General features: G+C 61.5%; 51 protein-coding genes, 1 tRNA gene and 3 pseudogenes (1 of these 55 running past the window's edge). 18 read left to right on the plus strand and 37 right to left on the minus strand.

Translation table 11 applies throughout. The annotated features are described in order from the left end of the window. Both RMO51_RS18405 and RMO51_RS18410 read left to right on the plus strand, forming a co-directional pair. On the plus strand, positions 1 to 669 hold a 669-nt coding region (locus tag RMO51_RS18405), incomplete at its 5' end, for an alpha/beta hydrolase (RefSeq protein WP_310397133.1). 92 nt (positions 670 to 761) lie between these two features. After that, positions 762 to 1,085, plus strand: a complete 324-nt coding sequence (locus tag RMO51_RS18410) for a DUF1330 domain-containing protein (RefSeq protein ID WP_310397135.1) — start codon at positions 762 to 764, stop codon at positions 1,083 to 1,085. 128 nt (positions 1,086 to 1,213) lie between these two features. Here RMO51_RS18410 and RMO51_RS18415 read toward each other — a convergent pair whose 3' ends face one another. Further along, complete coding sequence (locus RMO51_RS18415; RefSeq protein WP_310397137.1) at positions 1,214 to 2,125, minus strand: PhzF family phenazine biosynthesis protein; 912 nt, start codon at positions 2,123 to 2,125, stop codon at positions 1,214 to 1,216. 299 nt (positions 2,126 to 2,424) lie between these two features. Between RMO51_RS18415 and RMO51_RS18420 the strand changes: the two genes are divergently transcribed. After that, positions 2,425 to 3,321, plus strand: coding sequence for an AraC family transcriptional regulator (locus RMO51_RS18420; RefSeq protein ID WP_310397139.1), 897 nt, complete (start codon positions 2,425 to 2,427; stop codon positions 3,319 to 3,321). 121 nt (positions 3,322 to 3,442) lie between these two features. Here RMO51_RS18420 and RMO51_RS18425 read toward each other — a convergent pair whose 3' ends face one another. From RMO51_RS18425 to RMO51_RS18450, 6 genes are all read right to left on the minus strand, one after another. After that, positions 3,443 to 4,015, minus strand: a complete 573-nt coding sequence (locus tag RMO51_RS18425) for a DUF2306 domain-containing protein (protein ID WP_310397141.1) — start codon at positions 4,013 to 4,015, stop codon at positions 3,443 to 3,445. Between the two features lie 53 nt (positions 4,016 to 4,068). Then, the gene (locus RMO51_RS18430; protein WP_310397143.1) at positions 4,069 to 4,977 is read right to left on the minus strand and encodes an NAD(P)-binding domain-containing protein; all 909 of its coding nucleotides are present in this window, start codon (positions 4,975 to 4,977) and stop codon (positions 4,069 to 4,071) included. Between the two features lie 95 nt (positions 4,978 to 5,072). Then, positions 5,073 to 5,465 (minus strand): helix-turn-helix domain-containing protein, encoded by a 393-nt coding sequence (locus RMO51_RS18435; protein WP_310397145.1) that lies wholly within the window; start codon positions 5,463 to 5,465, stop codon positions 5,073 to 5,075. Next, positions 5,437 to 5,670: a hypothetical protein gene (locus tag RMO51_RS18440; RefSeq protein ID WP_310397147.1), complete on the minus strand. Its 234-nt coding sequence runs from the start codon at positions 5,668 to 5,670 to the stop codon at positions 5,437 to 5,439. The genes RMO51_RS18435 and RMO51_RS18440 overlap by 29 nt, the downstream gene beginning before the upstream one ends. A 402-nt stretch (positions 5,671 to 6,072) precedes the next feature. After that, a complete protein-coding gene (locus RMO51_RS18445) occupies positions 6,073 to 6,741 on the minus strand; it encodes an MBL fold metallo-hydrolase (RefSeq protein ID WP_310397149.1) in 669 nt (222 codons plus the stop codon). A gap of 96 nt (positions 6,742 to 6,837) precedes the next feature. Then, a complete protein-coding gene (locus RMO51_RS18450; protein ID WP_310397151.1) occupies positions 6,838 to 7,410 on the minus strand; it encodes a Crp/Fnr family transcriptional regulator in 573 nt (190 codons plus the stop codon). 549 nt (positions 7,411 to 7,959) lie between these two features. On the opposite strand from RMO51_RS18450, the gene RMO51_RS18455 reads away from it, so the two are divergent. From RMO51_RS18455 to RMO51_RS18470, 4 genes are read left to right on the plus strand one after another with little or no spacing between them, the layout of a single operon-like run. After that, positions 7,960 to 8,583 (plus strand): TetR/AcrR family transcriptional regulator, encoded by a 624-nt coding sequence (locus tag RMO51_RS18455; RefSeq protein ID WP_310397153.1) that lies wholly within the window; start codon positions 7,960 to 7,962, stop codon positions 8,581 to 8,583. A gap of 18 nt (positions 8,584 to 8,601) precedes the next feature. After that, positions 8,602 to 10,014, plus strand: coding sequence for a TolC family protein (locus RMO51_RS18460; RefSeq protein ID WP_310397154.1), 1,413 nt, complete (start codon positions 8,602 to 8,604; stop codon positions 10,012 to 10,014). Positions 10,015 to 10,060: 46 nt separating this feature from the next. Then, positions 10,061 to 11,179 (plus strand): efflux RND transporter periplasmic adaptor subunit, encoded by a 1,119-nt coding sequence (locus RMO51_RS18465; protein ID WP_310397156.1) that lies wholly within the window; start codon positions 10,061 to 10,063, stop codon positions 11,177 to 11,179. Between the two features lie 20 nt (positions 11,180 to 11,199). Beyond that, positions 11,200 to 14,292, plus strand: coding sequence for an efflux RND transporter permease subunit (locus RMO51_RS18470; RefSeq protein ID WP_310397158.1), 3,093 nt, complete (start codon positions 11,200 to 11,202; stop codon positions 14,290 to 14,292). 98 nt (positions 14,293 to 14,390) lie between these two features. On the opposite strand, the pseudogene RMO51_RS18475 reads toward RMO51_RS18470, so the two are convergent. The 3 genes and pseudogenes from RMO51_RS18475 to RMO51_RS18485 all read right to left on the minus strand — a co-directional run. After that, positions 14,391 to 14,546 (minus strand): annotated as a pseudogene (locus RMO51_RS18475) (IS481 family transposase); the annotation flags it as partial. A 222-nt stretch (positions 14,547 to 14,768) separates the two neighbouring features. Continuing rightward, positions 14,769 to 15,161, minus strand: coding sequence for a helix-turn-helix domain-containing protein (locus RMO51_RS18480; RefSeq protein ID WP_310397160.1), 393 nt, complete (start codon positions 15,159 to 15,161; stop codon positions 14,769 to 14,771). Between the two features lie 284 nt (positions 15,162 to 15,445). Next, positions 15,446 to 15,868, minus strand: coding sequence for a helix-turn-helix domain-containing protein (locus RMO51_RS18485; RefSeq protein ID WP_310397162.1), 423 nt, complete (start codon positions 15,866 to 15,868; stop codon positions 15,446 to 15,448). Between the two features lie 850 nt (positions 15,869 to 16,718). Here RMO51_RS18485 and RMO51_RS18490 point away from each other — a divergent pair. Beyond that, the gene (locus tag RMO51_RS18490) at positions 16,719 to 17,600 is read left to right on the plus strand and encodes an alpha/beta hydrolase (protein ID WP_310397164.1); all 882 of its coding nucleotides are present in this window, start codon (positions 16,719 to 16,721) and stop codon (positions 17,598 to 17,600) included. A gap of 265 nt (positions 17,601 to 17,865) precedes the next feature. Here the strand turns inward: RMO51_RS18490 and RMO51_RS18495 are convergent, their stop codons facing one another. After that, positions 17,866 to 18,069: a hypothetical protein gene (locus RMO51_RS18495; protein ID WP_310397166.1), complete on the minus strand. Its 204-nt coding sequence runs from the start codon at positions 18,067 to 18,069 to the stop codon at positions 17,866 to 17,868. A 177-nt stretch (positions 18,070 to 18,246) separates the two neighbouring features. Next, on the minus strand, positions 18,247 to 19,671 hold the full coding sequence (locus RMO51_RS18500) for a PLP-dependent aminotransferase family protein (protein WP_310397168.1): 1,425 nt from the start codon (positions 19,669 to 19,671) through the stop codon (positions 18,247 to 18,249). A 120-nt stretch (positions 19,672 to 19,791) separates the two neighbouring features. Here RMO51_RS18500 and RMO51_RS18505 point away from each other — a divergent pair, with 120 nt between their 5' ends. Both RMO51_RS18505 and RMO51_RS18510 read left to right on the plus strand, forming a co-directional pair. Then, a complete protein-coding gene (locus RMO51_RS18505; protein ID WP_310397170.1) occupies positions 19,792 to 20,568 on the plus strand; it encodes an SDR family NAD(P)-dependent oxidoreductase in 777 nt (258 codons plus the stop codon). 112 nt (positions 20,569 to 20,680) lie between these two features. Beyond that, positions 20,681 to 21,481, plus strand: a complete 801-nt coding sequence (locus tag RMO51_RS18510; protein ID WP_310397172.1) for an alpha/beta fold hydrolase — start codon at positions 20,681 to 20,683, stop codon at positions 21,479 to 21,481. Between the two features lie 227 nt (positions 21,482 to 21,708). Here RMO51_RS18510 and RMO51_RS18520 read toward each other — a convergent pair whose 3' ends face one another. Further along, complete coding sequence (locus RMO51_RS18520) at positions 21,709 to 22,077, minus strand: hypothetical protein (protein ID WP_409025054.1); 369 nt, start codon at positions 22,075 to 22,077, stop codon at positions 21,709 to 21,711. 93 nt (positions 22,078 to 22,170) lie between these two features. On the opposite strand from RMO51_RS18520, the gene RMO51_RS18525 reads away from it, so the two are divergent. Then, the gene (locus RMO51_RS18525; RefSeq protein ID WP_310397176.1) at positions 22,171 to 22,701 is read left to right on the plus strand and encodes a TetR/AcrR family transcriptional regulator; all 531 of its coding nucleotides are present in this window, start codon (positions 22,171 to 22,173) and stop codon (positions 22,699 to 22,701) included. A 226-nt stretch (positions 22,702 to 22,927) separates the two neighbouring features. Next, entirely contained in the window at positions 22,928 to 23,614 is a 687-nt protein-coding gene (locus tag RMO51_RS18530) for a nitroreductase family protein (RefSeq protein ID WP_310397178.1), read from the plus strand. A gap of 3 nt (positions 23,615 to 23,617) precedes the next feature. Here RMO51_RS18530 and RMO51_RS18535 read toward each other — a convergent pair. Beyond that, a protein-coding gene (locus RMO51_RS18535; protein WP_409025055.1) for an IS5 family transposase occupies positions 23,618 to 24,452 on the minus strand; the annotation gives its coding sequence in 2 pieces (ribosomal slippage) (positions 23,618 to 24,100 and positions 24,102 to 24,452; 834 coding nt in all). A 237-nt stretch (positions 24,453 to 24,689) separates the two neighbouring features. On the opposite strand from RMO51_RS18535, the gene RMO51_RS18540 reads away from it, so the two are divergent. Beyond that, positions 24,690 to 24,992 carry a transposase gene (locus RMO51_RS18540; RefSeq protein WP_310397182.1) on the plus strand — a complete coding sequence of 101 codons (303 nt, stop codon included), beginning with the start codon at positions 24,690 to 24,692 and terminating at the stop codon, positions 24,990 to 24,992. Continuing rightward, the gene (locus tag RMO51_RS18545) at positions 24,989 to 25,870 is read left to right on the plus strand and encodes an IS3 family transposase (protein ID WP_310397184.1); all 882 of its coding nucleotides are present in this window, start codon (positions 24,989 to 24,991) and stop codon (positions 25,868 to 25,870) included. The genes RMO51_RS18540 and RMO51_RS18545 overlap by 4 nt, the downstream gene beginning before the upstream one ends. 72 nt (positions 25,871 to 25,942) lie before the next feature. On the opposite strand, the pseudogene RMO51_RS18550 reads toward RMO51_RS18545, so the two are convergent. The 12 genes and pseudogenes from RMO51_RS18550 to RMO51_RS18605 form a co-directional block, all read right to left on the minus strand. Continuing rightward, positions 25,943 to 26,620: pseudogene (locus tag RMO51_RS18550) on the minus strand (IS1595 family transposase). Then, positions 26,533 to 27,465 carry an IS3 family transposase gene (locus RMO51_RS18555; RefSeq protein WP_310397186.1) on the minus strand — a complete coding sequence of 311 codons (933 nt, stop codon included), beginning with the start codon at positions 27,463 to 27,465 and terminating at the stop codon, positions 26,533 to 26,535. The pseudogene RMO51_RS18550 and the gene RMO51_RS18555 overlap by 88 nt, the downstream one beginning before the upstream one ends. Continuing rightward, the gene (locus RMO51_RS18560; protein ID WP_310397187.1) at positions 27,462 to 27,770 is read right to left on the minus strand and encodes a transposase; all 309 of its coding nucleotides are present in this window, start codon (positions 27,768 to 27,770) and stop codon (positions 27,462 to 27,464) included. Before RMO51_RS18560 ends, RMO51_RS18555 begins: the two co-directional genes overlap by 4 nt. A 248-nt stretch (positions 27,771 to 28,018) precedes the next feature. After that, positions 28,019 to 28,738: a bacillithiol biosynthesis deacetylase BshB1 gene (gene bshB1 / locus RMO51_RS18565; RefSeq protein ID WP_310397190.1), complete on the minus strand. Its 720-nt coding sequence runs from the start codon at positions 28,736 to 28,738 to the stop codon at positions 28,019 to 28,021. 75 nt (positions 28,739 to 28,813) lie between these two features. Next, a complete protein-coding gene (locus tag RMO51_RS18570) occupies positions 28,814 to 29,941 on the minus strand; it encodes a M23 family metallopeptidase (protein ID WP_310397192.1) in 1,128 nt (375 codons plus the stop codon). A gap of 130 nt (positions 29,942 to 30,071) precedes the next feature. Next, positions 30,072 to 31,007, minus strand: coding sequence for a thioredoxin-disulfide reductase (gene trxB / locus RMO51_RS18575; RefSeq protein WP_310397194.1), 936 nt, complete (start codon positions 31,005 to 31,007; stop codon positions 30,072 to 30,074). Between the two features lie 57 nt (positions 31,008 to 31,064). Further along, positions 31,065 to 31,364 (minus strand): hypothetical protein, encoded by a 300-nt coding sequence (locus RMO51_RS18580; RefSeq protein WP_310397196.1) that lies wholly within the window; start codon positions 31,362 to 31,364, stop codon positions 31,065 to 31,067. 84 nt (positions 31,365 to 31,448) lie between these two features. Continuing rightward, entirely contained in the window at positions 31,449 to 32,312 is an 864-nt protein-coding gene (locus tag RMO51_RS18585) for an RNA polymerase sigma factor RpoD/SigA (protein WP_035566352.1), read from the minus strand. A gap of 125 nt (positions 32,313 to 32,437) precedes the next feature. Beyond that, on the minus strand, positions 32,438 to 34,603 hold the full coding sequence (gene pnp, locus RMO51_RS18590) for a polyribonucleotide nucleotidyltransferase (RefSeq protein ID WP_310397201.1): 2,166 nt from the start codon (positions 34,601 to 34,603) through the stop codon (positions 32,438 to 32,440). A gap of 260 nt (positions 34,604 to 34,863) precedes the next feature. Beyond that, a complete protein-coding gene (gene rpsO, locus RMO51_RS18595; RefSeq protein ID WP_310397203.1) occupies positions 34,864 to 35,139 on the minus strand; it encodes a 30S ribosomal protein S15 in 276 nt (91 codons plus the stop codon). A gap of 164 nt (positions 35,140 to 35,303) precedes the next feature. Beyond that, entirely contained in the window at positions 35,304 to 36,749 is a 1,446-nt protein-coding gene (locus RMO51_RS18600; RefSeq protein WP_310397205.1) for an LptF/LptG family permease, read from the minus strand. 104 nt (positions 36,750 to 36,853) lie between these two features. After that, positions 36,854 to 37,267, minus strand: coding sequence for an START-like domain-containing protein (locus RMO51_RS18605; RefSeq protein WP_310397207.1), 414 nt, complete (start codon positions 37,265 to 37,267; stop codon positions 36,854 to 36,856). A 133-nt stretch (positions 37,268 to 37,400) separates the two neighbouring features. Here RMO51_RS18605 and RMO51_RS18610 point away from each other — a divergent pair. Further along, a tRNA-Met gene (locus RMO51_RS18610) sits at positions 37,401 to 37,474 on the plus strand. Between the two features lie 191 nt (positions 37,475 to 37,665). On the opposite strand, the gene rplT is transcribed toward RMO51_RS18610, so the two are convergent. The 11 genes and pseudogenes from rplT to RMO51_RS18665 form a co-directional block, all read right to left on the minus strand. Then, positions 37,666 to 38,010, minus strand: a complete 345-nt coding sequence (rplT, locus tag RMO51_RS18615; protein ID WP_070728591.1) for a 50S ribosomal protein L20 — start codon at positions 38,008 to 38,010, stop codon at positions 37,666 to 37,668. Positions 38,011 to 38,158: 148 nt separating this feature from the next. After that, positions 38,159 to 38,353 carry a 50S ribosomal protein L35 gene (gene rpmI, locus RMO51_RS18620; protein WP_070731735.1) on the minus strand — a complete coding sequence of 65 codons (195 nt, stop codon included), beginning with the start codon at positions 38,351 to 38,353 and terminating at the stop codon, positions 38,159 to 38,161. 214 nt (positions 38,354 to 38,567) lie between these two features. After that, positions 38,568 to 39,125, minus strand: a pseudogene (gene infC, locus RMO51_RS18625) (translation initiation factor IF-3); the annotation flags it as partial. Between the two features lie 184 nt (positions 39,126 to 39,309). Beyond that, positions 39,310 to 41,247, minus strand: a complete 1,938-nt coding sequence (thrS, locus tag RMO51_RS18630) for a threonine--tRNA ligase (RefSeq protein ID WP_310397211.1) — start codon at positions 41,245 to 41,247, stop codon at positions 39,310 to 39,312. A gap of 119 nt (positions 41,248 to 41,366) precedes the next feature. Continuing rightward, the gene (locus tag RMO51_RS18635; protein ID WP_310397213.1) at positions 41,367 to 42,506 is read right to left on the minus strand and encodes a tetratricopeptide repeat protein; all 1,140 of its coding nucleotides are present in this window, start codon (positions 42,504 to 42,506) and stop codon (positions 41,367 to 41,369) included. 137 nt (positions 42,507 to 42,643) lie between these two features. After that, entirely contained in the window at positions 42,644 to 43,630 is a 987-nt protein-coding gene (locus RMO51_RS18640) for a hypothetical protein (RefSeq protein ID WP_310397216.1), read from the minus strand. Between the two features lie 135 nt (positions 43,631 to 43,765). Continuing rightward, positions 43,766 to 46,441 (minus strand): DNA gyrase/topoisomerase IV subunit A, encoded by a 2,676-nt coding sequence (locus tag RMO51_RS18645; RefSeq protein ID WP_409025056.1) that lies wholly within the window; start codon positions 46,439 to 46,441, stop codon positions 43,766 to 43,768. A 715-nt stretch (positions 46,442 to 47,156) separates the two neighbouring features. Next, a complete protein-coding gene (locus RMO51_RS18650; RefSeq protein WP_310397219.1) occupies positions 47,157 to 48,038 on the minus strand; it encodes an IS3 family transposase in 882 nt (293 codons plus the stop codon). Then, positions 48,035 to 48,337, minus strand: a complete 303-nt coding sequence (locus tag RMO51_RS18655) for a transposase (protein WP_310397221.1) — start codon at positions 48,335 to 48,337, stop codon at positions 48,035 to 48,037. The genes RMO51_RS18650 and RMO51_RS18655 overlap by 4 nt, the downstream gene beginning before the upstream one ends. Before the next feature lie 63 nt (positions 48,338 to 48,400). Further along, a complete protein-coding gene (locus tag RMO51_RS18660; protein WP_310397224.1) occupies positions 48,401 to 51,547 on the minus strand; it encodes a gliding motility-associated C-terminal domain-containing protein in 3,147 nt (1,048 codons plus the stop codon). 212 nt (positions 51,548 to 51,759) lie between these two features. After that, positions 51,760 to 53,700, minus strand: coding sequence for a DNA topoisomerase IV subunit B (locus RMO51_RS18665; RefSeq protein ID WP_310397226.1), 1,941 nt, complete (start codon positions 53,698 to 53,700; stop codon positions 51,760 to 51,762). Positions 53,701 to 53,902: 202 nt separating this feature from the next. Between RMO51_RS18665 and RMO51_RS18670 the strand changes: the two genes are divergently transcribed. The 3 genes from RMO51_RS18670 to RMO51_RS18680 form a co-directional block, all read left to right on the plus strand. After that, positions 53,903 to 55,096, plus strand: coding sequence for an AI-2E family transporter (locus RMO51_RS18670; protein ID WP_310397229.1), 1,194 nt, complete (start codon positions 53,903 to 53,905; stop codon positions 55,094 to 55,096). Between the two features lie 119 nt (positions 55,097 to 55,215). Continuing rightward, complete coding sequence (locus RMO51_RS18675) at positions 55,216 to 55,677, plus strand: PA2169 family four-helix-bundle protein (protein ID WP_310397230.1); 462 nt, start codon at positions 55,216 to 55,218, stop codon at positions 55,675 to 55,677. A 173-nt stretch (positions 55,678 to 55,850) separates the two neighbouring features. Further along, a protein-coding gene (locus RMO51_RS18680; RefSeq protein WP_310397232.1) for an exonuclease domain-containing protein crosses the window boundary here: on the plus strand, positions 55,851 to 56,333 show its 5' end (the start). The gene runs 1,002 nt beyond the window's last position; only the first 483 of its 1,485 coding nucleotides appear in the window; it begins with the start codon at positions 55,851 to 55,853; its stop codon lies off the right edge, out of view.

Raw genomic sequence — 56,333 nt, forward strand, 5'->3', positions numbered from 1 at the left:
GTGGGGCCTACTTCCCGCTTGCGGGTGGCCTACCTGGAGGCGGGCGCAGGCCCCACCACCGTGGTGCTGCTGCACGCCAACGTAGTGTCGTCGCTGATATTTCAGGATTTCATACTGGCCCTGAGCCCGTTGGGGCCGTACCGGGTGCTAGCACCGGACTTGCGCGGTTTCGGCGCCAGCCAAGTGCTGTCCGTGGATGCTACGCGCGGCCTGCGGGATTTTGCCGATGACCTGGCCAGCTGGGCCGAGGCACTGCAACTTGCTTCGTTTCACGTACTGGGCTGGTCGATGGGCAGCAACGTGGCGGTGCAGTACGCGCTGGACTATCCGGGCCGGCTGCGCTCGCTGGCCCTGGAAGCGCCGGGCTCGCCGTTTGGATACCTGGGCACCAAAGATGCCGTCGGTACTCCTACCTGGCCGGACTATGCCGGCAGCGGTGGCGGCACGGTCCACCCGGACTTTCTGCGCAACCTGGCGCAGCAAGACCGGGGCTCCAGCCCGGCCGCGCCCCGGTCGGTGCTGGGAACGTACTACCTGCGGCCCGGCTTCCCGCTGCCCCCGGACTGGGAAGATCTGTACGTGGACGTGTTCCTGAGTACGGCCTTGGGGCCGGACAACTACCCCGGCGACTCGGAGGCCTCGCTCAACTGCCCGCAAGCGGCTAATTGACCTCAACCAGGGAAAAGGCCGGCAAATGCACTCCAACTTACAAGCCTGCCTGCTACCCTGTTGCTCCTTCCGTATCTCTTACTCTTTTCCTCATGACTGACAGCGACACTGCTCTCTATATTACCGTTCTGCTGTACCTGGTGCCCGGCCAGGAACAAGCTTTTGCCGAGTACGAAGCGTATGCGTTGGACCTGCTGGTTCGGCACGGCGGCCAGGTGGTGTGCCGGGTGCGGCCCAGCGGCGAGACTTTTCTTGCCCCGGGACAGGAGCACCCCTACGAAATTCAGGTACTGGCTTTTCCCAGCTCAGCCATCTTCGAGCAGTTCATGCAGGACCCCGCCCGCCAGGCCCGCACCGACCAGCGGCGGCAGGCAATTCGTGAGACGCTCCTCATCACCGGCCGGGTTAATCGGTGAAAACACTGCGTATCATGTGAATGGCTATGCCTTTTATCAAAAAGGTGGCGGTACTCCACCTTCAACGGACCACCGGCCGGGGCAGTGTGGCGCAGTTGCTGACGAAGGGAGTGGCTTGAAGCAACTCATTACTGCGGGTTTTTTTCGTCGAGGTAAAGCGTCCCTTCCATGACGATTACGGAAGAGCCACTCACCCAAATCCCTTCCTCTTGCACATTAACCGTGATGGAAGAGGGATGCTGTACGGCAGTTCCCTGCAAAATCCGGTAGTCGGTATTCCGACTCAGGTGCCCCAGCTGTTCCAGGTACCCGGCCAAAGGCCCGGCCGCCGTTCCCGTGGCCGGGTCCTCATCAATCCCCATCCCGGGGTTGAAAAATCGGGTTTCCACTGCGTAGGCGGTATTCGGCTGGTCGGTAGCAAAGAGATAAAATCCCTCAAAGCCGTACTTTTCGGATATCTCCTTTAGCCGCGCTTTATTCGGCACGGCCTGTTGCAGGCATATTCGGTCCCTGACGGGCACCATCAGATGGGGTACTTCGGTTTGCACCACCGCGATTTCCCAGCCATGCGGCCGCAGGTCGGCTTCGGACAAGCCAATCGCGGGAGCAATGACCGAAGCCGGGATGCTTGGCAGCACCGTCGCCGGCCGTTGCTGCATGGCCACGTAAAACTGACCTGCCTTCTCAGTAATCAGCAACGGTATTTTGGTGTCCCCAATCACGACCCAAGGCCTCCCCTGCTGCCCGTTGAAGATGTCCCATTTCTTGAGCAGCGCCAGGCACACCGCCCCCAGCAGGTTGTGGCCGGCGCCGAGCACCTCGAATTCGGCCGGCGTGAAAGAGCGCACTTTCAAGGCCTTTTCCTCCGCGGAGTAGGCAATAAAGGAGGTTTCCGAATACCCAAACTCCCGGGCAATGGCGTGGTACTGGGCTAGTTCCAGTTCCCGGTCACAATGAACGACGGAGAGTTGGTTGCCCTCGTATTTTCGGTCAGTGAATACATCCAGCACATAATAGGTCAGCTTTTCCATGGTGGTCATTTCGAGGATGATGGTGAAGCAAGGTTTAGAAAAAGCTGTTGCGGATGAGCGGGTGGCAAGAGGCGGTAGTGAATAATGTCGCCGTTCAAACGCCATATCCTGAGTGTCTTGCCGAGGGGTTGGTATTATTTGCAAAAAGCCCCCCATCCGGTTTATTGAGTACCAGGGCGAGGCTGTGCCTGCCTCCACAATTGCCCCGGCAGTCGGGGACTTCTGCTGGCAAAGTTACGGGGACCTGCCAAGGCCGGACCGTGAAAAAGACGGGTTTCTACGGTACTTTCCCACGCTCTGCCCAGATAATGAAAAATCGACAGCTACACCAAGCCTTTGAGTTGCACGTCTGCGATATTGACTGCTGGAATGAGCGCCCGCTGACCTACCACTTCTTTGAGATTGTGCACATCTTGGACGGCAGCGGGGTGCGCGTGGTGAACCACAACCGGTTTTCTTACGCCCAAGGCAGCATTTTTCTGTTCACGCCGCTGGACTGCCGGGGGTTTGACATCAGCACTCCAACACGTTTCTGTTCCATCCGTTTCTCGGAGGTGTTCCTGGGGCAGTGCCGCAGTGCTCCGGAGCGTCTGCGGATTGCGCACTGGCTCAAGCAACTGGAGCACCTCTTTTTTCACCACAACCGCTTCCAGGAGCTGCTAATTGGCCGGCCGGGTGACGGTGACCTTCTGCGCACACTGGTGGCGACGCTGGTGGCCGAATACGAGCCCCAGCAGCCCTACCGGGAGGAAAACCTCCAGCATCTGGTGCAGGTCGTCCTAAACATCCTGGCCCGCAACGTCAACGCCGAGGACCCGACCGGCCTACGGACTGCCGGTATGGTAGCCGAGCCGCTTATAAACCGGCTCCTGCTGCACCTGCGCCTGCACATTCACTGCCCCGAGAAGTTGCGCGTCGAGTACCTGGCCGCGCACTTTCACCTCTCGGCTAATTATGTTGGCGAGTATTTCCGCAAATTTGCCGGAGAAAGTCTGCAACACTACCTCCGGCATTACAAAATGTGGCTCGTGCAGCAGCGGTTGACCCACAGTGCTTTAGCAATCAGTCAGATTGCAGATGAGCTGGGCTTCACCGACGAAAGCCACCTGAGCAGACAGTTCCGCAAGCATAGCGGCATGAGCCCCGCCGAATACCGAAAGCAGGCCAAACGAGGACTAATATGCAGCCCGGAGCCCGCGAGGTAAGAGGCCCGAGCCATATCGAATTAGGCGGCTCGTCCCCCATGCCCTTGGCGTTGGCGCTGGCCTATCCTCTATTTTAGGACTGGACTATGTGGGCGCCTACTGGATTGACTGACCTGGGTTGTTATTTTCTGGCTGCCGACAAAAGAACTTGATACAGAAACAAGGGGACTGACCAGCCCAGCCAGAACAGGGAAGGAGAAATCTCAGCGAAGCTGCCAAATTTCTGCATGAATGGTAACTTCAAAGCCAGCCCGGATAGCACGAAAGCCAGGGTGACCAGGTAGCTCCTGGTCATCCATTCTTTGTGCAGCTGGAATTTCTTTTTGAGCGCGGTACGGTAGGCAATGTATGTAGACGCAATCCAGACGCTTACCCACACCTGCAAAGAAAACGCGTACGCCCAATTCACCTGGTAAGCGGTTGTGTAGGCCAGCACCACGGCGCATAGTGAACTGGTCACAATGGCCAGCAAGTACACCAAGCCAATGATTCGGTGCAGGCGCACCTGAGACCGGCGTAGCCGGTCCCAAAACTGCAGCGGGCCCAGCACCAGGGCTCCCCCGCCGGCGGTGATGTGCGCGATTAGCACCCACCGCACCGAAAAATATTTTCCGAGCGCTTCGGGCGTCAGGGCCAGGAAATGGTCGGCACCGTGCATGAAGTACCAGGTCAGGGTCACAATGCCGCCCCACATGAAGAACTGGGCAATTTCCGCTGGCTTTACCGCGCGGACAACAGATAGCAACCTCACACCGATTGCGCTAGACTATCCTTCTTTCGGCGGATGACCTTTATCAGGGCTGCCAGTTCCTGTTGCTGATACCCGTCGGCTTGGGCTTTTTGCAGCAGGTTAGCGACGGATTCGAAAAAGGACGTGTCCAAGCCATTTTCACCCACGGCATCCCGGATGCGCTGCGTGGCGGACACGCTTATCGAAAGGGGGCTCTGGGTGATAGCAAATTCGTTTTTTTCGATTACCTGCAGCTCATGCTGGAAGAACTCGGTAAAGCCCCCGGTGATTTCCGCTATAATGTCGCTGAACAAGCTCAGCTTGAGGTTGGCTCGCTCGGCCAAAGCCGCCCCGTGCAGCAGCCCGATGTACGAGCCATACAGCCAAGCCAAGGTGGCCAGGTCCATCGTCGAAGCCGCCGAGGCCTCTCCTCCCAAGTACTTAATGTTGCCCCCAAAGACACGGAGCAGGTTTTCGTACTGGCTGAATGCGGCCTGGTTGCCGGATACCAGTATCGTCGTATCGGGCTGGCCTAACTGGTCGGGCGCTACCTGGATTGCCCCGGCCAGGTAGGGAGCGCCGTGCTGGTCTAGCCAGCGCTCCAGCACCTGGACTTCGCCGGGGCTGCCGGTCGTCAAGTTGATGATGGTTTTACCGCGGAGGATGCTCTTGTCGGCCAAGCCCGTGAGCAGCTCATTGACGGCAGGGTAGTCATGGACGCAGATAACTACGGCCGGGCTGTGGCGGATGGCAGCATCCAGCGTTTCGGCGACCGTAACCCGCTGCAGTGCATTGGCCTTGGCAATGGTCCGGTTCCAGACCGCTGTGGGGGTGTTTTGCTGGCTGAGCAATTCGACCAGCTTCAGTCCTATCTGGCCGAGCCCGATGACGGTGACCGGCGGCAGTGGTGTCACGTGTTTTTGCATGATACAAAGGTCCATGCCGGCCGCAGGGCCGGCAATAACCGAATAAATATTCCGTCACCGAATAATTATTCGGTATGAAACGCGCCTAATACGGATTATTTCTCCGCTGGCGTTTCCCTCTGCAAAGCAATAGACTGCCGCCGAGCAATGGTTTTAACCGAATCTGCGTGGGTACTACCCCACCGGTCCATCTGCTCGATTACTGGTAAAGCACTCGCTCCCATTTCCGTTAAAAAGTATTCCACCCGTAGCGGAAAGCCCGGGTAAATCCGTTTCGACACCATGCCATAGGCTTCCAGTTCGCTCAGCTGCATGTCCAAAACCCGGGGAGTTACCGAGTCAAATCTTCGGTGAATCTCGCTGGGCCTCCGGTCCCCTTGCTTTAAGGCGGCCATAATGCAGGTTTTCCATTTTGCACCCAATACTTTACCAAATACTCTCAGCCCGCAATCCAGGTCTTCAGGGGTTTTTCTTTCGTAGCTGTTCATTATACTTACGGCGTTTATCACGCTTTCTCAAGGGCGGAAAATGGGCGGTCCAGTAAAAACAGACAGTGAGCCAAGGTGGGATGGTTTCCAGGCCGTATTCGAATTGGCGGGGCGGGCGGTAGCCCAGGTCCGAGCGGCGGTGGGCCACCAGGGTGAAATAGATGTCGAGGTAGTGGGTCGCTTCGAGGCGGGCTTCTTCCAGCAAGGCGGCGGTGGTCTATTGAAGAGTGAGAGCGTAACATTAGCGCATGGTTTATACGCAGCATTTATGTGCCCGCTGCAACAGCGAACAAATTCGTTGCAACAGCACGCAAGGCGGCCAGCCGAAGTACCAGTGCAAGGCCTGCGGGTACCAGGCGCGGTTCGTGCCGGCGGCCGTGGCCAAAGCGGCGCAGTATGCCCAGGCCGAGGCCTTGCTCACCGAGCGCAACTCCCAGCGCAGCATCGTCCGCGCCACGGGGCTGCGTTGCACGCCCGCGGGGTCGCTATGCGCGGCAGGTGGCCGGCCCAAGTCGCCCCCGGGCAATTTGCCGCTAGCCGCCTGGCAATCAACAAGTTTGCGTTCACGACTTTGGCTTTATGCAGCCTATGTGATGTCCGAAGGAGCCTATTGCCGGGCCGCGAAGTGCTCGAACTGCCGCTGGTCATTTAGCAGTACCGGCCCGTGACCGAAGCAAATCAGGCGAGGGTGTAGGTCAGCCAGCTTCTTGAGGGAAGCAATGTTTTGCTCCTGATTTGAAGTGAACATGGCCGGGGGCAGGTGCAGCCCCGGCCAGGTAGTCAGCAAGTTCATGTTGGTCGCCACATCGCCCGCCAGCAGTAACCCGTCCTTTTCCCGGAAAAAAGCCAGGTGGCCCGCCGCGTGTCCCGGACTTTCCACCACGCGAAACGTGCCGACCCAATCATTTTCCCGCAGGGTGTCGGCAACGGGGTGACCTTGGCCGGCCCAACAGGCTTGTTGAAATTTGGCAATCGGGCTGCCGGGTGACGGGTAATCTTTCGTGACCAATCCGGTTTCCGTTCGCAGCACCTCCCGCTCGTGACAATCCAGGGGTAGGTTGAAGGTCTGGCAGAGCTGGTCGCTGCTGCCCTGGTGGTCGGCATGGGCGTGGGTGAGTACGTGCCTGTGCGCCGGAACCTGCCGCAGGCAGCGGCTGATTTTCCCATAAGAGGCGCGAATCCCGGAATCTACCAGGGTGCCCTCTACCAGGTAGCAGTTGATGCCATCCCGGGGCATGAGGGGAATGTGGTATACTTCCTCCGCAACGCGTTGCATAACAGAACGTTTTTAGTTCGATGCAAAGCTAGGGAGGATAAAAACCGACTAAAAAGGACATTTGTCCTGAACTGCAACGACTACCGCCAGCTAGCCCTACCGTGCTTCCTGCTTGGCCCGCGTCAACGTCCTCTCGGTTATGCCTAGGTAGGAAGCCAGGTCCGCCGCCCTGACCCGCCTCACCAGGTCAGGCGCTTGCTGCAGGCTAAGCAGGTATTTCTCTCTGGCCGGCTTGTTATGGTAAGCCAGCAGGTACTTTTCCCTGGCGATGAGTTCCTGCCGCACCAGTTCTTGCAGGATGATATCCCACGCCGGTATCCTCTCCAGCAAGTTTCGCAGGCGAGCGGGAGTGATGCGGAGCAGTACGCAAGCCTCAATAGCCTGAATGCTTTTCGGGGATGGCCGCCGGAAAAAATAGCTTTCAAACGAGGTTGTAAACTCGTTTTCAAACCGAAAGCAAATAATATTTTCGTTGCCAGTTTTATCGGACGAAAAGGATTTGACTCCGCCTATCACAATAAAGGCGGCCTGGTCACATACCTCCCCCTGTCGGACGAGGAAATTTCCCTTCTTAATGCTGATAGGACTGAACGCTGCAAGGGAATAATGTACATCCGCTTCGCTGAGCAAGGCAAGGCTGGTAAGATACTGCTGTAAATGGGCTTTCATTAGTAGCAAGATAGCCAAGCACCGGCCACTCAGGGCCCAGCTACGTGGGTACAACAAGCTGCTTGAGTTGCAGGCTCAACAGCTAAGCCGAAATACGAGTGAGGGGTTTAGTTAGCCTGGACAGAATTGGGGGGAATCTTTCTTTACGCCTGAAAGACACGCCAAAATCCGACAAACGTCGCAGGGCTTCGACGCGGCCTTCCGCGTCGAAGCCCTGCGTCTGGCCGAGCAGTGCCGCTCGGCCCAAGCCGCCGCCCGGGCGCTGAATATCGACCCCAAACGCATCTGAGGTCGTTCGGTTAGGCGAGAGAGTTTAGGGCGGTATTATTAAGGGTTGAAGGAAAAAAGTTTGCGGGATTTGATAAGCAAGTGTCGAGTACTGGCCTTGGTTAAAAGTTTGGTACAAAAGTTACATGAGGGTCTCATGGCCCAGCGAATGGCCACCTAACATCAACCACTAGCCAAATTGCCGCAACTAATAACTGAGTATCGCCAAGATATGAACACCGTTCACTATATTTGCATCGTAAGCAACCTCTCCCTCTTCCTGTGGGCATCGCCGAACGCAAAGAGCGCGAAAAGACCGAACGCCGCCAGGCCATCCTGGCGGCGGCGCAGCAACTGTTCAACGAGCAGGGCTTCGAGAAGGTGAGTATGCGCAACATTGCCGAGGCCATTGAGTACAGCCCGGCCACCATCTACCTCTACTTCAAAGACAAGAACGAGCTGTTGTTTGCTTTGCAAAACCAGGCCTTTGGGCAGTTGGCCCAGGCGTTCGAGTCGGTGTTCAGCATCCAGCACCCGGCCGAGCGGCTACGCGCCGTGGGGCACAAGTACCTCGAATTCGCCTTTGAGCACCCGGAACTATTCGAGTTGATGTTCATTATGACCGGCCCGATGGAAGCCGTGGAAGCCCGCGGCGAGGCCGCGCCCTGGGCCAGCGGCCGCGCAGCTTTCGACCGCGTGGTGCAAGTGATGCAGCAGGGCATGGACGCGGGCGTTTTCCGCTGCCCCAACTCCGAAAGTGCCGCCCTGATGGTATGGAGCCAGGTCCACGGCCTCGCCGCCTTGTTCCTGCGCAAGCGGCTGATGATTTTCCCCGATGACCGCCGCCATGCCCTCATGGACGAGGCGATGAACCTCTTCACTCAGGTGCTAAAGCACGGCCTATGACCTTTTTTTGCCCTATACATGAACACTGTACACTTGTTTATCGGTGGTAATACGCGCTGCCAAAGGGTCTGGCTGGTAAGCGGGCTAATGGGCTTGCTGGTGGTCCAACCCGCCGCGGCCCAGCTTCCGAACCGCACGCTGCAAGCCTACATCGAAACGGGGCTGGCCCAAAACGTAACGCTCCGCCGCGAAGGCCTCGCCGTGGCCAGCGCTGCCCAGCAGGTGCGGCAGGCCGGCGGCCTTTACCAGCCGCTGGTGCAGCTGGGCGCGAGCTACACCCTAGCCAACGGCGGGCGCACTATCAACATCCCAGTTGGCGACCTGATGAACCCCGTGTACCGCACCCTCAACACGCTGACGGGCAGCAACCAGTTTCCACAAATCAACAACGTGGCCGAGCAACTGCTGCCCAACAACTTCCACGAAACCAAAGTCCGCATCATCCAGCCGCTGTTCAACACCGACATCTACTTCAACTACAAGGCCCAGAAGGAGCTGCTCTCGGCCCAGCAGGCCCAGCAGGCGGCCTACCGCAACACCCTTCACCACCAGATTGAGGTGGCCTACTACCAGTACCTGCAAGCCGGCGCGGCCGTGGCCGTGTACCGCACCACGGCCCAGACCCTGGCCGAACTGTTGCGCGTGAACCAGGCGCGGCTGGCCGAGGACCTTACCACCAACGACGCGGTGTACAACACCAAGGCCCAGCTCGCCGGCAACCAGCGCGACCTGGCCACCGCCGCCAACCGCCGCCAGTTGGCCCGCACCCAGTTCAACTACCTGCTCAACCGGCCCCTCGACGACAGCATTGCTGTTGAAGAACCCACCGGCACCACCCTGGCCGCCCCGATGGGGGCCAGTCTGGCCGCGTACCGTTCGGCCGCCGTGCGGCAACGTCCCGAGCTGGAGCAGCTGGCCCGCTCCGAAGCCGCCCGCGCCCTGGGCTTGCGCCAGCGGCGGGCGGCGCGGCTCTACCCCCAGTTGAATTGGGTGACGGACCTCGGCTACCAGGGCTTTGGCTACCGCTTCGACGTACCCCAGCAGCGGTTTCAACTGATGCAGTTCGCCCTGAGCTGGGACCTGTTCCGAGGCGGTATCAAGCGGGGCGAAGAGCAATTGGCCCGCTTGGCGCTTGACGACGTGCAGGCCCAGCGCGCCGACCTGGTGAACCAGTTGCAACTGCAAGTCACGCAAGCCTACGACAACCTCGCCTCGGCCCGCGAAGCCGCCACGGCCGCCGCCGCCGCCCAACTCAACGCCGAGAAGAGCTACGCCATCGTGCGCCGCCGTTACGTCGAGGGCCAGGCCATCGTGCTCGAACTGCTCGACGCTACCACCCGCCAGACCACGGCCCAGCTCGCCCGCGTCATCGCCGGCTACGATGTCTTCATCCGCGAAGCCGAATTGCGCCAGGCCCTGGCCCAGGAATAACGGCGCGACGGCACAAATGCTCACCCATCTCAAAGCCATTTTTATCATGCCTACGCCCCTTATTTCTTTTAGCCGGCTGGCCGGCCTGGTGCTAGCCGGATCCCTGCTCGCCGGCTGCCAGAAGGCTAAACCCGCCACGGCCGAAGCGGTAGCACCGGCCACGGCCACCGACAACGTAGCCGTGACGCTGACCCCCGTGCGCCGGCAGTTGCTGGCCCAGCCCATCGCGGCCTCGGGCCAGCTCAGCAGCGAAACCGAAGCCCGGCTTTCGTTTAAGACTGGGGGTCTGGTGCGCCGCGTGCTGGTGAAGGAGGGCGACTACGTGCAGCGCGGCCAACTGCTGGCGGCCCTCGACCTGACCGAAATCAGCGCCCAAGTAACCCAGGCCGAACAGGGCCAGACCAAAGCCCGGCGCGACCTCGACCGCTTCGGCCGGCTGCTGGCCGACAGTGCCGCCCCGCGTGAGGCCGTCGAAAACCTGCGCACGGCCTACGCCGTGGCCCAGGAGCAGGTCCGCATCGCCCGCTTCAACCGGCAGTTTTCCGAAATCCGGGCCCCGGTGGCCGGGCGCATCGTGCGCAAGCTGCTCAACGAGGGCGAGCTGGCCGCGCCCGGCACGCCGGTCTTATTCATGAACGCCACGACTGGCGCCGACACCTGGACCCTGAAGGCCGGCGTGGCCGACAAAGACTGGGCGCGGCTGCGCGTGGGCGACCCGGCCACCGTGCGCCTCGACGCCTACCCCGACCGCGACTTCACGGGCCGGGTGAGCCGCCTGGCCGCCGGGGCCGACCCGGCCAGCGGCACCTGGCAAATTGATATTCAGGTGCGGCCCCAGGCTGGCGCGGCGCTGGCCACCGGCCTGTTCGCCCGCGCCAGCCTTCGCCCCCGCCAGCAGGCTGCCTACCACGTCGTGCCGGCCGAGGCCCTGATAGAAGGGGAGGGCGAAAACGCCTTCGTCTTCGCGCCGGCCGCGACGGGTAGCCGGGTGCGCAAGCTGCCCATTCGGGTGGCCTTTCTCGACGGCGGGCGGGTGTACGTGCGCGCCGGCCTCGACTCAGTGGCCCAGGTCGTCGCCCAGGGCGCGGGCTTCCTGACGGAGTATTCCACGATTAACGTGCGGCCCCCAGCCGGCCCGACCGCACCGCTGACCACCCGCAACTGACCACTAGCATCCCCTTCGCCATGCGTCACTTTATCGAATTCTTCGTTACCAACCGCTCGTTCACGCGCATCCTGTTCGTGGCGCTGCTGGCGGCGGGCCTCCAATCCCTGCTGACCATGCCCCGCGGCGAGGACCCGGAGGTAAACTTTCCCACCTTCACGGTGGTGGCCGTGTACCCCGGCGCTTCGCCTGCCGACCTCGAAGACCAGGTGGTGCAGCCGCTGGAAAAGCGGTTCAACGAGCTGGAAAATGTCAAGAAAATCAACTCCACGGCCGACGATGGGCTGGCCGTGGTGCAGGTCGAGTACGACTTTTCGGTCAGCCCCGACGACAAGTACCAGGAGATGGTGCGCGAGGTAAACGCGGCCCGCCCGGAGCTGCCCGCCAGTCTGCAGAATCTGGAGGTGAAGCGGTTCCAGTCCTCAGACGTGAACGTGTACCAGTACGTGCTGCTGGGCCCCAACGCCTCGTATCAGGAGCTGGAGCGGTGGGCCGAAAAGCTGCAGGACCGGTTGGAGCAGCGCGTTTCGGGCTTCAAAACCGTTAAAACCTGGGGCTACCCCCAGCGCGAGGTGCGCGTGTCGCTCCACTTGGAAAAACTGGCCCAGCAGCGCATTCCGCCCGCCGCCGTGCTGGGGGCGCTGCAAAGCGAAAACTTGAGCATCCCCGGCGGCAGCGTGGAAGTGGGCAGCCGGCGCTTCAACCTAAAAACCAGCGGCGACTTGCGCACGCTGGGCGAGATTGAAAACGTGGTGGTGTATGCCCAGGGTGGCAAAATCATCCAGCTACGCGACGTGGCCGACGTGCGCTTCGCCTACGAGGAAGCCCGCCACATCACCCGCCTCGACGGGGTGCGCGGCGTGCTGGTCACGGCCACCCAGAAGCCGGGCCAGAACATCTTCAACCTCGAAAAGCAGGCTGGCCCGGTGGTAGCTGCTTTCCAAAAAACGCTGCCCGCGAATATCCGCCTGGTGACCACCTTCGACCAGGCAGCCAGCGTGGGCCAGCGGCTGTCGCGGCTAGGCAAGGACTTCGGGCTGGCCATTCTATTGGTGAGCCTCACGCTATTGCCGCTGGGCTGGCGAGCGGCGCTGGTGGTCATGATTTCGATTCCGCTTTCGCTCAGCATCGGGCTGTTCCTGCTCAACGCGCTGGGCTTCACCATCAACCAGCTCAGCATTGTGGGCCTGATTGTGGCGCTGGGCATTTTGGTGGACGACGCCATCGTGGTGGTCGAAAACATCGAGCGGCTCTTGCGCACGGGCCTGAGCCGGACGCGGGCCGTGGTGGAGGCCACCACGCAACTGGCTTTGCCCGTTATCGGGGTCACGGTTACCCTCATCATTGCCTTCGTGCCCTTGCTCCGGCTGCCGGCCGGGCCGGGCGCGTTCATCCGGGGCCTGCCCACCGCCGTGGTGACGGCCGTGGCAGCGTCGCTGCTGGTTTCACTTACCATCGTGCCGTTTCTGGCGACCGTGCTCTTGCGGGCGTCTCACAACCCCGCGGGCAACGTGTTTTTGCGGGCCTTGCGCCGCGGCGTCGATGCCACCTACGGGCGGCTGATGCACTGGGCGTTGGGCCACCCCCGACTGGCGCTGGCCGCGGCCTTTGGGCTGGTGGCGCTGGGGCTGGGCCTGGCCGTGCCGCGCATGGGCTTCAGTTTGTTTCCCAAGGCCGAGAAGCCCCAGTTTCTGGTGAACGTGGAGATGCCCAACTCGGCCGGCCTGCCCGAAACCGACCGCGTAACCCGCGACGTGGAGCGGGTGCTGGCCCGCCACCCCGACATCATCCACTACACCACCAACGTGGGCCGGGGCCAGCCCAGCATCTACTACAACGTGCCCCAGCGCAACGAACAGCCCAACTTTGCCCAGATTTTCGTGCAGTGCCGGGCCGAAACCTACGAGGAGAAAAACGCCTTGGTGCAGCGCCTGCGCCGCGAGCTGGCCACCTACCCCAACGCCCGCGTCGAGGTGAAGGACTTCGAGCAGGGCCCGCCGCTGGAAGCGCCCGTAGCCGTGCGCCTCTTCGGCGACAACCTCGACACCTTGCGCCGGCTCGCGGGGCAAGTCGAGCGCGAGCTGCGCCAGGTGCCCGGCACCATCTACCTCTACAACCCCGTCGCCACCCGCGCCACCGACCTCAAAGTCGTTGTCAATCAGGAGAAGGCCGGCCTGCTGGGCGTGGCCACCGCCGACATCGACCGTACCGTGCGCCTGGCCGTGGCCGGCCTGCCGGCGGCGGCGCTCACCCTTGGCGACGGCCAGGACAAGCTGCCCGTGAACGTAACGCTGGCCCGCGCCGGTGGCTTCCAGCAGCTGGCCGTGCTTGACCGCCTTTACGTACCCGCCGCCACCGGCCGGGTGGTGCCGCTGCGCGACGTGGCCGACGTGCGCTTTGAGACGGCGGCCCCCGCCATCCGCCACCTCGACCAGGCCCGCTACACCACGGTGAATGCCTTTGCCCAGGACGGCTACCTCTACGCCACGCTGCAAAAAGCCGCTCAGGAGCGTTTGGATAAGCTGAAATTCCCGGCCGGCTATTCCTACAAGATGGCTGGCGAGCAAGAGAATAAGGACGACGCTTTGGAGGGTTTCGGTACCACCATTCTGCTCTCGGCCTTCGCCTTTGTGCTGGTGCTGGTGCTCGAATTCGGCTCCTTCAAAAGTACGCTCATTGTGCTTTCGGTGGTGCCGCTGGGCGCGGTGGGCGGGGTGCTGGCGCTGCACGGGGCCGGCTACCCGTTCTCGTTCACGGCTATCATCGGCTTCGTGGCCCTCATCGGCATCGAAATCAAGAACTCCATCCTGCTCGTGGACTACACCAACCAGCTCCGCGCCCAGGGCCAGCCGCTGGAGCAGGCCATCGAGGAGGCCGGCGAAACCCGCTTCATCCCCATCCTGATGACCACGCTCACGGCCATCGGCGGCCTGATTCCGCTGATTCTGGAGCCGGCCCCGCTCTACACGCCGCTGGCCTGGGTGCTGGTGGGCGGCCTCAGCTCGTCGCTGCTGCTCTCGCGCATCGTCACGCCAGTGCTCTACAAGCTGTTTCCGCCGGAAGTAGCCGTCGCGGCATCCGCCACGCCCGCGCTGGAAACCGCCGTTGCGTAGCCCGTACCCGGCTCCTGGCTTCGCTTCATCCTACACTTGCCCGCCTATGAAACTCGAAACCAAGCGCCTGCTGCTCTTCGGGGTGCTCATCACCTTGGCGCATCGGCCGTGGTGGCGCGGCTACGCCACTTGGCCACCGTTTTGGGGTTGACCCCGTGGCGGGTGGTTAGGCTTTGTAAGCTTTCCGGACTTTGTTGGATAAGGCGCCGTACTGCCGGAGTTGTCCGGGCGCTGCCGTGAAGTACTTGTCCCATAAGTGTTGGCGAAGTTCGGGCGTGAAGACCACACCAGCTCACCCTGGGACTATACACCTAGCTTTACTCCTACTTGGCCCATCCCAAGGATGGTGGCCGGCAGCTGAGATTTTTCGTGTTTTTGCATGACACAAAGGTTCATGCACACTACGGGCCGGGCAACAACCGAATAATTATTCCGTCACCGAATAGTTGTTAGGTGTTGGCCTCATTGCGCAGGGGTTATAGCTGCGGCATGGATTCTTGAGGCACAGAAGCGCGCTGCAGGTGGACAACGTTTTTGACGTACTCTGCCTGGGCGGTGCCCCATTGGTCCATTTGTTTGATAATGGGCAAAGCGCTGACGCCCATTTCGGTTAGAAAATACTTTACCCGCAGCGGAAACCCGGGATAAACCCGTTTGGCTACCAAGCCATAGGCTTCCAACTCACTCAGCTGCATGTCAAGGACTCGCGGAGTCACCGGGGCAAGTCTTCGGTGAATTTCGCTGGGCCTTTTACAACCTTGGCTGATGGCGTCCATGATGCGGGGCTTCCACTTGGCCCCCAGTACTTTGCCGAACACCCGCAGGCCACAATCCAAGTCTTCCGGGGTTTTTCTTTCGCGGGTGGTCATGATACACTATGGAGGTCAGAAGGTGTTCAAGGGGGACGCTAGGGAAACGCGCTACGCGGAGCTAGCAAGCGACTATTGCGCACTCATTCGGTCAATTGGCAAGGTCGGTCATAAGAAAAGCACTAGCAAGTAACAAGGGAAACGGATTTTCTTCTATATGCGCCGGCGCCCCAGGAAGTGTACACAAAATCCCCCCTTTTTTGGACTGCGCGCCTTGATGCGTCACCGTCCGCCCCGCGGGACTGCAGACGGTGGTGAATAGCGGCAAACCATGAATCCGCGCCTTATTGCGGCTTGACTAGCGGCAATGACTCAGCTGGGCTGCCCAAATGACGGGCATTCAGTTCGGCCCGAACCGCCGCCTGTACCTGCGCTCCGCCCTGCACCAGCTGCAGGGCGTGGGGGTACAGTTCAACCGGAACGCGACGGTGTTTGATGCTCCAGGCGCCAATCTCTGTGAGCAGCGGCAGCAAGTCGATGCCGGCGGGCGTGAGCCGGTAGATGTGCTTCTGCTTGTGGTCCGGGTCGGGGCCCTTGGTGATGATGCCCTCCAGCTCCAGCTTCCCCAAGCGGTCAGTTAGGATGTTGGAGGCGATTTTTTCTTCGGATTGGAGAAGCTCCCGAAAATGACGCTTACCGTTGAACATTATGTCCCTGATTATTAACAAGCTCCACTTGTCGCCGAACAGCTCCAAGGTCAGGTTCATGGGGCAAAAGGACCGGGCGTTATTCACGAGATTTAATATTTTAGTTTGCAACCACTTGCTTTTTACAATCAGTTTTATAGCTTTGCAACCAGTTGCTATTTGCAACCAATCAAAGTTAGTTTAAATCGGGCACACCGCTTTCCTTGAATTGGCTTTGTCCGGCCCGGCGGGCAAGCAGCTGCCCAGCGCGCTCAACCCCAACCCCCTAATTGCTCCTTTGGCACTGGTGCGACTAACTGGTGGGCTGGTAAGTTCCGCGCTGCTCGCGCGTCGTCACGCCGGTCGTTCATAAGGTGCTGCCGCCGCACCCCTAAAGAGGCCTGGCCTATCCCTGATATCAGTTCACTTGCGACGCCCACTCATGCAACAGACCTTAGTTCAGTACACCCTAAAACCGACCACGCGGCGGGAATCGAAGTGCTCGTTCAGGCCGTGTACCGGAAATGCAGGATTCGCAACCGCCCGGCTTTCGCTACGCCACCTACAAACTGGCTGACGGGGTGAGTTTCCTGCACCTGGCTCGGGTGGACCCGGGCGAGGCAAATCTCCTGCCCACGCTCCCAGCGTTCAGAGCATTTCAACAAGGTATCCGCAGCCGCTGCGAGGTGGCACCGGTCGTTTCGCACACCAAGGTGGTAGGCGCCTACCAAGCAGGGGCATCCTGACCGCAACCATTTACGGCCGCAGCAACGGCAAGCCCCGGCGCCCCGGGCCGGGACCAGACGGCTTGGTAACGGATGAGCTGCTCAACACCAACAACCCGGCAACTTGAATTCGGGGAATCTCTTCTTCTTTCTATTTCAGCGCCGTTCAAACCCTTCGTGCTAGCGCTGTTTATCCGCTTTTCAACATGAGTCCCACAACGCACTTTGTACCCCGAGGAGCGCACCGGCTGCACGCCCAAGAATACCCCGACAACGGACCAGTCGTCGTGCTGCTGCACGGTTTTCCCGACAACCTCCACCTCTACGACGCGCTCGTGCCCTATCTGGTGCCGCACTTTCGCGTCATTGCTTTCGATTTCCTGGGTTGGGGCCATTCCGACAAGCCGGCATCCCACGCCTACACCTTTGACGCGTGGCAGGGGGATTTGGGAGCCGTACTCGATTACTTTGCGCTCACCGCCGTGACGCTGGTGGCCCACGATGCGTCGGGGCCACCGGCCATTGATTGGGCGCAGCTCCATCCCGACCGGATGACCCGCCTGGTGCTGCTCAATACCTTTTACAGCCACATGGCCACGCGCACGCCCGAAGCCATCCTGCTGTTTTCCACCCCCGTGGTGCGGGCCGTAGCCCGGGTGGTGGCTCGCGCGTTCGGCAATTTCCTGTTTCGGCGCATGTTCTGGTGGCAAATCGGCCGCTTTATGACCCGAGAAGCGGACCGGCAGCACTACATTCCGCTGCTCTACGCACAATTTGCGGCCGAATCCTCTTCTCAGCTTCCATTTTTTGCCCTGAATCGGGATTTGCTCCCCGCCATCATCCGCCGAACGCGGCACCTAAGCAGCTTGCGAGGCTTCGCCGTGCCCGTCCAAATTATCTTCGGCGCCCTCGACCCCTACCTCAACGCGCGGGTGGCCCAGCAGTTCCACCAGCTTTTTCCCGGGAGTGAATTACACCTGCTGCCGCACGCCCGCCACTTCGTGCAAATCGACGCCCCGGCTGAGGTCGCGGGCCTGCTGCGGCAACCGGCGCCGGCAACAACGCTTAAGTCTACCCAGTCAGACTAGTTATCGGGAACTGGACGGCCGCCAGCGTTCCTGACCGGGCGGCACGGTAGCTGAATGAGATTGCATACAGTGGCAAGGCGCCTGACAGCTGGGGCCCAGGCCGTGGCGCGGGCCTTCCCCCTCGCGCTTATCGTAACTCATCAGCGCCGCCCGCCCGCGGAACAGGCAACGCTCTGCTCTAATTACTCATCGTTAAGCCCTACTAAGTCCAGGCGCAGGTGTGAATCCCTGGTTCCCGTTGTCATTCAACAGCGGTCACCTGCCCTCAAGCCCAGCCCTTGCTACCGTAATTGGACCAAGTGCAGGAACAGTCGATATTTTTCGCAAACCGTCCCCACTCGGCCATGCCGCCGTCCAGCTCGCCGAAAGAAAAAATACCGCCCAGGTGCGTGCCTAGCAGGTCGCAGAACACGTAGTGCTGCTGGTGGTAAGTTTTGCGGGGCCGTTTCAAGTGGGCTGTTTTAGCCATAGCAGTGCAAGATGTGCACTCGCTGAAAAACGGCTTGTCCTGATTACATCACGCAATGTTGGTGAAGGCTGTTTTGCGCTCAAACCAGATGGTGGCCCGCAACTGACCCCGGCCACGTGCATGATAGGCCAGCTGCTAGGGGCGCATAGATGGCTAGCGGCTTGGGCGTAGCACCGCTCAAGTAGCCACGCTTTCCGGCATGGAATAACATTTCCCCGCCCGCAGCAAGCCCGCCAAGTGCTGGATGGCCTGTACTACGGGGGCGGTGAGGGGTTGGCCGCAAGCAATGCGCAGGCAGTTTCCGTACAGGAGCTGCGTGGAGAAGACGCCGCCAGGGTAAAAAATTATCCCGGCCGGGGCGGCCTGCTGCAGCAAGGCCAGGGCGGAGTAACCTGCCGGCATTTCAGCCCAGAGCACCAGCCCGCCCTGAGGGTCGCTGACCCGCGTGCCGGCGGGAAAATGCGCGCAAATCAGGGCGCGGTACGCCGCCACTTGCTCGCGCAACACCCGGCGCAGACCGCTCAGGTTCTTGGCGTAATGGCCACTGGCCAGGTAATGCGCCGCCGCGACTTGCGGCAAGGCCGCCGTGCTGCCGGTGTGCATGAGCTTTTGGGCCAGCACCGCCGGCTCAAAGCGCCCGGCGATAACCCAGCCAACGCGGAAGCCGGGCGCCAGCGTTTTGGATAGGGACGAGCACAGCAGCACCAGGCCCCTGCGGTCAAAGGCCTTGCAGCTGACGGGCCGGGGGCCTTGGAAGTACAGGTCGCCGTACACGTCGTCTTCAATCAGGGGAATTTCATGCTCGGCCAGCAGCGCCACCAAGGTCTGCTTGCGCTCTGCGGACATGCACGCGCCGGTCGGGTTGCTGAAATTGGCCGTGACCACCACTGCCCGGATGGGAGCCGTCGCCAGGGCCTGCCGCAAGGAACCCAAATCGGGTCCGGTGCGCGCATCTGTCGGCAACTCGTAGACGCGCAGGCCCATCCCCTCCAGGGCTTGCAGGATGCCATAGTAGGCCGGCGATTCCACCGCCACCACGTCCTGCGGCTTGGTGGCTGCCTTGATGGCCAGCACCAGCGCCTCCATGCAGCCGTTGGTGACGATGATTTCGTCGGCGTCGACAGGGTTGCTCCACTGGCTGGCGCGTTGCGCTGATTGCCGGCGCAAGTTCGCGTCGCCGCGTATCTCGGCGTAGTTGAGGCCACCGCCGGGCAGGGTGCGTCCTGCCGCGGCCAGGGCCTTGGTCAAGCCCGCACGCGGCAACAAAGTGGGCGCGGGCACGGCCAAGGCCAAATCGATCAGCCCGGGGCGGCTCCACTGCTGGCCCAGCGCCAGCAGGGTATGCGTGACGGAAACGAAGTGTACGGCCACGGCTGGCCGGCTGGGAGCGGGCACCTGTTCAGCCACCGGCCGGCTCGCCTGGACGTAGTAGCCGGATTGAGGGCGGGCCTGCACCAAGCCATCGGCTTCGAGGGCGTAATATGCCTGAAACACGGTGCTTACACTCACTTGCTGCTCCCGGCTTACTTGCCTTACCGACGGTAGCCGTTCGCCGGGGCGCAGCAGGCCCTGATGAATCTGGTGGGCGAACATGTCGGCCAAACGGCGGTAACGGAAGCAGGCGGCCACAACTGAGCTGGTTTTTTCATGCGAAATTGAAACTGGTTTCGCTTTGCCGAAAGTAGGAGCTTTGCGGCTCTCCATCACCAAATTCTGCTGACTATGTCTCCTGTCGCTGTCCCTCTCGCTTTTATTACCGGCGCCACCTCCGGCATTGGGTACGCCACTGCCCACGCGCTGGCCCGGCAAGGCTTTCGCTTGGTGGTGTGCGGCCGCGATGCCCAGCGCCTGGAAAGCCTGCGGGCGGAATTGGCCGTTGTGACCCCGGTGCACGCGCTGCGCTTTGACTTGGGCGACGAGACGGAGGTGCGCGCCGCCGTGGCCTCACTGCCGCTTGTATGGCAAGAAGTCGATGTGCTGGTCAATAGCGCCGGCGGTGCCTACGACTATGGGCCGGTGCAAGACGGCAACGCCGCCGACTGGGACGCCATGCTGGCCAGCAACGTGCACGGGTTGCTGTACGTCACCCACGCCCTGCTGCCGCAACTGCCCGGCCGGGGCCGGGGACACATCGTCAACGTGAGTTCCGCGGCGGGCAAGCAGGCCTACGCCAATGCGTCCGTATACTGCGCCACGAAAGCGGCAGTTGAGTCACTCAGCCAGAGTCTGCGGCTGGATTTGCTGCCCTTGGGAGTGAAAGTGACCAATATCGCCCCGGGCGCAGTGGAAACCGGCTTTTCGCAGGTGCGCTTCAAGGGCGACGCCCAGCGGGCAGCGGCGGTTTACGAGGGTTTCGAGCCGCTGCAAGCGGACGACGTGGCAGATGCTATTGTTTACGCCGTCACGCGTCCGGCGCACGTGCAGATTGCTGACCTGGTTATCTATCCGCGCGCTCAGGCGGCGGTCACTACCATTTTGCGCGCCATGACTTCCCAGTAACTATTTGCACGGCGGTTTGGCCGCAGCAACGCAGTGCCCCCATCCGCTCAGCGGCTGCGGCAGTGCCTCCATCGGAACGCGTACGAATTACCCTTCTTTTACTTTTTTGCACATGATTAACTTTTTGGAAGTACCAGGTGGGCGCATGGCCTACGAAGTGCGCGGCACCGGCCAGCCGGTGGTGTTGGTGCACGGTCACCCCTTCAACCGGTCCATGTGGGGCGCTCAGGTAGCATTTTTGGCATGCAGCTACCAGGTCATCACCTACGATTTGCGCGGTTACGGCCAGTCTAGCGGGGCCAGCACTCTCGTGCCATTAGAACGCTTCGCCGAAGACCTGGAAGCCCTGCGGGTGGCCCTGCAACTTGACTTCTTTGCATTGGCCGGCCTCTCCATGGGCGGACAGATTGCGCTGGAGTATTACCGCCAGCACCCCGATCGGGTACGGGCGCTGCTGCTGCTCGATACGTTTGCCACCCTTGATTCGCCCGCGCGCCGCCAAGACCGCCTGGATACGGCCGCGCAGTTGGAGCAGCTAGGCATGGCCCAGCACGCCCGCGAAGTACTGCCCAAAATGGTGGCACCGGCCACCCTGCGGGAGCAGCCCGCTGTGGCCGAGGCCGTGCTCACGATGATGCAAACCACGCCCCCGCAGGGCGCGGCCGGTGCGCTGCGGGGGCGGGCGGAACGCCGCGACTATACTTCGATGCTGGCTAAGATTTCAGTGCCCACCCTGGTGCTGGTGGGCCGCGATGACGTTTTTACGCCCGTTGCCGACGCGGTGTTCATGCAAGAACGCATTGCTGGGGCCCAACTCTGCGTTGTGGAAGGCGCCGGCCACCTGCCCCCGATGGAAACGCCGCGGGAGTGCAATGCCGCCCTCAACCAGTTCCTAAGAAGCTGCCTGACGTGAGCAGCCCCTGCGTTTTTTTTTACTTAAAATAACCACCTTATAAAACGATAAATGAGGGTATAACTAAGCTTGTTCGCGCTTTGGCACCTGTCAGCTACCGTAGGGGTGCAGCAATACGCTGAGCAGAATTAGGGAAGTGCCGAGGTAGAAGCCCGGACTCATCTTCTCGCGTTGCCCAAAAATGAGCAAGGCGAGGGCAATGCCGTAAATAGGCTCCAGGGTAATGGTCAGGTTGACGGTGAAGGCTGGCTGGAAAGCCCAGCCAAATCGGCGGCCTCTAGCACCGACTGTGTTTCGCGGATTTTGCCCTTGAGATAATATGCCGTCAGGTACTTGCGAAATTTTTTGGGGCTGAGGCCCACCCGCTCCACGAACAGGCGCTGGAAATGAAACGGGCTGAGTTCTACCCGCGCCGCCACTTCTTCCAGCGAAGGCTGTTCCAAAAAGTGGCAAGTCAAAAAGCCAATGGCCTGCTCAATGCGCGGATAGTTTATGTGATCGGAGCTCATGCGGAGTATTAAAGCTATAATATTCCGGGTTGCTGATGGCTCTTTTAACCCGATTCTTGCGCTTAAAATGACTTTAAGCTGGGGCAAGCCGGAAACGTGGACGGGTGAATCGAAAAATAATATGAACAGACTTGTCTGTATCATCTTTTAATTCATACTTAGCCTTATTATTCCACACGCATGTCTGAGACTCGCCGCCGAATCCTGACCACTGCTGCCCGCTTGTTTTACCAACAAGGGTACACGCTGACGGGAATTAATCAACTGATTGCCGAAGCCGGGGTAGCCAAGGCCAGCCTTTACCAGCATTTCCGCACCAAAGACGAGGTGCTGTTGGCGTACTTGGCTGAGGCCAGCGCGCAATGGCGCCTGCACGCCGAAGCCGCCGTGGCCGGGGTGGCGTCGCCGCGGGAGCAAGTGCTGGCCGTGTTTGAGTTGCTGCGGGAGCAACAGACCCGCACGGACTTCCGGGGCTGTAATTTTCAGCACGCCTTGATTCAGGCACCGGCGGAAGAAACCCAGGTCCGGCGCCTGATTCAGGAGCACAAACAGCGGATACATCAGTTTTTTGCCAGCCTTCTGCCCACCGATTCCCGCATCGGAGCCGAGGAACTCGCTTTGCTCTATGAAGGCGCGCTCATGGCCTGCCAGATTCACCAAAATCAGATCCCCGTAGACACAGCTCAGGCTATGGTGAAACGCCTGCTCTAAAAATTTTTCCTGTGTTATACAGACCGGTCTGTTTTTTTATTACTATGTAAATCCATGGCCTTGGCGTTGACTTCTCGGCGCAGACTTGCTCGTTTGTGGCCCGGGCCAGACCTTGCTTTCATGATAAGCCCGACCTCTTGGCCGCAGTCGGTCCAAAGCTTGCCACAGGGCGCGCCCTGGACTAAGAGGCTCCCGCTCCATTTCGTTCACATCACTTATTGACTCCATGGAAACACTAAGCCTCGACGCCGCGCTGAAGTGGCGCTACGCCACCAAGCGCATGACCGGAGCGGTGGTGCCCGCCCCCGAAGTAGACCGGATATTAGCCGCGATCCGGCCGGCTCCCACCAGCCGGGGCCTGCAGCCCTTCAAAGTGTTGGTTATCGAAGACCCCACGTTGAAGCAAGCAATTTCTCCCCTGGCCGAGCAGCAGCCCCAGGTCGTGGAATCCTCGCATTTGCTCGTGTTTGCCGCCTGGTCCGCCGTCACCCGCGAACAAGTCGACGAATACATCCAGCGTACGGCTCAGGAGCGCGGCGTGCCCGTGGAGCGGCTGAGCGCCGTCAGGAACGTGCTGGAGCACGACCAGCTTACAATGGACGACGAAACTTTCCACCACTGGGCGGCCAAACAGGTCTACATCGCCCTGGGCTTTGCCCTGACGACGGCCGCCGTGCACCAAATCGACGCGGCGGCGTTGGAGGGCTTCAATCCTGCCCAACTCGATGAGTTGCTGCACCTGCGGCAGCGGAGCCTGCGGAGTGTGGTGCTGCTGGCTCTGGGGTACCGGGACGTGGAAAACGACTGGATGCTCAAGCTTAAAAAAGTGCGCCGCCCGCCCGAGGAATTATTCGTGTACCTGCCGGCCGGGGAGCTGTCAACTCCTGCGCCGGCGCGCAGCGAAGCCACTTAGAGGCTATCCAAATAGGCAATTGTACCAGGTGATTCGTGCGCAGGCAAAATGGAGCATGGCCAAGTAGTTTTCGGGCTTTTTAGCCCATCGGATGAGCAAGTGCCGGAAGCGGTTGAGCCACGAGTGGGTACGCTCGACGACCCAGCGGCGGGCTTTCTGGCCCGCTTTTTTGGCTTGGACTTCTTCCCCACGAGGCCGAATGTGGACCGTGTAGCCCAGAGCGGCCAGCGTTTCGCGCACCTGCTTCGGGTCGTAGCCCGCGTCCAGGCACAGGCCCTGCGCCCCGCCCTCCGCCCGGTGGGCCCGGCGGGCGGCCTCGGCAACGGGCGGCACGCTGGCCAGCGTGCTTCCCACTAGCTTGACGTCGTGGCGGTTAGCCCCGGCGAGCACCAGGCCTACCGGGATGCCCCGGGCTTCCGTCAGCAGGCTGCGCTTGACGCCGCCTTTGGCGCGGTCCGTGGGGTTGGGGCCCGTTTTTTTCCCCGCCCAGCGGCGCTTTGTGCAGCGAGCCGTCGAGGGCCCTCCAGGCGAAGTTGAGCCCAATCAAGTCGTCGTAATCCCGCAAGGCCTCGTCCCAGAGCCGCGCAAAAACGCCCGCCTGCACCCACTGCTGAAACCGGCTGTGCGCGGTCGAGCCCTTGCACAAGCCCGTTGCATCCAGCGCTTTCCACTGGCAACCCGTGCGCAGCACAAAGAAGATGGCCGTCAGCGCCTCCCGGGCGGCAATGCGCCGCCGGTGCCGGCCCAAGGGATGCGCTTTGGGCACATGCACCGGCAAGAGAGGGGCAAGCCGCGCCCATAAGGTGTCAGAAATGGTGAACTCTTGTGTGGTAGCCATGCCCCATATTAACCCCTATTTGGATACGCTCTTACTCGGCCGATCGCCGCTAATCAAGCGAAATTCTATCATGAACAAGTACCCCACGACGCATAATACGGTGGAGGTAGAAGGCCTTAATATCTTCTACCGCGAAGCCGGCGACCCATCCGCCCCTACCCTGCTGCTGCTGCACGGTTTTCCCACTGAGGTGGTCCAGTTTAGGCGGACAGAAGAAGGACGTATATTTCTTCTGTGATGACAGCCAAAAAGAGCGGAGCGTCGGCCGATAAACGACGCAAATACGATGATGCTTTCAAGGCCGAGGCGCTGCGCCTGGCCAGCGAGAGCCGCAGCACGCAAGCCGCCGCGCAGCAGCTGGGCATCAGCCCCAAGCTGCTTTACCGCTGGCAGCAGGCCCAGCTCGTGGCCGAAGTGGGCAGTGTCGAGGTGGCGCGCGACCCGGAAGTGCGCGCCCTGCGCGCCCGCCTCAAGCGGGCCGAGCAGGAGCTCGACATTTTAAAAAAAGCCTTGGTCATCTTCGCCCAGCCGACCCCGTGAGCGTTTACCAGCACATCACCCGGCGCCGCCGGCAGGTGCCCGTGCGCCGCCTCTGTCAGGTGCTGCGCGTGGCCCCCAGCGCCTACTACGCCTGGCAGCAGCAGGCCCAAGCATCGGCCCTCGAACCCGCCTGGCAGGTGGCCGTGCGGCAGGCGTTTGCCCGGCACGGGCGGCGCTACGGCACGCGCCGGTTGCGCGCGGAAGTACACGCCGAAGGCCATGCGGTGGGGCGTGGGCGCATCCGTCGCACCCTGGCCGCCCACGGCTTGCGCGCCCAGCAGCCCCGCTCGTTTGTGCCGCGCACCACCGATTCCGACCCCGCCCGGTGGGCGGCGCCCAACCGCTTGCTCGGCCAGCCGGCCCCTGTGGCCCCGAACCGGGTCTGGGTGGGCGACATCACCTACCTGCCCCGCCAGGGCGGCGGCTGGCTCTACCTGGCCACGTGGCTGGACCGCTGCTCGCGCAAGGTCGTCGGCTGGGATTTGCGCGAGGGCATGCCCGAAGACCTGGTCAGCGAGGCTTTGCGGCGGGCCTTGGCCGTGCGGCAGCCCGCGGCTGGACTCGTCGTGCACTCCGATCAAGGCAGCCAGTACACGGCCACCCGCTTCCAGGACCTGCTCATCCGCCACGAAGCCCGGCAAAGCATGAGCCGGCGCGGCAACTGCTACGACAATGCGCACGCCGAATCGTTTTGGAGTCGGCTCAAAACCGAACTGTTAGACGGCGGCAGCTTTCCCGACTTGGCCGAAGCCCGGCTCGAAATCAGCCACTACATCGCCTACTACAACGCCGAACGCCGCCACTCGGCTCTGGGCTATTTAGCCCCCAACCACTTCGAATCCCAACTCCAAACCACGTCCCAATTGTGTCCGGCTTAGCTGGACCACCTCAATGCTGGAGTGCAGCCGTTCGTGATTATAATAATCAAGGGGCTTAGGAAGCAAACAGGGTTAGAGGGGCTGTTGACGGAGTGATTTAAGGAGCAATTTATAGAGGTTTTCGTAGCGATGATTGAAGCGAAATTCGGACTCTTTCAAATGCAGCAAAAAGGTGTGTTGGGGCACGCCCTTGAACGGTTGGAGGCGGGCTTTGGCGAAGCTCCAGAAGGACTCGCTGCCGTTGATGTGCGAGGCCCCGCCCACGAATTCGTCCTGGCCGTGGTGGACACGGAAGTGGCGGTCAAAGCCCACGTCCACCAGCCCGTCGTAGCCGCGCCAGCCGTCGGTATTGACCATGGCCGCGACGTCAATTTTGCCGCGTATGATGGCCTGCAGGGTCTTTTTCGATCAGTCGGGCACGATTTCCGCGTACACCTGCCCCCCGCGTTTGAACAGGCCGAAGACGGTGGTTTTGCCGCTGGCTCCGCGGCCCCGTTTGCCGCGCACCCGGCGCGGGCCGAAGTAGCTCTCGTCGAGTTCAACCGCCCCGTCCAGGTCGGCCGGCACGGGGCTCCAGGCCACGAGCCGATGGCGCAGAAGCAGGTAGATTTCATTGACGGCCCGTACGCTCAGGCCCGTGAGCCGGGCCGTATCCGAGGCCGTCAAATCCAAAGCAAACAGGCGCAGTAAGTAGCGAAATTTGACCTCCGAAATTTTGCCGCACTTATAATAGCGGTTAGCTGACTGCATAACAAGAAGTTACACCACTCTTTTCGCTTTTTGCTTCCTAAGCCCCAATCAAAATAGTCGGCGATGCTGCGTTGGGCGTCGGCCAGGTCGACAAAAACGGGCCGCTCGCGCAGTTCGAGGACTTCGGTTTTGAGGCGCGACCAGAGACTTTCCGCCGGCGCATTATCGTAGCAATCGCCCCGGCGGCTTTGCGAGCGCTGGGCCTGGTGGTCGTGAAGCAGTTGGCGGTAGGCGTTGCCGCAGTACAGCCCGCCGCGGTCGGAGTGCACGAGCAGGCCCGGCGTCGGCGGTTGCGCCCAAAAAGCGCGCTGTAAAGCCTTGGTGACCAGTTCTTCGGGCATCGTGGCCATCACGTGCCAGCCGACCACCTGCTTGCTGACCATGTCCTGATACGCGCACAGATAGGCCCACTCGCCGTTGGCCAGCGGCAGAGACGTGACATCGCTGACCCAGACCTGGTTGGCCTGGGTGGGCTTGGGCTGGTTGAGGAGCCGGTTGGGGGCGCAGCGCAGCCCGTGGGTCGAATCGGTGGTGCGGGGAGTGAACGCCTTGGGTTGCAGCGCGTGCAGGCCCCGGCGGCGCATGGCTGTGCGCAGGCGCCGGCGACCGATGCAGTATCCTTTTCGGCGCAAGGCGACCTGCAACCGGCGCGTACCGCAGCGGCGCTTATGGCGGCCGAAGACCTTGACCAGCGCCTCTTCCCAAGCGGGCGATTGCCCGCCACCCACTTGTTCTTGCGCTCGTTGCCACGCATAGCAGCCGCTGGCCGGCACCGCGACTACCTGGCAAAGCACACGCACCGGGTACTGACTCCGTTGCGCTTCAATAAAGCGATATCGGCTCATGGGGTGTCGGTCACCGAGAAGATGGCAATGGCTTTTTTTAAAATCTCCAGCTCTTGGGCCTGCCGCCGCGCTAAGGCCCGCAGTTGACGCAGCTCGGCCGCGGTGGCGGGGTCTAGTTCCGCGCCGCGGGCGGCCGCCACCGGCGTGAGGGCTTGCTTCTGCCACTTGTGGAGCAGCTTCGCATCGATATTGAGCGCGCGAGCGGCGGCCTGCGTCGAGCGGCTTTGCTCGGCCAAGCGTAACGCTTCGGCCCGGAAGGCGGCGTCGTAACGCCGGCATTTAGCGGTTTGGGGGCTGTCTTTCATGACGTTCGAAAGATACCACCCTATTCTGTCCAGAATTACCCGACCACCTCAGAAGGCATTTCCAAATATGGAGAATATTTCCGTAGCAGCGGGAAAAACTTCCGTTTGGTTTCTTAAACCTCTTACGCGAAACAGTAGTACCCGCCTGATACCCGCTCGTTACAGCATTATCATGGCGTCAGCATTGATGCACCACCACAGTAGTGACAGTTCAGTTCTGCTCACCACGACGTGCTTCAAATTAGCCCTTACAGCAAGGCGCCCACTTCGCGCACACCCACGGGCCGCGCCACAGTGAAGCCTTCCCCGTATTCAACCCCGATGATGTGGCCAAACTCCCGCGCCCTGGCCTCCATGAACCGGCCAAACGCCTGACTCGACAGGTAGGTCTGCGGCTCGTCGAGACTGGGGTTGAAGAACTGAGTTTTGAAGGCTTGAATGGCCTCCCATTTCTTGGCCCAGTGCGGAGTGATGTCGACCACGAAAGCGGGCGGCAGTTGGCGGTCCTGGATGTAGTGGTACACGTTCTTGGGACGCCAGGCGGCCTGGGGCTGGCCGTCGCCGCCGCGAGTTTCAATCATGCGCAGGCCGGCTAGGAAGCAAGCATCGACGGCTAACTGGGCGGCGCGGCCGTGGTCGGGGTGCCGGTCGGCGATGGCGTTGGCCAATACCACCTCGGGCTGGTAGCGCCGGATGGCGGCGATGAGCGGCAACTGGTGCTCCTGGTCATTGCGAAAAAAACCGTCGGGTAAACCCAGGTTTTCACGGACTTCAATGCCCAGGATTTTACTGGAGGCCGCGGCTTCGGCCGCTCGGATGGCGGGCGTGCCGCGCGTGCCCAGCTCGCCCCGGGTGAAATCGACAATGCCCACGCGCTTGCCGGCGGCCATGCTGGCCAGCAGCGTGCCGGTGCAGGACATTTCCACGTCGTCGGGGTGGGCGCCCAGCGCCAGGACATCAAGCTTCATAGCGGTTATCGGTTGGTTAGAGCAGTTGGTTGCGAGCGGCCCAACAACCGACCACGGCCAACTGACAGCCAAAGTTTATTTGATTCGCAGCTTTTTACCAGGTTGCAAAGTTCTGACGTTGGGATTCAGCTTCCGCAGGGTGCTCACCCGCACCCCGTACTTTTCGGCCACTTCCGAGAGCGTATCGCCCGAGCGAACCCGGTGCGTCACAGTCTGCCGGGCGCGCGCGGGGGTTCCGCTCCGGCTGCGGCCGCTGCTACTCCGGCTGCTGCGGCTGCGGCTGATGGCCCGGCTGTAGTAGTTGAACAGCTGCGAGGTGATGGTGAAGTTGTCCGTTTTCAGCTTGTAGCCGGGGAAATCGTACACCAGCGCCGGGTTGATGGGGTTGCCCTGGTAGCGCACCTCAAAGTGCAGGTGGGAGCCCGTGCTTCGCCCCGTGCTGCCGCCGTAGCCCAGCAGCTGGCCCGCTTTCACAAACGTGCCCACGGTTACCATGGACTTGCTCATGTGGCCGTATATGGTCTCCAGGCCGTTGTAGTGGCGCACCAGCACGTAGTTGCCGTAGCCACCGCCGTCCCAGGCGCTGATGCGCACCACGCCATCGAAGGCCGACTTCACCGAGTCGCCCGTTTCCAGGTCCAGGTCCATGCCGTAGTGCCAACGGTAGCCGCGGAAAGCAAAACCCGACGTAACCGGCGTGGTCACGAGTGGCATTTGGGCGAAGCGCTGGCGCGACGGGTCGGTTAGCTTCAGCCGAAGCGAGTCGCGGTAGCTGCGGCCGTCCACCCGGTAGGGGTTCACGCTGCGGGTGTCCCAGATGGAAAAGTAGCCCGCCACCTTCACCCACGAGGAGTCGATGAGGACTTCTTCCGACATCTCCACGATTTCCTGGCTGCCGTCGTTCAGCGTCGTGGTGTCCTCGCTCACGATGCTGAGCTTCTTGGCCGGGTTGAAGTAGATGGACTTCGCGGCGTCGGAGTTGTCGTCGGGCAGCTCCTCGGTTTCGATGACCGTGGTGGTGTCCGGCCGCACGTAGCGCAGGTTGGGCGTTCTGGCGCGAAAAAAGTCGGACTTGCCGGTGGCACTACCCGCCTTGTCCTTGCTGCGCGGGGCCTTGCGGCGTTGCGCCTGGGCCGGAGTGAGCCCCAGTACCAGCAGCAACAGCGCCAGCAGCAGCGCAGGCCGCCAGTAGGTTGGTTTCAAAAAAGTCAAAAGCTAACAGGATAAGGCCGGCAGCGGAGGTGAGGCACCGTCCGCGGCCCAGCCGTTCGGGCAAGCAGCGCAAGGCGGCAAGCACAACACTCGCCTTGCCTGATACGCCGATGCGGCAAATTTAGTGTACGCCCGCAGCCGCCAGGTAGCGCTCGGCGTCGAGGGCGGCCATGCAACCGGTGCCCGCCGCCGTGACGGCCTGCCGGTACGTAAAGTCCTGCACGTCGCCGCAGGCAAACACGCCGTCGACGTTGGTTTTGCTGGTGCCGGGCAGAGTTTTGAGGTAGCCCTGCTCGTCGTGGTGCAGATAGGGCTGGAAAATCTTGGAGTTGGGCTCGTGCCCAATGGCGACGAAAAAGCCGGTCAGCGCAATTTCCCGGGTTTCGTGGGTCAGCAGGTTTTTCACCCGCACGCCCTCCACGACGTGCTCGCCCAGAATCTCATCGGTCACGGTGTTGAACAGCACCTCAATCTTGGGGTTGTCCAGCACGCGCTGCTGCATGATTTTCGAGGCTTTCATTTCGCTCTTCCGCACTATCATGGTCACCTTGCTGCACAGGTTGGCCAGGTACGTGGCTTCCTCGGCGGCCGTGTCGCCGGCGCCCACGATGGCCACTTCCTGGCCGCGGTAAAAGAACCCGTCGCACACGGCGCAGGCCGACACGCCCGCGCCGTTCAGCCGGGCTTCCGAGGGCAGGCCCAGCCATTTGGCCGAAGCCCCCGTGGCAATGATGACGGAGTCAGCCGTGAGTTCCAGCGTTTCGTCGATGGTAATCTTGCGCGGGTGCACCGAGAAATCCACCGCCGTGGCAATGCCGTAGCGGATGTCGGTGCCGAAGCGGCTGGCCTGTTTCTTCAGGTCCTCCATCATCTGCGGGCCCATCACGCCATCAGCGTAGCCGGGGAAATTCTCCACGTCGTTGGTAATGGTGAGCTGCCCGCCGGGCTGCAAGCCCATGTACATGACGGGCGCCATGTTGGCGCGGGCGGCGTAGATGGCGGCGGTGTACCCGGCCGGGCCGGAGCCAATAATCAGGCACTTGATGTGTTCAGGCATTTTGGTTGCAGCGCGAAGCCTTGCTTCGCGTATCGTTGAAAAATGAAAATAAGGCGGCTAAAGTGGCCTCATGTGCTTGTACCAATCTTCTAACAAGATTCCGTTTTCAAAAATCTCTATTTCATATGATCCTGTCACGTCAGGCATCAATTGAATTCCTTCACCAAGGTGCTCAATGCGTATAGCCCACTTGAAATTATCATCTAGTGGCGTCCTTCCTGTGAAAGTCAGTTCATTCCCTGGTAAAACGCTAAATACTATTGCCTCGGGTTCCAATTGAATTTCAATTGGCTTGTCTTCATTCCAACAAGTAAATGTGAGTGAGTTTGGCATTGAAAACAAAATCAAGGTCGACACTGCCCAGCAGTAGTTGCCCGTTAGCTGCTACAAAAAACCCCAACCTTACAGCCGGGGTTTCTCAACAACAAATTTACGCCGAAATTAGCCCAGATACGGCTTCAGCGCCTTCGAGCGCGACGTGTGCCGCAGGCGCCGAATGGCTTTTTCCTTAATCTGACGCACTCGCTCGCGGGTCAGGTTAAACTTCTCGCCGATTTCTTCCAGCGTCAGGGCGGCTTCGCCGTTCAGCCCGAAATAGAGCGTGATAACGTCGGCCTCGCGCTTGGTGAGCGTGCTCAGGGCGCGCTGCACTTCCTTGCGGAGCGAGTCGTTCATCAGGGCCATGTCCGGCGACTCCTCGTCCTCGTTTTCGAGCACGTCGAGCAGGCGGTTTTCCTCGCCCTGCACAAACGGCGCGTCCACCGACACGTGGCGGCCGCTGATTTTCAGGGTGTCTACCACCTCGGAAGTGGTCAATTCCAGCACCTCGGCAATTTCTTCGGGCGAGGGCTCACGCTCAAACTTCTGCTCCAATTCCGAGAAGGACTTGCTGATTTTGTTCAGCGAGCCCACCCGGTTCAGGGGCAAACGCACGATGCGGCTCTGCTCAGCCAAAGCCTGCAGAATGGACTGGCGAATCCACCACACGGCGTAGGAAATAAATTTAAAGCCGCGGGTCTCATCGAAGCGCTTGGCGGCCTTGATGAGGCCGAGGTTGCCCTCGTTAATCAGGTCACCGAGGCTCAGGCCCTGGTTCTGATACTGCTTGGCCACCGACACCACGAAGCGCAGGTTGGCTTTGGTCAATTTCTCCAGCGCCTGCTGGTCGCCGTCGCGGATGCGCTGGGCGAGCGTTACCTCTTCGTCGGGGGTTAGCAAATCCACCTTGCCAATTTCCTGGAGGTATTTGTCCAGCGACTGGCTTTCGCGGTTGGTAATCTGCTTGCTAATTTTTAGCTGTCTCATGGGACTGGGTAAGAACGATATCTGGGGGAATTATACGAAAGAAAAAGCCGTTCGGGCAGTCCCTAAGTCAGAGGAAGCCAACAGGCTTGCCCCGACATTAGTTCGGACCTTCCGCGCCGCGCCGCTTAGGCTTCGCCGTTGCTGGCGGCGGCCGCTTCGGGCTTGGGCAACAGCACCTTGCGCGAGAGCCGGTACTTGCCGGTTTTCTTGTCGATTTCCACCAGTTTCACGTCAATGTCCTGGCCCACTTCCAGCAAACCTTCCAAGGTCTGAATCCGCTCGTGCGTCACCTCCGAGATGTGCAGCAAGCCATCCTTGCCGGGCATAATCTCCACAAACGCGCCGTAGGGCTGGATGCTGCGCACCTTGCCTTTGTACACCTCGCCCACTTCCGGCTGGGCCGCAATGGCCCGGATGCGGTCGATGGCCCCCTGCATGTCGTCCTGGTTGGCCGCGTAAATGCTCACGTGGCCTTTCTCGTCCTTCTCCTCGATGATGACCGTGGCATTGGTATCCTTCTGAATCTGCTGGATGACCTTGCCGCCGGGCCCGATGATGGCGCCGATGAATTCTTTGTCGATGAGCATCTTGTGCGAGCGGGGCGTGTGGGGCTTCAGCTCGGCGGCCGGGGCGGCAATGGTCTTGGCCATCTCGCCCAGGATGTGCAGGCGGCCTTCGCGGGCCTGGTGCAGCGCGGCGGTCAGAATCTCGTTGCTCAGGCCCTGAATCTTGATGTCCATCTGGCAGGCGCAAATGCCGCGCTCGGTACCCGTCACCTTGAAGTCCATGTCGCCGAGGTGGTCCTCATCGCCGAGGATGTCGCTCAGCACGGCGTACTCGCCGGTTTCCTTGTCCTGCACCAGGCCCATGGCGATGCCGGCCACGGCGGCGGAAATCTTCACGCCGGCGTCCATCAGCGCCAGCGAGCCGGCGCACACCGTGGCCATCGAGCTGGAGCCGTTCGACTCCAGGATGTCCGACACGATGCGGATGGTGTAGGGGTTTTCGTCCTCGGGCGGCAGCACCTGGCGCAAGGAGCGCAGGGCCAGGTTGCCGTGGCCGATTTCGCGGCGGCCGGCCCCGCGGTTGGGCTTCACCTCGCCGGTCGAGAAACCGGGGAAGTTGTAGTGCAGCATGAACTTGGAGTAGCCCTTGGTCAGGGGCTGGTCCACAATCTGCTCGTCGAGCTTTGTGCCGAGCGTGGCGGTGGTCAGGCTCTGGGTTTCGCCGCGGGTGAAAATGGCCGAGCCGTGGGCGCCGGGCAAGTAGTTGATTTCCGACCAGATGGGGCGGATTTCGGTGAGCTGGCGGCCGTCGAGGCGCACCCGCTCCTTCACCATCATGTCGCGGATGGCCTTCTTCTCAGCCGAGCCGTAGTAGCGGCTGAACATCTTCAGATTCAACTCGGCATCCACGGCCAGCAGGTGTTCCAGAACGCCTTTTTTCACCTTCGAAAAGCCTTCCTTCCGGCCGCCTTTGCTGGTGTTGCCGCTGCGGGCCACGTCGTAGGCGCCCTGGTACACGGCGGCCAAAACGGTCTTTTTCAGCTCTTCGTTCTCCTCGTACTTCGGGTACTCCCGGGTGGGCGAGTCGGCCGTGCGGCCCACGGCCTCAGCCAATTCCTTCTGCAGCTGGCACTGGACCTTGATGGCTTCGTGGCCGAAGGCAATGGCCGCCACCATTTCCTCTTCGCTCACTTCCTTCATCGCACCTTCCACCATGGCCACGGAATCGGCGGTGGCGCCCACCATTAAGTCCATGTCGGCGCGGGCCAGGTCCGACGTTTTGGGGTTAATCTGAAACTGCCCGTCGATGCGCGCCACGCGCACTTCGGAAATCGGGCCCGCAAACGGAATGTCGGAAATCGACAGGGCCGCCGAGGCGGCTAACGCGGCCAGCGCGTCGGGCTGTACTTCTTTGTCGGCGGAGATGAGCGTAATCATCACCTGCACCTCGTAGTGGTAGTCCTTGGGGAACATCGGCCGCAGAATGCGGTCGACCAGGCGGCAAACGAGGATTTCGTAGTCGCTCAGGCGGCCTTCGCGGCGCTGGAACGAGCCGGGAATCTTGCCGGCCGAACCGAATTTCTCCTGGTAGTCCACCGACAGCGGCAGGAAGTCAACGCCCTCGCGCTGGCTCGGGGCCGATACGACCGTGGCCAGCAGCATGGTATCGCCGAGGCGAACCACCACGGCGCCGTCGGCGAATTTGGCCAGCTTGCCGGTTTCGATGGAAATGACGCGGCCGTCGGGCAGCATCAGGGACTTGGTAATGGCGTGGGGTTGGGACATCAGCGGGATTTGCTTGAAAAAGCGACAGCGGGCGAGCAGCCAAAAACGAGCGCCGCCAGCGGCAGTCGTTACTCAACGGGGATAACAGTGCGCCGATGATGTAGTTGGTCGTTGTCCGTTATCAGGCAGTTCAGAACCAATCCTGACAACGACCAACTGACAACTACTCATTCACGGGCCAGCCTCGGCGCCAAACCGACCCGAACAAAAAAAGAGTAGGGAACCTTCGGTGGAAGGCTCCCTACTCTCCGATGCTGGACTTACTTACGGATGCCCAGCTCCTTGATGATGGCGCGGTAGCGGTTGATTTCGCGGTGCTGCAGGTAGTCCAACATGCGGCGGCGCTTGCCCACCAGCTTCAGCAGGCCCAGGCGGGTGCTGTGGTCCTTCTTATTGGCCTTGAGGTGCTCGGTGAGGTGGATGATGCGGTGGGTGAAAAGCCCAATCTGGGCCTCGGCCGAACCGGTGTCGGTCTTAACTTTTTGCAGGCTGTTCTTCTCAAAGATGCCTTGCTTGATTTCAGTGGTTAATTTCATCGGTTGATAGGTGTGACCCCGTCTTGGATTTAAAGATAAAAAAAGAGAACGCAAAACCCCACACGTTGGGGAGCCGCAAAGGTACGCAACTTAAAAACAGGATGAAAGCGCGATACCCGAAATTTTCGGTCCCGCACCCGCTTTACGCGGGGATAGCCGGCGCGCTATTCTTCCACCGGCTCGGTGATTTTGCGCAGACCGGGGATGCCCAACCGCTGCGGCAGGCGCCGCCAGAAGTCCAGCTCCAGCAAGCCCGAATCATTATAGGCCTGGTAAAGGAAGAACAAACCCGCGGGCAGCAGCACCAAGTTGGACAGCCACATGCCCAGCCCTACGGGCATCACAAACTCCCGGCCGTATTTCTCGCCCATGATGCTGAGCACGTAGTAAATAATAAAAAACAGAATGGACACCAGAATCGGCACGCCCAGGCCGCCTTTTTTTATGATGGAACCCAGCGGCGCGCCAATCAGAAACATCAGCAGCACGGCCACCGACTGGGCGTACTTGCGGTAAATCTCGATGCGAAACAAAACGGAGTTTTTGGCAACCTCGGTCAGTCTTTCGGACGTGGAGTTGGCGAAGGCTTTGAGGTTGTTGACGCGGTTGATGGCCTGCTGAATGATGGGCGCCGTGGGCACGGCCAGCCTAGCAGCCGGCACCTGCCAGCCGGCCACCTTGCGGCCGGCGGCCCGGCCGGTGCTGTCGAACCGCATAAACGTGTAGTAGGCATTGATTTGACGGGGCAGCTGCACCCGCTCCCTTACCAAGGTCTTTTGCACGGAATCGGTGCGGTAGTGCAGCTGGGCAATGTTGAGCATCATTCTGTTTTCCTGAAACAGCTCCTGCGGAGTCCGGCCTAAGTCGAACGATGCCAGCGAGAACGTAACCAGATTGTGGTCGAAGCCCTGCCGCACGAAGCTGGCCCCGGCGCGGTCCCGGGCATCGGGCTGCTCCACGTAGCTGTGGCCGTGGAACAACTCCAGGCCCAAATAAGCCCCGTTGAAACGCGTGAACATGCGGCCCGAATCGGCGAGCATTACGGTGGCATTGCCCGATTTTTGGGTGTGGTCGTAAATCATCACCCCGTGCAGCCGGTCGCCGTTGACACCGGTTTTTCGGTCAACTTTGATGGTGTAGCCGGGAATCCCATTGTAAAAAACGCCCTCTCGGATATCGAGCGCCAGTTTCTGCTGCCGGACGTCCCACAGCAGGCTATAAGCTTTCAGATTAGCCTTGGGTACAACGGTTTCGTTGAACCAGAAGGCCCCCACCGAGAGTAGGACGGTGAGCAGCAGCACCGGCCGCAAAATACGCGTCAGGGCAATGCCGGAGGCCTTGATGGCCGTGAGTTCGTGGTGTTCGCCCAGGTTGCCATACGTCATCAACGACGAAAGCAGGACGGCCAGGGGCAGCGAAACCGGCACGATGAGCACGCTGAAATAAAACAGCAACTGCAAAAGCACCGCCGTACCCAAATCCTTGCCGATAATATCGTCCAGGTATTTAAGCAGCGTGTGCGTAAGCAAAATAAACTGCACCACCGCGAAGGTGAGCAGAAACGGCCCGGCAAAGGCCTTCAGAATGAGCTTGTCGAGCTTTTTGAGCATGGAAAGAGGGCGCTGAAGTATGCGGCGGGCCGTAGCGGCAACGAAGTCCAGGCAAAAAAAGTACCGGAGCACCTCTCGCGGTCGACGCCCCGAGGGCGGGGTTCCTACCCGCCCACCTGCTCTTTCAATTTGGCCACCAGGCCGTCCCACATTTCCTGCTGCTCACCGGACTCGTGCCCCGCCGAATAATCAGTAATGCGGAGGTAAACCTCGTCGGTTACTTGCGAGGAGTCCAGGAAAAACTCCAGGAAATTCGCGTCCGACACCGGCTGCCGGTGCTCGTCCAGGAAAACAAAGCGGACGGCGCGATTCAGGCGCTGGCCCGAAATTTCGGCGTAGTGATTTTCCTGGTCCCAAATAAAATTCAGGCGTTGCCCTTCCACGTAGCGCACGTCGTCGCAAAACCACTGGGTGAGGCCCGAAGCGGTGGCCAGGTAAGGGAAGAGAATTTTGGGCGAGGCGTTGATGGGAAACTCCACCGTGAAACGCGTCTTGGTTTGGATATCGGGCAGTGCCATGGGAATAGATGCGGGGGAACTCGGGCGACAGCCCCCGAAGGGGACGCGGCGCCCAGTAAAGAAGCAGTGTTTTTTGGCCCCGTGCCTTGCGTCGGGGCCGGTTGTAGCGTTACCTTTGCACCCACAAAAACCCGGCGGGGTAGCTCAGTTGGTTAGAGCACAGGATTCATAACCCTGAGGTCACGAGTTCAACTCTCGTCCCCGCTACTGCGAAAACCGTTTTGGCTGCGCGCCGAAGCGGTTTTTTTAGTTTGGGCCAGCGAGCTACCCAAAGCACCGGAATTCGGCTTTTCGCCGCGCTCGCCGGGGCCTGGAACACCGGGCCACCGAGGCCCAAAACAAGAAAACGCCGAACCGAAGGGCCAGCGTTTTCTTGGTGGGTAGTGCGCAAGGGCCGTTTATTTAGCTTTTTCCACAATGCCTTTGAACGCGGCAGGGTGGTTCAGTGCCAAGTCAGCCAGTACTTTGCGGTTGAGCTCAATACCGGCCTTTTTCAAGCCGCCCATCAACTGCGAATACGAGAGGCCGTGCTCCCGGGCCCCGGCGTTGATGCGCTGTATCCAGAGGGCGCGGAACTCGCGCTTCTTCACCTTGCGGTCGCGGTAAGCGTACAAGAGGCCTTTTTCGACGGCGTTCTTGGCCACGGTCCACACGTTTTTGCGGCGGCCGTAGTAGCCTTTCGCCAAACGCATGATTTTCTTACGGCGGTGGCGCGAGGCCACGTGGTTGACACTTCTTGGCATAACCTAGAGAGTTTTTGGCAGCCGGCGACGGGTTGAAGTCTTAAAGCCGGAAGCCTGGTGAAAATGAATTAAAAATTAAAAATGAAGAATTAAAAATGGCAGAATCGTGCAGGCAGCAATTTTTGCTTTTTAATTTCTTCACTTTTAATTAGAAGTTGAGCATCTGACGGACGCGGTTCATGTCGGCGCTGCTCACGAGGCCGGTGTGGGTCAGGCCGCGCTTTTGCTTGGTCGTCTTCTTGGTGAGGATGTGTGATTTGAAGGCGTGCTTCCGCTTCACCTTGCCCGTTCCGGTGAGCGCAAAGCGCTTCTTGGCACCGGATTTCGTCTTTACTTTCGGCATTGTAGTAAGTGTTGGAGGGTTGGTTGTTGATTGTTGATGAGAATTGCTCACCGACCGGGGGTCGGGAAGCCATCCGCAACCGGGCAAATAGCTATTCGGCGGCTTCGGTGGTGGCCGGGGCCGTTTCGGCGGTCTTTTCTTTGGCGTCGGCCTCGGCCAGTTTCGCGGCTTTCTTCTCGGCCTTGTCAGGGGCGGCAGCCGGCTTGGCGGCGGGTTTCACCACGGCGGCAGCCTTGGGCGCCAGGTAGAGGAACATGCGCTTGCCTTCGAGCTTGGGCAACTGCTCCACTTTGGCAAGGTCCTCAAGGGCCTGAGCAAACTTGAGCAGCAGGATTTCGCCCCGCTCCTTGAACACGATGCTGCGGCCCACGAAGTGCACGTAGCTCTTGATTTTTGCGCCTTCGCGCAAAAATTCCTGGGCGTGCTTCACCTTGAAGGCAAAATCGTGCTCGTCGGTGTTAGGACCGAAGCGGATTTCCTTCAATACGACCTTGGTCTGCTTGGCCTTCAGCTCGCGGGTTTTCTTCTTCTGCTCGTACTTGAATTTCGAGTAGTCGATGACGCGGCAAACGGGCGGCGTAGCCGTGGGCGAAATCTCGACGAGGTCGAGGTTTTGGTCCTGGGCCATTTTCCGGGCCTGGTCGGTCGGATAAACGCCTTGCTCGACGTTGTCGCCGACCAGACGCACTTCGCGGGCCAGGATTTTTTGATTGATTTTGAACGGCTCTTCCACCTGCTGGCGGGGCACGTACCGACGGTTCGGGGCTGCTATGGTTTGGTCCTCCTGCTAAAAAAGTGGCGGGGAATGAGATTCGGGGCGGTTTAGGCCGGATATGGCCTGGCAATCAGGGGGCAAATATCGGTATTTATAATGGGAAAGACAAGCAGCTGTGAGAAAAGGTATTCGCGGCAGAACGTCGTCCGCGTTTGCCGGGGCACGACGCTCATTGGCAGCGTCACGGCGCCGCTTCCTCGAGCTGGGTCCGCACGCTCTTCACAAAAGCGTCCAGCGGCATTGAGCCCAAGTCACCCTCACCGTGCTTGCGCACGCTGATGATGTTGTCCTGGACTTCTTTTTCCCCGACGACGAGCAGATAAGGAATTTTGCCCATCTCCGCGTCGCGAATTTTGCGGCCGATGCGCTCGTCGCGGGCGTCGACGGTGCCGCGCAACTCCCGTTGCTCTAATTGGGCCTTCACTTCGCTGGCGTAATCGAGGTACTTGTCCGAGATGGGCAGCACAATGAACTGCTCGGGGGTGAGCCAGAGCGGGAAGTTGCCGGCGCAATGCTCAATGAGCACGGCCACGAAGCGCTCCAGGGAGCCGAAGGGTGCCCGGTGCAGCATGACGGGGCGCTGCTTGGTGTTGTCGGGCGCCACGTACTCCAGGTCAAACCGCTCGGGCAGGTTATAGTCGACCTGAATGGTGCCGAGCTGCCAGCGGCGGCCCAGGGCGTCGCGCACCATAAAGTCGAGCTTGGGGCCGTAGAACGCCGCTTCTCCAAGCTCCGTGGTGGTGGGCAGTCCCTTTTCCGCCGCCGCTTCTTGAATGGCGCTTTCGGCCAACGCCCAGTTTTCGTCGGAGCCGATGTACTTGGTTTTGTTCTCAGGGTCGCGCAGGCTGATTTGGGCCGTGTAGTCCTCAAAACCAAGGTTCTTGAAAACGAAGAGGACCAGGTCGATTACCTTCTTGAACTCGTCCTTTACCTGGTCGGGCCGGCAAAAAATATGGGCGTCGTCCTGCGTGAAGCCGCGCACCCGCGTGAGGCCGTGCAGCTCGCCCGATTGCTCGTAGCGGTACACGGTGCCGAATTCGGCGTAGCGCACGGGCAGGTCACGGTAGCTGCGGGGTTCGGTTTTGTAAATTTCGCAGTGGTGCGGGCAATTCATCGGCTTGAGGAAAAATTCCTCGCCGGGGTTGGGCGTTTTGATGGGCTGGAAGGAGTCGGCGCCGTATTTCTCGTAGTGGCCGCTGGTCACGTACAGCTCCTTGGCGCCGATGTGGGGCGTAACGACGGGCTGGTAGCCGGCCTTCACCTGGGCCTTGCGCAGGAACTGCTCCAGCCGTTCGCGCAACGCGGTGCCTTTGGGCAGCCACAAGGGCAGCCCCGCTCCTACTTTCTCGGAAAAAGCAAAGAGCTTCAGCTCTTTGCCGAGCTTGCGGTGGTCGCGGCGCTTGGCTTCTTCCAGGCGCTCCAGGTACTCGGTGAGGTCCTTGGCTTTGGGGAAGGTGATGCCGTAGAGACGGGTGAGCTGCTTGTTCTTTTCGTCGCCGCGCCAATAGGCGCCGGCCACGTTCATGAGCTTGGCCGCCTTGATGAAGCCGGTGTCGGGGATGTGGGGGCCGCGGCACAGGTCGGTGAAGCCGCCTTGCGTGTAAAAGGTGATGTGGCCGTCCTCCAGCTTTTCGAGCAGCTCCAGCTTGTAGGGGTCCTGCTTGTCGGTGAAGTAGGCGATGGCGTTGGCTTTCGAGATTTCCTGACGGACGTAAGGGCTCTTGTTCTTGGCCAGCTCCAGCATTTTCTTTTCGATTTCGGGGAAATCCTCGCTGGAAATGCTGCGGCCTTCGCCCAGGTCGACGTCGTAGTAAAAGCCGTTTTCAATGGCCGGGCCGATGGCCAGCTTCACGCCGGGGTACAGCGCTTCGAGGGCTTCGGCCATGAGGTGGGCCGAGGAATGCCAGTAAGTTGCTTTCCCGGCCTCGTCGTTCCAGGTCAGGATTTCGACGGCAGCGTCTTCGGTGAGCGGGCGGTGCAGGTCGCGGACTTCGCCGTTGACGCGCACGGCCAAGGCGTTGCGGGCCAGGCCTTCGCTGATGCTGGCGGCCAAAGCGTGACCGGTGGTACCGGACTCGACCGGGCGAACCGAGCCGTCGGGGAGGGTGATGTTGAGCATGAAGAGGAGATAATGTGCCCAAAGGGCAAAGCAGGGCGCAAGTTACGCGTTGCGAAACGAGGAACGAAGCATCCGGGCACAAGAATCAGCTCGGGGCTTCTGCCGCCCGGGGCCGGGCCTCAGCCAGCACTGGGCCGGAGCAGCGGCAAGGGGCTGATGGGCAGCGGTTGCAGCGGCGCCGGCGGACGGCGGTAGTAGCGCGGCGTGGTGCGCAGGCTGTCGGGCAGGAGCGCCTGCAGCCGTTCGTTGGTTTTCCAGACCTTGAACGTCCAGTGCTGGTTGCCGGGGTTTTCAACGACGAGTAGACGGTACTGGGCCAGCGCGGCAGCCAGGCGGTTCTGGGCCTCCAGCGCATCAGCCAGCAACGCGCGGGCCTGGGGCAGCCGTGGGTTGCGGCGCAGGGCGCGGCCGAGGTGCGCAACAACGGCCGCGGGTTGGTGCCCTTTGGCGGCGGCCAAGCCCAGGCGGTAGTCGGCCCGGTACACGGTGGTGTCAAGCACCAAGGCGCGGCGGTAATGCCACAGGGCACTATCCGGGCGCCCCCGCAACTCCAGGTGGCGGCCGTAGTCGTACTGCAGCAACCCGGAAGTGGTATCCAGGCGCATGCCCAAACCCGCGTAGCGGCCGGCATCGGCCGGAATGCGCCAGGCATTTAACAAGAAGGCCAGTTGGTGCAGGATTTCGGGCTGGTGCGGGTCGCGGGCCAGGGCATCTTGCAAATACTGCACGGCGGTGGAAGTGTCGGCCGTGGCCGCGTACGCCAGCCCTTTGTAGAACAAGGCCGCGGACTGGTCGGGGTCGAGCCGTAGGGTCCGGTCCAGGTTGTCGAGGGCCGCGGGGTAATTTCGGGCGGCCAGGTGGGTTTCGCCGACCAGCAGCGGCAGTTGGGGCTCCGCGAAGCCGCGGTCGGCGGCCTGGCGGGCCGCCCTGAGCGCGGCCGGCAGTTGGTTCAGCGCCCGGAAGGCCCGCGCTTGCAGGAAATAGAGCTTGCCGTTGGCATTGTCGAGTGCCAAAGCGGCCGCCAAGTCCGTTAGCGCGGCGCGGGGCTCCCCGGCGGCGAGGCGCAAAGTGGCCCGGCGGGCCAGCAGCGCGGCGTTGCGGGGCTCGCGGGCAATGGCTCCATTGAGTTCATCGGCTTGCACCCGCGGGCCGCTCTGCACCGTGGCCAGGTTAACCAGGGTTTCGGCGCGCTCGGCAGGCGCGGATTGGCAGGCCAAAGCCAGCACCGCAACCCACGGCGCAGCAAAAAGTCCATGCATCCGAAAGCTAACCATGATTAATAAGCGGCGAAACACTGCAAATTAAACAGCTACCGGTGAAGCCCCGCCTGGCAGGCGGGCGGGCTCTCACCGTTTCCCCGGCTCAGGCGAACCCAGCGGCGGGCGCGTACGCCCTGCTACTCTTTCTTGCTGGCGGTGTCGATGGGCTGCCTGGTCGAGTCAGGGGGGGCGGTGGGCCTGAGGAACCGGGCCAGCCGCTTTTGGCGCCGCGCATCCGCGCGCAACAAAATGGGCAGCATCTGGCGGCACAGACGGCTCACCACCAAGTCTTCGCTGGTGATGGCGGGGATTTTTTCGGCTTCGCGCAGCACTTCAATGGCCCGGCGGCGGCGGCCCTGGTACCGGCACATCCGGGCCAAATCGTAGCAAAACTGCAAATTAAACGGGGCCAGCTGCCGGGCTTTCTCCAGGCTTTCCATCGCGGCGCGGCTGTCGCCACCACCGGGCACGCCCCCGAGCACCAACTTGCTGTAGACCCGTTCCAGCAGGTTGTAGTGCGCCACGCGGTACTGCCAGCGGCCCAGCAGCTGCCAGGCCCCGGGCAAGTCGGGCCGCCGTTCGGTGGCGAGGTACACGTGCGAGCGCAGGTCGCGGAAAGCCGCCAGCCGGGCCCCGGCCCGGAACAAAATGGCTTGATTGAACAGGGCCAAGGCCACCGCGTAGTTGCTCTCGCCCCCTTCGGGCCGGATGAGCAGGGCCCGGTCAGCGTACTGGCGGGCGGCTTCAAAATAGGCGGCCTTTCGGGTTTCGTCGGAGTACCGGCTGCCGATTCTCACGCTGAGCAAGGAAGCCTGCCACAGGGCCACATAGTGAGCGGGGGCGGTTTTCAGTACGTCCTGGTAAAGTGCCAGCGCTTCTGATTCCTTGAAGTTGTTGGCCAGGGTAGCGGCCTGGAACAGCTTGGCGCGTACCGCCGGCGGGTCGGCCGCCGGGCTGCTGGCCCCGGCTTCCGGGCGCGTTCGGGGCGCGATAGTTCCGGTGCGCTTTTGCCCGAGCGCGGGCCCCACCGCCAGCACCCAGGCCAGCAGGGCTCCCCACACCCAGCCGAGCCCGCACCTGATTGGTGGGGTTGGGCACGGCCACGACGGGAAACCAGCAGGCATAAACGCAAAGAAACAGGGCCCCGGCTCAAATACGAGGCGGTTCCGGCGGGCACCAGGCAAGCCAGCAGGCTGGCCGGGCAACGGAGCCGCGAACCCAACCCGGGGCCCGGCCCCTCGATTTTGGGCGAGGCCAGCTTAGAACAGCCCCAGCTGCGCCTTGGGCCGCTTGAGCAACTCGCGGGCTTGGGCCACTTCCTCGGCCGTCACCTCCACGGGGCCGCCGGCTTCGGAGCGCTCGCGCGGGGCACTTTCCCCCGGCTCGCCGGCTTTGGGAGGGGCGGCAGGCAGGCGTTTCCGGGCCACTTCGCGGCGCTGGGGCTCGGGGCCTTCGTCGGTAAGCAGCGCGAGGGCGTGGATTTTGAAGTAATTGAGCTTGTTGCCCATGGCTTTCCAGCCCTTCACGTCGATGAATTCGTGGAGGCCGATTTTCTCCGTTTCCTTGTCGGCTTTTTTGTCGCGTTGCATTTTCACCTCCACTACCGGCTCCGGGTTGGCCGACACGGCCACCAGCTTGGAGCCTTTGGCTTCGGAAATGAACAGGAAGCGCTTATCGAGGGTGCTAGTCTCGATTTTAAACCGCTTGACGTAATAAATCTTGGTTTCGCCGTCCACGTACACCGCGCTCAGCGTCACTTCGGGCGCGTGCTTGCGGAGCAGCACAATGTTGGGCACGTCGAAATGGTTGGCGGGGTCGGCCGTCTTCAGCTCGTAGCTGCCGTCCTTGAAAACCACCAGCACGTGGTTGTCGGTGTCGAAGGTGCCCAGGTAGCGCCCGTGCGCGGACGTAGTCAGGCGGCCCACCACGGAGTCGAAGAAGATTTCGCGGCCGCCCAGCGTGGAATCGCCCAGCGAGTTGCGGGTGATTTTTTTGATGGGCTGCTTGGTCACGATGTTGCCCATCGAACCCTTGCCCTTGATGCCCAGCTCGGCAAAGTCAAAGTCGAACTGCTTGACCCGCGCCGGCGCCTTGTCGCTGAGCTGGATGCTCACAATTTCCGATTCCGAATTTGGGTTGGCCGTCAAGTAAAGGGTTTTGGTGCCCTTGGTGCCCTTGGTCAAATCGTAGGCCTTGTCGCGGGTGATGCCCGACACCAAGAAACGCTTGGCGAAGCTGATGCCCGAAGCGCCGTCCAGGTACACCATGTTGTAGACCAAGCGGTCGTCGTTCTTATTGTAAACGCCAACGTGCAGAACGTCGCGGCCCACGAACGTCTTCTCGGCAATTTTGGTCACCGTGAATGTGCCGTCGCGCTTGATGGCAATGATGTCGTCCAGGTCCGAGCAGTCGCACACGAATTCGTCCTTTTTCAAGCCGAAGCCCACGAAACCGTCCACGCGGTTTACGTACAGCTTTTGGTTGGCAATGGCCACTTTCTGGGCCGTCACCACGTCGAAGGTGCGGAGCTGGGTTTTGCGCTCGCGGCCCGCGCCGTACTTCTTCAGCAGGCCGTCAAAGTAGTGAATGGCGTAGCGCGTCAGGTTCGCCAGGTGGTCGGCTACTTCGGCCAGCTCAGCTTCCAGCTTCTGAATGTACTCATCGGCCTTAAAGCCGTCGAATTTTGAAATGCGCTTGATGCGGATTTCGGTCAGGCGCGTCAGGTCTTCCTCCGCAATGGGGCGGCGGAGCAGGATGCGCTGGTCGTCGGCCCGCTCCCTCTCGCCGGCTATGCGCACGAATTTTTTCAGGCCCTTGTCGATGGTTTCCAGGATTTCGGCCCAGGTCTCGCACTCCTCAATCTTGCGGTAAATGCGGTTCTCGATGAAGATTTTCTCCAGCGAGGCGTTGTGCCACTTTTCCCACAGCTCGGCTTGGCGAATTTCCAGCTCCCGCTCCAGCAGGCGCACCGTGGCGCCGGTGCTCTGGCGCAGCACGTCCTCCACCGCCACAAACCGGGGCTTGTCGCCAATAATGACGCAGGTATTGGGCGAGATGCTGATTTCGCAGTCGGTGAAAGCGTAGAGGGCGTCGATGGTCAGGTCGGGCGACACGCCGGCCGGCAGCTGCACCTGAATTTCTACCTTGGCCGCCGTGTTGTCGACCACCTTCTTAATCTTGATTTTGTTGGCCTCCGACGCCTTCACGATGCTTTCCATCAGCGCCGTGGTCGTGGTGCCGTAGGGAATGTCGCGGATGATGAGCAGCGTCTTGTCAAATTTCTCGATGGTGGCGCGCAGCCGGATTTTGGCGCCGCGCAGGCCCGAGTTGTAGTTGCTCACATCGCACAGCCCCCCGGTCGCGAAGTCCGGGAACAACTGCACGTCCCGCCCCCGCAGCACGTCGATGCTGGCCTTGCACAGCTCGCGGAAGTTGTGGGGCATAATCTTGGTGCTCAGGCCCACGGCAATGCCTTCCACGCCCTGCGCGAGCAGCAGCGGGAATTTTACGGGCAGCGTGGTGGGCTCGCGCTTGCGGCCGTCGTAGCTGAGCTGCCACTCGGTGGTGTCGGGGTTGAACACCACGTCGAGCGCAAACTTGGACAGGCGGGCTTCAATGTAGCGGGGCGCGGCGGCGCCGTCGCCGGTGCGCACGTCGCCCCAGTTGCCCTGGGTTTCGATGAGCAGGTCTTTCTGGCCCAGGTTCACCATGGCGTCGCCGATGCTGGCGTCGCCGTGGGGGTGGTACTGCATGGTCTGGCCGATGACGTTGGCGACTTTGTTGAAGCGGCCGTCGTCCATCTCCTTCATGGCGTGCAAAATGCGCCGCTGCACGGGCTTCAGGCCGTCTTCAATGGCCGGCACGGCCCGCTCCAGAATCACGTAGGAAGCGTAGTCCAGAAACCAGTTTTGGTACATGCCTTTCACCGTGGCCACGTCGTGGATGGTTTCGCCGGGCGCAAACTTGGGTTCTTCCTCCGTTTCGGGTTCCGGAACGGTATCGGCCGCGACGTGGACCGCGGGCGCGGCATCAAACAAGTCGGCGGCTTCTACCCCGGCGTTGCTCGCCGCCGTCCCGGCTGAATGGGCTAAGCCGGGGGCCTCTTCCGCGTCAGCCGCCGCCACCGGGAAAGCCGCCGAAAGGTCAAAATCAACCGAGTCGCCGGACTGCAAAAAATTTTGGTCGGAACTATTGGAAGCGGGAGTATCAGGAGTGGCCACGAAAGAAACGTAATAAAGTCGGCGGGGTGCTGTCAAAAATACCAGAGCCAGCGCGGAGCGCAGTTAGCGACAATGCGAAAGAAGCCAGGATGGCTCCCAATAATATTAGCGCTGCTCCAACGGTTGCAAGCGCTAACTTAAGCCAAAAATACGATTTAGAAACGAAAAATGCACTATTCAGCCGCCAATAAAGCTAAGAAAAGTAGCTAGATGCCTGTCGTTTCATCTGCCAAACGACCCATGAATTCGGCAGATACAAGGCACAACGAAAAAAGCCCGTGCCAAAGGCGCGGGCTTTTCCGTGGAATTTACCGACCAGTCTACCCCTGGGCGGCGGTTCAAACCTACACAAAATTTCAAATATAACCGCACCCCCGCCCGAAACTTTTTCGTGGACCCGCGCGGGCGGGGCAGTTCTGAGGTGGTCCAGCTAAGCCGGACACAATTGGGACGTGGTTTGGAGTTGGGTTTCGAAGTGGTTGGGGGCTTGGTAGCCGAGCGCAGAACACCGCCGCTCGGCGTTGTAATAGGCGACATGATGGCTGATTTCGAGCTTGCCTTCGGCCAAGCTGGGGAAGGAGCCGCCGTCGAGCAGTTCGGCTTTGAAGCGGCTCCAAAACGATTCGGCGTGGGCGTTGTCGTAGCAGTTGCCGCGCCGGCTCATGCTTTGCACGGCGCCATGCCGGGTCAGTAAGTCCTTGAATCGCGTGGCCGTGTACTGGCTGCCCTGGTCAGAGTGGACCACAAGTCCGGCCGGCGGGCGGCGCACCACCAGGGCGCGGCGCAGCGCCTCGCTCACCAAATCTTCGGGCATGGTGTCGCGCACGTCCCAGCCCACGATTTTGCGCGAGCAGCGGTCCAGCCACACGGCTAAGTACAGCCAGCCGCCGCCTTGGCGGGGCAGGTACGTGATGTCGCCCACCCACACCCGGTTGGGGGCGGTGGGGGCTGGCTGGCCGAGCAAGCGGTTGGGCGCGGCGCGCACGGCCGGGTTCGAGTCAGTGGTGCGCGGCACGAACGAGCGGGGTTGCTGCGCCCGCAGGCCGTGCCGGGCCAGCACGCGGCGGATGCGCCAGCGGCCTACCGCGTGGCCCTGGGCTTGCACTTCGGCCCGCGGTCGACGCGTGCCATAGCGCTGGCTGTGGTAGGCAAAGGACTCGCGCACCGCTACTTGCCAGGCCGGCTCGGCCCTGGGCTGCTGCCGGTGGCGCTGCCAGGCGTAATACGCGGCCGGGGCCACGTGCAGCACGTGGCAAAGCTGGCGCACGGGCACCTGGGCCTGGCGTTGGGCGATGTGCTGATAAGTGCTCACCGGGTCGGTTGGCCGAAGATGACCAAGGCTTTTTTTAAAATATCGAGCTCCTGCTCGGCCCGTTTAAGACGGGCGCGTAGTGCGCGCACTTCCGGGTCGCGGGCCACTTCTTCACTGCCCACTTCAGCTACGAGTTGGGCTTGCTGCCAGCGGTAAAGCAGCTTGGGGCCAATGCCCAGCTGCCGTGCGGCAGCCTGCGTGCTGCGGCTCTCGCCAGCTAGGCGCAGGGCCTCGGCCTTAAACGCTTCGTCGTATTTACGCCGTTTGTCGGGCGACGACCCGCTGGTTTTGGTTGCCATAACAGAAGAAATATACGTCCTTCTTCTGTCCATCTTTCCTAGATCACCTCAGTTCAGCGGGTGCTAACGCACAATCTCAACCCACCCTTTGAGCGCAACGTCGCAAGTGGGCTGCAACAGCTGATAGTAGTAGACGCCAGCGGGCTGGCCAGCCCCGGTCCAGTCGTTGTGGTAAGCCATGGTTTCGTACACCAGGCGGCCCCAACGGTTGAACACCCTCAGCTGGGGCACGCCGTAAGCCGGTGGCGCTTTCAGGGCAGCATTCAGCGCGTCGCCATTGGCCGTCAAGATGTTGGGCATGGCAAACAAGTTGCTAAGCCTCACCTCGTACTCTACCACGACGGGGCAAAAGCGCCCCTGCTCGATTTCGAGGCGGTAGCGGCCCGGGGCTTCTACCGCCAAGGCGGGGGTTTGGGCCCCGGTGCTCCAGCGGTACCCCGTGCCAATTGGCCGGGGCGTAAGCCGCCCGGGGTCCAGCACCAGCCGTTGACCGCAGCTCAGTGAGTCTAGAATCATTCGGGGCACGGGGGGCGCCACGGCCCGCACGTCGAACTCGATGAAAGCCGGGCAAGGCCTTCCCTGGTCAACTTCGACGCGGTAGCGCCCGGGAGTGGTCACGGCTACGGTGGGAGTTTGGGCGCCCGTGCTCCAGCGGAAAGCGCTGCCCGAGACCGTCGGCACGAGGCGGGCGGGGTCCAGCACCAGGGCCCGGCCGCAGCCCAGGGAGTCGGCCACCACGCGGGCGGGCGCGGGCGCCTCCACCGCCACCGGAACGTCCAGGGCCACGGTGCCGGGGCCGCAGCCCGCAACGTTTAGCCTGCGGGTAGCCACCAAGCGGGCCGTGTAGGTTCCGGCCACAGCATAGGTGTGGAGCGGGGCCTTGGCCGTATCGAGCGGGCTCCCGTCGCCAAAATCCCAGCTGTAGAGCAACGCCCCGCCCGTGGTGTTGTTGAATTGCACCGCGTAGGGGGCGCAACCGGCCGGGGGCGGCACCACGGCCAGCTGAATGCTGCTGTTGGCACTGGGCGCCATGTTAAACTTAAAGGCGGCCCCGTCGAGCCCCCCGGTTGCCCCGGCCGAGTAGGCCCCCGGCGTGGTGCCAAACGTGCGGCCCGAGCTGCACGTGAGATGGTACAGCACCCCGGCCCGCGACACGTGATTGGAAGCGGCAAAGTGCGTGTGCGTACCACCCGAAGTGCCCTGATTGCTATTGACTTCCCCCACGTAAGTCCCGTACAGCAGCGCAGTCGCGTTTTCGGCCAACACCGCCAGGTACAGGCTGCGTGGCTGGCTGGAAAAAGCATCAGCAGTGCGGGGACAACCGGGGCTGGCAATGGCGCCCGCGTAGGTGCTGAAATAGAGCCGCCCACAGTCGTCGCGCCCAAACCCAGTCAGGATATTCGAAGTCAGCGGCTGACTCAGGGTGCTCACGACGCTGACCTGGGTGCTAAACACCGTGGCATTGAGCGCCGGGCTGAGGCCGTGCACGAAGAAACCCATGGTACCGGGCACGACCGCCGCGTAAGTGCCGGCGGTGCGCGGGTACGGCCCATCGGAAGCGCCTCCCACTAGCACCTGCCCATTGGCGGCGATGTCGAGGAAGCGGGCCACGTCGCGGGCCGCCGTGCCCAGGTAGGTGCCGGCCAGTCGCGCGCCAGCCGGGCTGTAGCGCATCACGAAGCCGTTGATGCCCCCCGGAGCTACTGGCAAGATGCCCGGGGTGCCCAGCGCCAGCCCGGTGCTGGTGGTGCTGCCGCACACGTACACGTCGCCGTTGGGCGCCACTTTTACGTCGTGGGCGCGGTCGGCGCCGGTGCCGCCCAGGTAAGTAGACCAGCGCAGGGCCGTCAGCCCCAGGTTCAGGCGGGTGAGCACCCCCTCCTGGCTGCCGAGCGAAGCAGCTTGCGCGGCGTTGAGCACGGGGTAATCGGTTGACAACGTGCTGCTCACTACCAGCACGTCGCCGGTGGTGGGGTCCAGGGTCAGGCTCCCGGGCACCGACGACACGGAGCCGGCTTCCTCGCCGCTGCCGCCGAGGTAGGTGGAGGCCAGCAGCGCGGTGCCGCTGGCGTTGAACCGGGTCACGACCAAATCGCGCGCCGAAAACGGCCCCCCGCTACCGGCGCTGAGCTGGCGGTCGAATGCGCCGGCCGTAATTGGATAGTCCGCCGCGGAAGTTGAGCCCAGCAGCAGCAATTCCCCGGCCGCGTTTACTTCCATGTCCAGGGGGTAATCCTGGCCCGCTCCCGCGCTATTGGTGCCGCCCAAATAAGTAGCATACAGCAAACTAGCGCCGTTTGCCGAAAGCTTGGCAATCCCCATGTTGCCGGCATTGTAATTCGTTTTGAAGGCCCCGAGGGTCACCGGATAGTTGCCACCAAACAACTGCCCCCCGGTGTACATATTGCCTTGCGCATCGGCCGCCGCAGTGTTGGCCGACATGCCCGCCGGCGAGCCCGAGTACGTGGCGAACACCAGAACGGGGTCGATAACGAGGCGCTGCGCGGGGTTGTAGCCCGCGCCCAACGAAAAGCTTACCTCCTGGCCGCGCAGCACGAAGCGGCACGGCACCGCCCGGCGCTCGCCGGCAGCCGACACCTGCCACGCCACGGGGGCCTGCTCCCGTAACTCGCCCACGCTGGTGCGCAGCCGCAGGTGGCCTTCGGGCGTGAGCGACACCCCGTCGAGGCCGTCGTAGCGGAGCCGGATGCCGGCCGGGCGGGCCCCCGGGGCCACCTCAAAATCGTATTCCAGCTGCCCCGTGCCCTGCTGGTGCCACCGCACGTCCACGCCGGGATAGGCGCTGCGGTAGCGCACCCCGGCAAACAGCGGCACCCGGGCCGCCCACCGCGCCGGGTCGTTGCCCAGAAAGTAATTATGGTAAGCTTGCTGCGGCTCCTCGCCGGTCAGCATCGGGCCGGACGCCGCGCCCACCAACGTCACCCGAAAAGCATGACTGGCCACCGTCCGGAACGCCGCGCTTTCTGGCGCGCCGGGAAGCGCGGCCGGAAACAGGTTATAGGTAAAGCAGTTCTTTTCCAGGAACAGCCGTCCCCCCGGGATTGCGACGGAAAATTTTACTTGCTTGTCCCACTGGCCCTTATTTGCCACGAAAGGCAGGGGCGCGGCGGGGGGCAGGGCAGCGGCCTGGGCCGTGCCGGTGGCCGCCCACAAACCCAAAAGCAAAGCCAAGCGCGTAGAAAATGTCATTGTGAATGGAATGGTAGATGAGGCGCTAAAGGTACACGCCGCCAGCCTGCAACGGCAAAATCTCCCGCTCATTGCCCCGCCCCATGACCCATCGCGGCGGCGTGATTGACCAGCCAAAAACAGCCCCCGCCGGGCACCCCTGGCCAACGTTGGGGGTGCCCGGCGGGGGCTGCCGGAATTTCAGGCCCAGGGCTGCCGGGACAGTGAGCTGCTTACGCTTCGGCCTCTACCACTTCGGCCGCGGGCAACACGTCGGAAGTGACCAGGTCCTTCTCCAGGCGCAGGTTTTCGATGATGAATTCCTGGCGGGCAGGGGTGTTCTTGCCCATGTAATAGGTGAGCACCTGCTGGATGCTGCGGTCCGACTGCAGGATGACCGGTTCTAGCTTGATGTTGTCGCCGATAAATTTGCCGAACTCTTCCGGCGAAATTTCACCCAAGCCTTTGAACCGGGTGATTTCGGGGTTTTTGCCCAGCTTGCGCATGGCGGCCTGCTTCTCCTGCTCGTTGTAGCAGTAAATGGTTTCCTTTTTATTGCGCACCCGGAAGAGCGGGGTTTCGAGGATGAACACGTGGCCGTTACGCACCAAATCGGGGAAAAACTGCAGGAAGAAGGTGAGCAATAACAGGCGGATGTGCATCCCGTCAACGTCGGCGTCGGTCGCGACAACGACGCGGTTGTAGCGCAAATGCTCGATGCCCTCTTCGATGTTGAGGGCGTGCTGCAACAGGTTCAGCTCCTCGTTCTCGTACACGATTTTCTTCTTCAATCCGAAGCAGTTCAAGGGCTTGCCGCGCAAGCTAAACACGGCCTCAAGCTCCACGTTGCGGCTTTTGGTGATGCTGCCCGAGGCCGAATCCCCCTCCGTGATGAAAAGCGTGGTGAGCAGCTCTTTTTCGGCGCCGTCCTTGGCGTTTTCGCCCAGGTGGAAGCGGCAGTCGCGCAGCTTGCGGTTGTGCAGGTTGGCTTTTTTGGCACGCTGGTTGGCCAGTTTTTTCACGCCGGCCATGTCCTTGCGCTCCCGCTCGCTCTGCATGATGCGCTTGAGCAAGTCTTCGGCGGTCCTGGGATTCTTGTGCAAGAAGTTATCGAGATGTTCCTTGACAAAATCCATGATGAAGCCGCGCACCGACGGGCCGTCCTCGCCCATGTTAATCGAGCCCAGCTTGGTCTTGGTCTGGCTCTCGAACACGGGCTCCTGCACCCGCACCGAAATGGCCGCGATGATGGAGCCGCGCACGTCGGCCGCGTCAAAGTCCTTCTTGTAGAACTCGCGCACGGCCTTCACCACTGCCTCGCGAAACGCGGCCAAATGGGTGCCGCCCTGCGTGGTGTACTGCCCGTTCACGAAAGAATAATACTCCTCCCCGTAGTCGTTGCCATGGGTCAGCGCCATCTCAATGTCGGGTGCCTTGAGGTGGATGATGGGGTAGCGCAGGTGCTCCACATCGGCCTTGCGGGCGAGCAGGTCGAGCAGGCCGTTTTCCGAATAATACTTCTGGCCGTTGAAGTTGATGGTCAGGCCGGCGTTGAGGTAAACGTAGTTCCAGATTTGGTTTTCGAGGTATTCGGGAATGAAGCGGTAGTTCTTGAAAATCGTGTCGTCGGGCTGGAAGGTAACGAGCGTGCCGTTGCGCTGGCTGGTTTTGGCCGGCTTGGGGTCCTGCACCAACCGGCCCTGGGCAAATTCGGCCGATTTCATCACGCCTTCGCGCACGCTTTGCACCAGAAAGTAGCCGCTGAGCGCATTCACGGCCTTCGTACCCACGCCGTTCAGGCCAACGGACTTCTGAAAAACCTTCGAGTCGTACTTGCCGCCGGTGTTAATTTTGCTCACCACGTCGACCACCTTGCCCAGCGGGATGCCGCGGCCGTAGTCGCGCACCTGCACCCGCGAATCCGAGATTTTGATGTCAATGGTGCGGCCGTGGCCCATCACGTGCTCGTCGATGCAGTTGTCCACCACTTCCTTCACCAGCACGTAGATGCCGTCGTCGTACGCGGAGCCGTCGCCGAGCTTGCCGATGTACATGCCGGGCCGCAGGCGGATGTGCTCGCGCCAGTCCAGCGAGCGGATGCTGTCTTCGTTGTAGCCGTGGTCGGGGACTTTGGCAGTGGCTTGCGGGGCCTCGGTGAGTAATTCGTTGGTCATTGGGGCAACTGTTCTCCAGATTTGGGGTAAAATAACGCAGAAATCAGCGGGAGGGCAAGAATTTTTGCCAGCTCTTTTAGTAATTTCCCACTAATTAATTTAGTCTTCAACACCGCTCACCCGGCCTGGGTTCACCGCTTTGGCGTCTCCGGCCTCTTCAATCCCAACGTCCACATTTATCCCAGGGCCTACCCTGTCGCTCATGTTTCCTCCTTTAATCAACCGCGGGGCGCCGCACGGTCCCATTCAGCAAACGACTTCAACCCCAGCGGAAGCCCGGCTGGCGCCGGTGGTGCACTACACTTTTCTGCTCATCGGGCTTTCACTGCTGGTGTTCGTGCTGCACAAGCTCGACGGCATCCTGCTGCCGCTGGTGTTCGCCGGCCTGCTCACGACGCTGCTGCTGCCGCTGGTGCGCAAGTTCGAGAGCTGGCGCTGGCCCCGGGCGCTGGCCATTCTGGTCGCCATCCTGCTGCTCATCGGGGGCATTGCGGGCCTCATTGTGGTATTTGGCGCCCAAATAGTGGACCTGAAAGCGGAGCTGCCCATGATACAAAAAAAGCTGGTCGTGATGCTGGACCAGGGCCAGCAGTGGCTGCACGACCGGTTCGGCTTCCGGGTGATGAGCAAGGACGAAATCATTGACTCGTCGCTGAACTTTGGCAAAAAATCGGCCGGCGGTTTCCTGGGCAGTACGCTCAGCACCACGGCCGGCGTGCTGAGCGTGGTCACGCTGGTGCCCATCTACATCTTTTGTTTGCTGTATTACCGCGACCACATCCGGCAGTTCATGTTCCGCTTCGTGACGCCGGACAAGCGCACGTCCGTGCTCCACACCATGGACAGCATCCAGACGGTCGTGCAGGCCTACATCTCGGGGCTGCTCACGGTCATCGTCATCGTGGCAATACTCAACGGCATCGGACTGCTGCTGCTCAACGTGAAGTTTGCCGTCTTCTTCGCCATTTTTGCCTCGGTGCTGGCCATCATTCCCTACATCGGCATCTTGGTGGGGGCCACCATTCCGGCCCTGATTACGCTGGTCGAAACCGGCTCGCCGGCCAAGGCCGCCGCCGTAGTGGGTGTGTTTCTGGTGGTGCAGTTCCTGGAAGGCAACTTCATCACGCCCATGATTACGGGCTCCAAAGTGAGCATCAACCCCCTTGCTGCCATCGTGGCCCTCATCCTGGGCGGCGAGCTGTGGGGCACGCCGGGCATGATTTTGAGCATCCCGCTCACGGCCGTGCTCAAGGTGGTGTTCGACGCGAACAAGACGACCGAGCCGTGGGGTTTTCTGCTGGGCGACGTGACGGACGGCGAGGACACGAAGAAGGAAAAACCGGTTACCAAGCCCGGCGTACTGGCCAAGGCCTGGCACATGCTCAAGCGCATTTGAAGCGCCCGCGCCGGCAACGTAACCCCCACCCCACCCTTCCCCGTACAGAGAGAGGCGCCGCGGCATTTGCTCCGCGGCTCCCTAATTTTTTACATTTCCTTTCCCCAACCACCACAACCATGGCCATGCAACCCATTGACCGCGCGCTCGTCGACTTAATTAACCTCAACCGCACTTCGGTGACGGGCTACCAGGAGGCGGCGGATGCCGTGCAGAGCCCGGAGCTGAAAGCCCAGCTCAGCCAGTTTTCGCAGCAGCGCGCCGGCTTTGTCAGCACCCTGGAGCGCCACGCCCAGCAGTACAACATTAACCTGGAGGACTCTTCCACGGTGGAGTCGCTGGCCACCGACGCCGCCGCCGCCGTGCACCGCGGCTGGATTAACATCAAGTCGGCCGTCACCGGCCACGACGATTCATCGGTGCTCGAAGCCGCCAAAACCGGCGAAGCCACGGCCCTGAAAGCCTACGAGGCGGCCCTCGGCACCCAGGGCCTGCCCGCGGACGCCAAGGGCGTGCTTCAGGAGCAGCACAGCCAGATTCTGGAAGCCAAAAACTGGTTGGAGCTGCATAAAGTCAGCTAAATTTGCAGCATTAGCCCCACAAAAAAGCCCGCCGGCTCCGGCGGGCTTTTTTGTGTTTGGGCCGCCCGGGGCGGGCTTACTTTTGGGCTTCCGTCAGCCCCGGCGCGGCGGTTGTGCAACCAACGCGGCCCCCGGCCTTGTTAGCCTTTCGTTTCCTCATTTCCCGCCGCAATTTGTACGCCATCGTTGACCTTGAAACCACCGGCGGGCAGCCCACCCAGGACCGCATCACCGAGATAGCCATTTACGTGCACGACGGCGAGAAAATCGTCGACGAGTACGCCACCCTGCTTAATCCCGGCCGTTCCATCCCGCCGTTCATCACCCAGCTCACGGGCATCACCAACGACATGGTGAGCGACGCCCCCAAGTTCCACGAGGTGGCCCGCCGGGTGGTGGAGATGACCGCGGGCTGCGTATTCGTGGCTCACAACGTGCGCTTCGACTACTCGTTTTTGAAGAAGGAATTTGCCGACCTGGGCTACAACTACTCCCGCAAAACCCTGTGCACGGTGCGGCTGAGCCGCTCGCTCATTCCCGGCCAGCCCAGCTACAGCCTCGGCAAGCTCTGCCAGAGCATCGGCATCCCGCTCGAAGGCCGCCACCGCGCCGCCGGCGATGCCCACGCCACCGCCCTACTGTTTGGCAAGCTGCTG

The organism is Hymenobacter sp., assembly GCF_031398885.1.
GTDB lineage: Bacteria > Bacteroidota > Bacteroidia > Cytophagales > Hymenobacteraceae > Hymenobacter.

What these genes read in the sequence shown, in the direction of transcription:
- RMO51_RS18410 (WP_310397135.1), top strand. Translation starts at nt 762, where the DNA reads ATGACTGACAGCGACACTGCTCTCTATATTACCGTTCTGCTGTACCTG.
- RMO51_RS18415 (WP_310397137.1), bottom strand. Translation starts at nt 2,125, where the DNA reads ATGACCACCATGGAAAAGCTGACCTATTATGTGCTGGATGTATTCACT.
- RMO51_RS18420 (WP_310397139.1), top strand. Translation starts at nt 2,425, where the DNA reads ATGAAAAATCGACAGCTACACCAAGCCTTTGAGTTGCACGTCTGCGAT.
- RMO51_RS18425 (WP_310397141.1), bottom strand. Translation starts at nt 4,015, where the DNA reads ATGTGGGGCGGCATTGTGACCCTGACCTGGTACTTCATGCACGGTGCC.
- RMO51_RS18430 (WP_310397143.1), bottom strand. Translation starts at nt 4,977, where the DNA reads ATGCAAAAACACGTGACACCACTGCCGCCGGTCACCGTCATCGGGCTC.
- RMO51_RS18435 (WP_310397145.1), bottom strand. Translation starts at nt 5,465, where the DNA reads ATGAACAGCTACGAAAGAAAAACCCCTGAAGACCTGGATTGCGGGCTG.
- RMO51_RS18445 (WP_310397149.1), bottom strand. Translation starts at nt 6,741, where the DNA reads ATGCAACGCGTTGCGGAGGAAGTATACCACATTCCCCTCATGCCCCGG.
- RMO51_RS18450 (WP_310397151.1), bottom strand. Translation starts at nt 7,410, where the DNA reads ATGAAAGCCCATTTACAGCAGTATCTTACCAGCCTTGCCTTGCTCAGC.
- RMO51_RS18460 (WP_310397154.1), top strand. Translation starts at nt 8,602, where the DNA reads ATGAACACTGTACACTTGTTTATCGGTGGTAATACGCGCTGCCAAAGG.
- RMO51_RS18465 (WP_310397156.1), top strand. Translation starts at nt 10,061, where the DNA reads ATGCCTACGCCCCTTATTTCTTTTAGCCGGCTGGCCGGCCTGGTGCTA.
- RMO51_RS18470 (WP_310397158.1), top strand. Translation starts at nt 11,200, where the DNA reads ATGCGTCACTTTATCGAATTCTTCGTTACCAACCGCTCGTTCACGCGC.
- RMO51_RS18480 (WP_310397160.1), bottom strand. Translation starts at nt 15,161, where the DNA reads ATGACCACCCGCGAAAGAAAAACCCCGGAAGACTTGGATTGTGGCCTG.
- RMO51_RS18485 (WP_310397162.1), bottom strand. Translation starts at nt 15,868, where the DNA reads ATGAACCTGACCTTGGAGCTGTTCGGCGACAAGTGGAGCTTGTTAATA.
- RMO51_RS18490 (WP_310397164.1), top strand. Translation starts at nt 16,719, where the DNA reads ATGAGTCCCACAACGCACTTTGTACCCCGAGGAGCGCACCGGCTGCAC.
- RMO51_RS18495 (WP_310397166.1), bottom strand. Translation starts at nt 18,069, where the DNA reads ATGGCTAAAACAGCCCACTTGAAACGGCCCCGCAAAACTTACCACCAG.
- RMO51_RS18505 (WP_310397170.1), top strand. Translation starts at nt 19,792, where the DNA reads ATGTCTCCTGTCGCTGTCCCTCTCGCTTTTATTACCGGCGCCACCTCC.
- RMO51_RS18510 (WP_310397172.1), top strand. Translation starts at nt 20,681, where the DNA reads ATGATTAACTTTTTGGAAGTACCAGGTGGGCGCATGGCCTACGAAGTG.
- RMO51_RS18525 (WP_310397176.1), top strand. Translation starts at nt 22,171, where the DNA reads ATGTCTGAGACTCGCCGCCGAATCCTGACCACTGCTGCCCGCTTGTTT.
- RMO51_RS18530 (WP_310397178.1), top strand. Translation starts at nt 22,928, where the DNA reads ATGGAAACACTAAGCCTCGACGCCGCGCTGAAGTGGCGCTACGCCACC.
- RMO51_RS18540 (WP_310397182.1), top strand. Translation starts at nt 24,690, where the DNA reads ATGACAGCCAAAAAGAGCGGAGCGTCGGCCGATAAACGACGCAAATAC.
- RMO51_RS18555 (WP_310397186.1), bottom strand. Translation starts at nt 27,465, where the DNA reads ATGAGCCGATATCGCTTTATTGAAGCGCAACGGAGTCAGTACCCGGTG.
- RMO51_RS18560 (WP_310397187.1), bottom strand. Translation starts at nt 27,770, where the DNA reads ATGAAAGACAGCCCCCAAACCGCTAAATGCCGGCGTTACGACGCCGCC.
- bshB1 (WP_310397190.1), bottom strand. Translation starts at nt 28,738, where the DNA reads ATGAAGCTTGATGTCCTGGCGCTGGGCGCCCACCCCGACGACGTGGAA.
- trxB (WP_310397194.1), bottom strand. Translation starts at nt 31,007, where the DNA reads ATGCCTGAACACATCAAGTGCCTGATTATTGGCTCCGGCCCGGCCGGG.
- RMO51_RS18585 (WP_035566352.1), bottom strand. Translation starts at nt 32,312, where the DNA reads ATGAGACAGCTAAAAATTAGCAAGCAGATTACCAACCGCGAAAGCCAG.
- pnp (WP_310397201.1), bottom strand. Translation starts at nt 34,603, where the DNA reads ATGTCCCAACCCCACGCCATTACCAAGTCCCTGATGCTGCCCGACGGC.
- rpsO (WP_310397203.1), bottom strand. Translation starts at nt 35,139, where the DNA reads ATGAAATTAACCACTGAAATCAAGCAAGGCATCTTTGAGAAGAACAGC.
- RMO51_RS18600 (WP_310397205.1), bottom strand. Translation starts at nt 36,749, where the DNA reads ATGCTCAAAAAGCTCGACAAGCTCATTCTGAAGGCCTTTGCCGGGCCG.
- RMO51_RS18605 (WP_310397207.1), bottom strand. Translation starts at nt 37,267, where the DNA reads ATGGCACTGCCCGATATCCAAACCAAGACGCGTTTCACGGTGGAGTTT.
- rplT (WP_070728591.1), bottom strand. Translation starts at nt 38,010, where the DNA reads ATGCCAAGAAGTGTCAACCACGTGGCCTCGCGCCACCGCCGTAAGAAA.
- rpmI (WP_070731735.1), bottom strand. Translation starts at nt 38,353, where the DNA reads ATGCCGAAAGTAAAGACGAAATCCGGTGCCAAGAAGCGCTTTGCGCTC.
- thrS (WP_310397211.1), bottom strand. Translation starts at nt 41,247, where the DNA reads ATGCTCAACATCACCCTCCCCGACGGCTCGGTTCGCCCGGTCGAGTCC.
- RMO51_RS18635 (WP_310397213.1), bottom strand. Translation starts at nt 42,506, where the DNA reads ATGCATGGACTTTTTGCTGCGCCGTGGGTTGCGGTGCTGGCTTTGGCC.
- RMO51_RS18640 (WP_310397216.1), bottom strand. Translation starts at nt 43,630, where the DNA reads ATGCCTGCTGGTTTCCCGTCGTGGCCGTGCCCAACCCCACCAATCAGG.
- RMO51_RS18655 (WP_310397221.1), bottom strand. Translation starts at nt 48,337, where the DNA reads ATGGCAACCAAAACCAGCGGGTCGTCGCCCGACAAACGGCGTAAATAC.
- RMO51_RS18660 (WP_310397224.1), bottom strand. Translation starts at nt 51,547, where the DNA reads ATGACATTTTCTACGCGCTTGGCTTTGCTTTTGGGTTTGTGGGCGGCC.
- RMO51_RS18665 (WP_310397226.1), bottom strand. Translation starts at nt 53,700, where the DNA reads ATGACCAACGAATTACTCACCGAGGCCCCGCAAGCCACTGCCAAAGTC.
- RMO51_RS18670 (WP_310397229.1), top strand. Translation starts at nt 53,903, where the DNA reads ATGTTTCCTCCTTTAATCAACCGCGGGGCGCCGCACGGTCCCATTCAG.
- RMO51_RS18675 (WP_310397230.1), top strand. Translation starts at nt 55,216, where the DNA reads ATGGCCATGCAACCCATTGACCGCGCGCTCGTCGACTTAATTAACCTC.